Consider the following 55,080-nt stretch of genomic DNA (forward strand, 5'->3'; position numbering starts at 1 on the left):
CGATGCCCTTCTCCGCTTCGGTCACCCGCGTGACCAGGTCGTCGAGCAACCAGGCCAGGTCGGTGACGGATCCTGTTCCCTGCACCACTGTCGTCCTCTCTCTGCCGTTCGGGCTTACGGCCTTCGGCGACCCGCCGGAGCGGAGCCGGCAGGTGTGCGTCGTGGTCGTCGCGGGGGTCACGCGGACGGCCGGGCGTCGTCCGCGGGCTCGCCGCCCCCGGCGAGCAGCCGGGCGGCGTCGGACCGGCCGCGGAGCGTGCCCGCCTGGAAGGAGGAGAAGGCGGCGCGGATCTCCTCGGGGGAGCGCTCGTCGTCCTCCACCGGCTCCGGCGCCGGGAGCGGCTCGTCCTCGCGCAGCGGCACGGCGAGGTGGGTCTGCGGGACCCGGCGCGGCAGGCCGCCCGGGGTGTGGCTGGTGTCCGGCGGCGGCAGGACGGACGGCGGCCGCTCGGAGGCCGTGCCGGGGGCGGGCGTCTGCCGCCGGTGGGGCGGGGAGGCCCCGCCGGGGGTGTCCATGGCGCTCTCCTTCAGCTCTGCCGTACCGGGCCCCGGCTCCGCCGCGCCGCTCCGCCGCTCCGCCGTTCCGGGGGCCGGTCCCGCCGGGCCCGCGGGGGCCGTGTCCCATCCGCGCCCCACCGGCGCGGACGCGGTCCCGAGCCCCAGCGGGTCGGCCTCCCACGGGGCCGGGACGGCGGGCGCCCCGTGCCGGCCGGCGCCCTCGGTCCGCACGGCGCCCTCCGCCGGCCGCACGGCGGTCTCGGCGCGGGCGGCGGGGACGGCCTCGGCCCGGGCCGCGGGCACGCTCACCGGCTCGGGGGCCTGCGGCCCGGCCGGCTGGACGATCAGCTCCTGCGGGATCAGCACCACGACGGTCGTGCCGCCGTACGGCGAGGCCTTGAACGTCACCCGGATGCCGTGCCGCTCGGCCAGGCGGCTGACCACGTACAGGCCCAGCCGGGCGTTGCCCGCCAGCTTGAGCTCGGGCGGGTCGGCGATGCGCTCGTTGGCCGCGGCGATGTCCTCCTCGCTCATGCCCAGGCCCCGGTCCTCGATCTCGACGGCGTAGCCGTGGGCCACGGCGTGCCCGCCGACCTTCACCGTCGTGTAGGGCGGGGAGAACGAGGCCGCGTTCTCCACCAGCTCGGCCACGAGGTGGATGACGTCGCCGACGGCCCGCCCGTCCAGCGCCGCCTCGCCCATGGGGAGCACGTCGACCCGGGTGTAGTCCTCGATCTCCGCCAGCGCGCCGCGCACCACGTCGAGCATCGGGACCGACCCGCGCCAGGCGCGGCCGGGCGCCGCCCCGGCGAGCACGAGGAGGTTCTCCGCGTAGCGCCGCATCCGGGTCGCCAGGTGGTCCAGCCGGAACAGGTCGCGCAGCTCCTGCGGGTCCTGCTCGCGCCGCTCCATCGTGTCCAGCACGCTCAGCTGGCGGTGCACCAGGCTCTGGGTGCGGCGGGCGAGGTTGCGCAGGATGTCGGCGATGTCGCGGCGGAGCTGGGCCTGCTCGACCGCGACCTTGATCGCGGTCCGCTGGACGGCGTTGAACGCCTGGCCGACCTGCCCGATCTGGTCGTCGCCGAACCGCAGCGGCGGGGCCTCGACGGCGACGTCCACGTCCTCGCCGTGGCCGATGCGCTCCACCACGCCGGGCAGCCGCCGGTCGGCCAGCTCCCGGGCGGCGTCCCGCAGCTTCTCCAGCTGCCGGACCAGGGCGCGGGCGGTGGTGACGGACAGGACGACCGAGGCGATGACGGCGACGAGTCCCAGACCGCCGGCCAGCACGAGCCGGATGATCACTCCGGCGACGACCGGGGTGGAGCGCTCGATCAGGTTGGCGCCGCCGGTGATCGCGAGGTTCCACAGCCCCGCCTGCACGTGCTCGGAGGCGGCGGTCCACCGCTCCAGGTCGACCTGGCCGTCACCGGCCAGGAGATCCTCCATCGCCCGCAGGCGGGCGAACTGCTCGCCGTCGGCCAGCTTCCGGTAGGTCCCCCGGTCGACCTCGGGCAGCTCGGCCTCCACCTGGGACAGCAGGAAGCGCTGCGTGCCGACGGTCCGGGTGAACAGGACGCGCTCCTCGTCGGTGAAGCCGCCGCCCGCCAGGGCGCCCGCCGCCATCGCGTCCGTCCGGGCGGTCAGCTCCACGACCCGGTTGAGCTGGATGAACGTACGGACGTCCTTGGCGATCCCCTCGTCGTCCAGCGAGGAGAGGGCGTCGTAGGTGAAGTGGGCGGCGTCGATGATCCCGGTGAACCCCTCGGCGGTCCGGATCCGGTCCGTCCGGCCGCCGTCGGCCGCCTGCCGGACGGCGGCGAGCCCGTCCAGCCGCCGGAGGAGCAGGGCGAGCCGCCGCTCCGCCTCGTCGCTCATCGCCAGCTCCACGCCGGTGGAGGCGCTGGACCCGCGCAGGTGCGCGGCGGCGGCGTCGGTGCGCTTGCGCTGGGCCCGCAGTTCCTCGCGTTCCCGGCGGCCCCCGTCGGGGTCGGCCAGCGCGAGCAGGGTGAGCCGCCGCTCGGCCTGCAGTTCGGACAGGAGCCGGTGGCCCGGTTCGGCCACGCCGGTGTTGAGCGTGGTCACGCCCAGCATGTTGAGGCCGTCGCGGACCGTCACCCAGGCGGTGAACATCCACAGGGCGGCGAGGGAGACCAGCAGCGCCGTGATCTTTGTCCGCAGACGCGCGTTGCTCAAGCGCATAGTCCCACCCTGGTGAACCGTCGAAAACGAAAAGAATTCATAGTGGATCCAGCAGGGGCGGGCCGGAAGTTCGCCCAGTACACGGCCGGTACGGCGGTGCGCCCCTCACGCACCGCCGAACACTAGCACGCAGACAATTACACCTATGGCCGCATTCGCCACATGAAGCGATTTGTCTATTTTCTGATAATTCCTCGGTGGTATGTATCCACCACGGAAGAGAAAAGATTTATATCCGGCACCGTTCTCCGCAGGCCGCCGCCGTGGGACCCGGACGGCACGCGCACGGCCGCCGCGGGCCGACCGCGGCGGGGCGATCTGGGCGGGGCGGCGCCCGCACGGCCGCCGCGCACCGGCGAGGCGACCGGCGCGGGACCGGCGGTCAGCCGCCCCGGGTGAAGGCGTCGAGGATGCGCTCGGCGGCCAGCGCCGGGGTGAGGGTGCCGTCGAGGACGGCGCGCTCGGCCTCGGCGGCGACCGCCGCCACCGCGGGGTGCTCGCGGAGCCGCTGCAGGAGCCGGTCGGTGACCAGGGCCCAGGTCCAGCCGACCTGCTGGCGCCGGCGCCGCTCGGCGAGCTCGCCGGAGACCTCCATGGCGTCGCGGTGCGCGACGAGCCGCCGCCAGAGCTCCGGAAGGCCGTCGCCGGTCAGCCCGCTGCAGGTCAGCACCGGGACCGCGCGCTCGGAGCGGAGCAGCCGCAGCGCCCCGGCCAGCTCCCGGGCCGCCTTGCGGGCGTCCTGCTCGTGCGGGCCGTCGGCCTTGTTGACCGCGATCACGTCGGCGAGCTCCAGCACACCCTTCTTGATGCCCTGCAGCTGGTCGCCGGTCCGGGCGAGCGCGAGCAGCAGGAAGGTGTCCACCATGTCGGCGACGGCGGTCTCCGACTGGCCGACGCCCACGGTCTCCACCAGCACCACGTCGTAGCCGGCGGCCTCGACGACGACCATGGCCTCCCGGGTCGCCCGGGCCACCCCGCCCAGGGTCCCGGCCGTGGGCGAGGGCCTGATGAAGGCGCTCTCGTCGGCGGCCAGGCGGGCCATGCGCGTCTTGTCGCCGAGCACGCTCCCGCCCGTCCGGGTGGACGACGGGTCGACGGCGAGCACCGCCACCCGGTGGCCCAGCCCGGTCAGATGGGTGCCGAGCGCGTCGATGAAGGTGGACTTGCCGACCCCGGGCACACCGGAGACGCCGATCCTGCGGGCCTTGCCGGCCAGCGGGGCCAGCTCGACCAGCAGCCGCTGCGCCAGCTCGCGGTGGTCGGCCCGGGTGGACTCCACGAGGGTGACGGCCCGGCCGATCCAGCGGCGCGAGCCGGACCGCACCCCGTGGAGGTAGTCGTCAAGACGCATGGCCGAGCCGGGCCGACAGGTCCTTCAGCAGGGTCAGCGCCGCGTCGGCGATGACGGTGCCCGGCGGGAAGATCGCCGAGGCTCCGGCGGCGCGCAGCTCGTCGAAGTCGCCGGGCGGGATGACGCCGCCGACGACGATCATGATGTCGTCGGCGTCGAGGCCGGCCAGGGCCTTCTTCAGCGCGGGCACCAGCGTCAGGTGCCCGGCCGCCAGCGAGGAGACGCCCACCACGTGCACGTCGGCCTCGACGGCCTGGCGGGCGACCTCCTCCGGGGTCTGGAAGAGCGGGCCGACGTCGACGTCGAAGCCGAGGTCGGCGAAGGCCGTGGCGATCACCTTCTGGCCCCGGTCGTGGCCGTCCTGGCCCATCTTGGCGACGAGGATGCGCGGGCGGCGGCCCTCGGCCTTCTCGAACTCGGCACACGCCTCGCGCACGGCCGCCACGCCCGAGCCGGCCTCCTCCCGGTAGACGCCGGAGATCGTGCGGATCCGCCCGGCGTGCCGGCCGAAGACCTTCTCCAGCGCGTCGGAGATCTCCCCGACCGTGGCCTTGGCCCGCGCCGCCGCCACGGCCAGCTCCAGCAGGTTGGCGTCGCCCGCCGCGCCCGCCGTGAGTGCTGCCAGGGCCTCCTCCACCGCCCGCGGGTCGCGCTCGGCGCGCAGCCGGCGCAGCTTGGCCAGCTGCCGCTCCCGCACCGCGGTGTTGTCGACCTTGAGCACCTCGATCGGCTCGTCGGCGTCCGGGCGGTACTTGTTGACCCCGATGACGGGCTGACGGCCGGAGTCGATGCGCGCCTGGGTGCGGGCGGCGGCCTCCTCGATGCGGAGCTTGGGCAGCCCGGCGTCGATCGCCTCGGCCATGCCGCCGGCCGCCTCGACCTCCTGGATGTGCCCCCAGGCCCTGGCCGCCAGGTCGTGGGTGAGCCGCTCGACGTAGTGGGAGCCGCCCCACGGGTCGATCACCCGGCAGGTGCCCGACTCCTGCTGGAGCATCAGCTGCGTGTTGCGGGCGATGCGCGCGGAGAAATCGGTGGGCAGGGCCAGCGCCTCGTCCAGCGCGTTGGTGTGCAGCGACTGGGTGTGGCCCTGGGTGGCGGCCATCGCCTCCACGCAGGTGCGCACCACGTTGTTGAACACGTCCTGCGCGGTCAGCGACCAGCCGGAGGTCTGCGAGTGGGTGCGCAGCGACAGCGACTTGGGGTTCTCCGCGCCGAAGCCGCGCACCAGCTTCGCCCACAGCAGCCGGGCCGCGCGGAGCTTGGCCACCTCCATGAAGAAGTTCATGCCGATGCACCAGAAGAACGACAGGCGCGGCGCGAACCGGTCCACGTCCAGCCCGGCCGCCACACCCGCGCGCAGGTACTCCACCCCGTCGGCGAGGGTGTAGGCCAGCTCCAGGTCGCAGGTGGCCCCGGCCTCCTGGATGTGGTAGCCGGAGATCGAGATGGAGTTGAACTTCGGCATCTTCTCGCTGGTGTAGGCGAAGATGTCGGAGATGATCCGCATCGACGGCCCCGGCGGGTAGATGTAGGTGTTGCGGACCATGAACTCCTTGAGGATGTCGTTCTGGATGGTCCCGGCCAGCTGCCCGGGCGCCACCCCCTGCTCCTCGGCGGCCACGATGTACAGCGCCAGCACCGGCAGCACCGCGCCGTTCATGGTCATCGACACGCTCATCTTGTCGAGCGGGATCCCGTCGAACAGCTGCCGCATGTCGTAGATCGAGTCGATCGCCACGCCCGCCATGCCGACGTCGCCGGCCACGCGCGGATGGTCGGAGTCGTAGCCGCGGTGGGTGGCCAGGTCGAAGGCGACCGACAACCCCTTCTGCCCGGCGGCCAGGTTGCGCCGGTAGAACGCGTTGGACTCCTCGGCGGTGGAGAACCCGGCGTACTGCCGGATGGTCCACGGCTGGTTGACGTACATCGTCGGATACGGCCCGCGCAGGAACGGCGCGGCCCCCGGATAGGTCGAAAGGAAGTCCAGGCCCGCGGTGTCGGCGGCCGTGTAGAGAGGCTTGACCGCGATGCCCTCCGGGGTCTCCCACGCCAGCTCGGCGGGCTCCTGCCCGGTCGCGCGCCGTACGGCCTGCGCCCAGGCGGCCTCGTCCGGCGCCGCGGGCTCTCCCGCCAGGCCGACCTGCGAGAAGTCGGGAATCATCGGGTCACCCCCAGGTCGTCGGAGGCGGCCGGGCCGTGCGGGGCGGCGGTCCGGGTCACCCCCAGGTCGTCGAAGGTCGTGCGGAGCACGGCGAGGGCGTCGCACCCGGCGTACAGGCGGCCGTCCACGCCCGCGTGCTCTCCCCTGCCCGCCAGCCAGATCCGTACCGCCCCGGCCTCGGCCAGCGCGGCGGCGACGCCCTCGGCGTGCTCGCCGTACAGCGCGTCGCTGGAGCACAGGCAGGCGACCTTCGCGCCGCTCGCGGCGAAGGCGGCGGCGATCTCGCCGGGGTCGGTCAGCGGCCCGGAGGACACGGTGGCGATGCCGCCCGCCGCGAAGAGGTTGGCCGCGAACGCGGCGCGGGCGGTGTGCGCGGCCATCGGGCCGATCGTGGCCAGGAAGACGGCCGGCCGCTCCGGCTGGGCGTCGGCCAGCGCGCGCAGCGCCTCGAACTCGCCGGCGTAGTGCACGACCGGCAGGCCGCCGCGCTCCCCGGCGGGGACGGCGGGCCGGGGCGCGCGCTCCGGGAGCCGCTCGGCCAGGTCGGGGAACTCGCTGACACCGGTGATCGGGAACCGGCGGCGGGCGATGTCGGCCGCGCGCCGCTCCCGGGTGGCGGCCAGCCGGTCGGCGACCAGGCCCGAGGCCAGGGCCTCGGCCATGCCGCCGGCGCGCTCGATCTCCTGGAACCAGGCCCAGGCCCGCTCGGCGAGGTCGTCGGTGAGCCGCTCGACGTAGAAGGAGCCGCCGGCCGGGTCGGTCACCCGGGCGACGTGCGCCTCCTCGACCAGCAGCGCGTGGGTGTTGCGCGCGATGCGGCGGGCGAAGGCGTCGGGCAGGCCCAGGCGGGCGTCGAACGGCTGCACGGTCACCGCGTCGGCGCCGCCGACCCCGGCGGCGAAGCAGGCCACGGTGGTGCGGAGCATGTTCACCCACGGGTCGCGGGCGGTCATCATCGCCGAGGACGTCACCGCGTGCTGCACCTGCGCGGCCAGGGAGCGGCCCGGGTCGGCGGGGTCGGGCGCGGCGGACGCCCCGCACACCTCGGCGACGCGCGCCCACAGCCGGCGGGCGGCGCGGAGCTTGGCGATGGTGAGGAACTGGTCGGCGGTGGCGGCGTAGCGGAACTCGATCTGCCCGAAGGCCCGCTCCAGGTCCAGCCCGCCGCCGGTGAGCATGCGCAGGTAGGCGACGCCGGTCGCGATTGAGCAGCCCAGCTCCTCGGCGTCGCCGCCGCCCGCGTCGTGGTACGGCGTGGCGTCCGCCACGAGCGCCCGCAGCCCGGGGAGGTCCGCCGCGCACCGGCGGGCCAGCTCGACGGCGTCGTGCGCGGCGGCCTCCCCCGCCACCGCGTCCGCGCCCCGGGCCCGCAGGCCGAGGGGGTCCGCGCCGAGGTTCCCGGTGAGGTGGCCGGCGGGCACTCCCGTTCCGGCTCCCGGCGCCGCGTCCGCCCGATCCTTCCCCGCCCGCTCCGCGGCGAGCGCGAACAGCGCCTCGGCGGCCTCGCGGGTCCGCTCCCCCGCCTCCAGCGTGACCGGGACCAGCTCCAGGTGGACCGGCTCCAGCACTCGGGGCAGGTCCTCGGGCGCCAGGGCCAGCCAGAGGGAGGTGACGCCGCCCTCCAGGTCGGCCAGGACCGCCTCGGGGTCGGCCGTCTCGTGCCGCTGGCGCACGTCCCAGCCGCCGCGCACCGGCCGCGCCCCGCGCACGTAGGGCGCCGCCCCCGGCAGCCCGGGATCGCCGGGCAGGTCGGAGGCGTCGTACAGCGGCGCGACGGTCACGCCGTCGTAGGTGGTCGCGGCCAGCGCCTCCTCCGGGGAGGACGCCTCCACTCCCGATTTGCGCAGGACGCCGAGTGCCAGCTCCCGCCACCCGTCGCGGGTGGTCGGCGGGAAGTCCGCGGCGAGCCGGAGTTCCTCAGGTGGGACGGTCATGAAGGGGATGGTAAGCCGTCGCTTGCTCCGATGCCCGTCCGGGTCCCGTCGAGCGGCCGGCGTGGCGGGGCCGGGGAGCCCGGCGTGGCGGGACGCGGGGTCCCGCGCCCGCGGCCCCGGGGCCGCCCGCCGCCCGGCCGCGAGGTCAGGTGACCGGCTCCTGCCAGGCGGCGTTCCAGGTGGCGCGGTCCACCGCCCCGGTGACGGGCAGGTCCTTCTCCTGTTGGAACGCCCGCGCCACGTCACGGGAGCGCGGCCCGTACAGGCCGTCGGCGTCGAGTTTCCAGCCGCGCTCGCGCATCCGCCGCTGCCAGGTGCGCACGTCCTCGCCCTCCATGACCGGCGGGTACCTCAGCGTCCGGCCGGGGAAGGGCGGGTGCGGCTCGGGCGGGTTCGGGGCGCCGCCGCCCGGGCGGGGGGCGCCGCGCCGCACCCAGGCGTAGAGCGGCTCGCCCGGGCAGGAGGTCGCGTAGCCGTCGCGGTGGCCCTTGATCTCCCGGCCCGCGCCGCCGCGCTCCCGGAGGTACTCGACGGCGTCGAGGATGCCGTGCAGGATGCCGTCGGTGGGCTGGACCAGCCCGGAGGAGCCGACCAGGCCGAGCACGGCGTAGTGGTCGGCGTTGAGCCCGGAGCCGTTCGCGGCCGGCAGCCGCCTCGGCCCCCGCCCCTCGAACACCTTCCGGTGCGGACAGGCTACCAGCGAGTAACCTATGTCCATCCAGCCGTTCCCGTCCATGTGGCTGTTCTGGATGGACTTCACCAGAGCCACGCAGCGCGCGTGGTCGTCGACGATCCGGGGGTCCACCCGGCCGCCCGTGTAGTGGACCTTCACGCCCCTGGTGGAGCTGATCTGCGTGTACGAACCGCGCGGCTGGCGGGCGCCCCACTCGCGCCGGGTCACTAGGTCGATGGCCACGGAAGTCGTCTCCAGGGGGATCGAGTGTCGAGGGATGACCGGAGCGTAACGGGTGACGCACCGCCGCATCGGGCGGTTCACCGAGCGGCCCGGCGCCGGACCGCTCCCGTACGCCTCCGGACGGGGAAACCCCGCCCTCCCTTTCCCCGCGGGCCCCGCCCAAACGTCCGACCCGTCCCGGCGCCTCCGCCCCGGCGGCCTCTGCCCATATCCGACCGGCCTCGCTAGCCTTGCCCCCATGACCGCAGCCCCCCTGACCCCGGACGACCCGGCCCGCCTCGGCCACTACCGTCTGGCCGGACGGCTCGGCGAGGGCGGCCAGGGCGTCGTCTACCTCGCGCACGCGCCCGGCGGGGAGCCCGTGGCGGTCAAACTGCTCTTCCGCGGCGACGCCGACTCCCGGAACCGGCTGGCCCGGGAGCTGTCGGCGCTGGAGAGCGTCGCCCCGTTCTGCACGGCGCGGGTGCTGGACGCCTCGGTGGACGGGCCCCGCCCGTACGTGGTGAGCGAGTTCGTGGACGGCCCCTCCCTGGAGCAGCGCGTCAAGCGGGACGGTCCGCTGCGCGGCGGCGAGCTGGAGCGCCTGGTGGTCGGCACCGCCACCGCGCTGGCGGCGATCCACGCGGCCGGGGTGGTGCACCGCGACTTCAAGCCCGCCAACGTGCTGCTCGGCCCGGACGGGCCCCGGGTGGTCGACTTCGGCATCGCCCGGGACGAGGGCGCCGCCACCCACACCTCCGGCCTGATCGGCACCCCCGCCTACCTGTCCCCGGAGCAGGTCGCCGGGTCCCCGGCCTCGCCCGCCTCCGACGTGTTCGCCTGGGCGGCGACCATGGTCTACGCGGCGACCGGGCGCTCGCCGTTCGGGGCCGACACCGTGCCCGCCGTGCTCCACCGGGTCCTGCACTTCCAGCCCGACCTGTCGGCCCTGCCCGCCCGGTACGGCGCGCTGATCGCCTCCTGCCTGGACAAGGACCCCGCCCGCCGCCCCACCTCCCGGTCGCTGATGGTCGGCCTGGTCGATCCGGGGGCGGGCGGCGCGCCCTCCGTGGAGGACCTGGCGGGGATCGGCGCCCGGCAGGCATCCCCCGCCGGGACCCCCGGCGTCCCCGAGGGCGCGCCGCGGGCCGCCGTCCCGCCCGGCTCCGGCCCGGAGCGGACCGGCCCAGGGAGCGGACCGGAGCGGACCGGGCCCGGTGGGCGGTCCTCCCAGAGCACCTTGGAGGGGCGCGGGCGCTCCAGGGGGTTCGTGACCGGCTCGGTCCTGGCGGTGCTGTCCGTGCTGGTCGCGGCGGGAGCCGCCGCCTGGCTCACGCTCGGCGACCGTCCCGGGTCCGCCGGGTCGGTCGCCCCGCCCACGGCGGCCGGAACCGGCACGCGGGCCGCCGGGACCGGCTCCCCCGGACCGGCCGGGGCCTCCGGCACCTCCGGGGCCACCGGGACTCCGGCCGCGGAGGCGAGCGCGTCGCCGGGGCCCGCGGACACGCCTTCCTCCCCGCTCGCCGGAGGGGGCGTGAAGATCCCCGCCTCCTTCGCCGGGAAGTGGGGCGGGGACGACATCACCTCGACCAACCCGCTCTCCCCGGGCGGGACGAGGATCGACATCGAACTGGTGGCCGGGGCCCGCGACGCGGCGTGGGCCGAGCCGGCCCACGGCTGCCAGGGCCGGATCGTCCTGAAGGCCGTCGAGAAGGACACCCTGACCTTCGAGCTGCCCGCCGGCACCGGCTGCGTCCCGGGGACCGTCTGGCTCACCCGGAAGGGCGAACTGCTCACCTACACCTGGAAGGACGTGCCCGGTCTCGGCATCGTCACCCAGACCGGCGACCTGAGCCGGATCTCCTGAGCCGGATCTCCTGAGCCGGATCTCCTGAGCCGGCCCCCTGACCCGGGCCCCGCCCGGAAGGCCGTCCCCGCGGAAGGGCGCCGGGGGAGGCCCCCGCGCGCCGTACGGCACCCGGCCCGGCGACCGGACGGCGCCGGCGAGGCAGTGGAAAGCGGAAAACCCATCGACCTCCGCGGTCGCAGACGGGATCATTACCGGCATGTCCGTGTTGAAGGAGGTCCGTTTCGCACCCGAGCAGCACGCCGCGGAGCTGCCGATGAACATCTGGCTCGACGACGGCGACACCGCCGTGGACGTCATCGACGCCCTCGCGCTCTCCCCGTTCGCCACCGGCGCCCAGCCCTGGGCCCGCACCGCCACCCTGGAGCGCGTGCGCTCCGACGCGCCGCTGATGCCCTCGGGAGGGACGCTCGTCCGGGCCGCCAGGGAGGAGGACGGCCGCGACTCGCGCCTGGTGACCGGCGAGGGCTGGACGCTGCGCGTGATCCGCTACAAGAGCCGGTCCGCCACGGTCAGCGTGACCGCGGTCAGCGAGGAGCTGGCCCGCTCGGTGGTCGAGGAGACCATCAAGGACGCCGCGGAGCCGGCCCCGGAGAGCGAGCACGTCGAGATGGGCTTCTGGTGGCACGGCGGGCACGGCAGCCGCCGCTCCGGCAGGCCGATCACCACCTCGCGCTGGCCCGAGGTCCGCGGCAACTACGCCCGGTCGCTGCACGAGCCGCTCTCCCGGCTGATGTCGCTCACCCCGGGCGGCGTGCACGGCCGGCTGCTCCTGCTGCACGGCCCGCCCGGCACGGGCAAGACCACGCTGCTGCGCACGCTCGCCCACGAGTGGCGGTCGTGGTGCCAGGTGGACTGCGTGCTGGACCCGGAGCGGCTGTTCAGCTCGCCCGGCTACCTGATGGAGGTCGCGGTCGGCTCCGACTCCGACGAGAGCGGCGAGAAGTGGCGGCTGCTGGTCCTGGAGGACTGCGACGAGCTGATCAGGAACGGCGCCAAGGAGGCGACCGGGCAGGGCCTGTCCCGCCTGCTCAACCTCACCGACGGCCTGCTCGGCCAGGGCCGGGACGTGCTGGTGGCCATCACCACCAACGAGGACCTGGCCCGCCTCCACCCGGCCGTGGTCCGGCCCGGCCGGTGCCTGGCCCAGCTGGAGGTGGGCGCGCTGCCGTACGAGGAGGCGGCGGCCTGGCTCGGCACCGCCGAGGGCGTCCCCCCGGCGGGCGCCACGCTCGCCGAGCTGTTCGCCCTGCGCGACGGCGTGGCCCGGCGCACCGCCGCCCAGGACGCCTCCACCGGCCTCTACCTCTGAGGCGCCGCCGAGCGGACGCCGCTCCCCCCGTTCCCGTGCAGGGGATCCGGGCGGGCGCGGTGCGGGTCCCCGGACGCGGGGATCCGCACCGCGCGCCGCCGCTCCGTCAGGCGTCCCGGCGCGCCGCATGCGCGGGAGCCGGCGGGCGCAGGAAGAGCAGGCTGGTGAAGACTCCCAGCAGCACGATGGCGGCGTTCACCGCGATGGCCGCCTTCAGCCCGCCGAGCACGGCGAGCGCTCCGGTCCCGGTGATCGCCGACGTGGCGATCGCGCTCATGATCGGGGTGCCCATGGTGATGCCGATCTGCTGGGTCATGGTGGCCAGGCCGGTCGCCAGGCCCTGTTCGCGGTCGGGCAGGCCGGAGGTGGCGGTGACCATGAACCCGACGATGACCAGCATGTTGCCGACGCCGCCGGCGAAGGTGGCCGCCAGCAGCAGCCACATCCAGGAGCGGTCGCCTCCCAGGCCGAGCAGGGCGGCGGTGGAGACCGCCTGCGCCAGACCGCCGGCGATGAGCGCGGAGCGGGCGCCGATCGCGCCGATGACCCTCGGCGCGATCGAGCCGCCGACCACGGTGCCGATGCCGAGCACGCCGAAGGACAGGCCGGCAGCCAGCGGCGAGAAGCCCAGCACGTTCTGCAGGTAGAGCGTCAGCAGGAAGACCAGGGACGTCTCGGTCAGGAACGCGATGAGCCCGGCGACGTTCCCCCAGGCGACCGTGCGCCTGCCCAGCACCGCCGGGGGGACCAGGGGTGCGCCGGAGCGCCGCTCGACGAGGTGGAACACCACCAGCAGCAGCCCGCCCGCGGCCAGCGGGACGAGGGCGCCGGCCGTGCCCCAGCCGTGCTCCCCGGCCTGGGTGAGGCCGAAGACGACGGCGAGCAGGCCGAGGGTGACGCTGACCGCGCCGGGCACGTCCAGCCTCGGGCGGCCGTCCGGCCTGGACTCCTTGATCACGATGGGTGCGGCGACCAGCACGAGCACGGCCACCGGCACGTTGATGAAGAACGCCCACCGCCAGGACAGCAGGTCGGTCAGGAGCCCGCCCAGGATGGCGCCGGTGGTGAACCCGGCCGACATCAGCGCGCCGTTGAGGCCGAGCGCCCGCTCCCGCAGGGGACCCTCCGGGAAGGACGTGGTCAGCAGGGACAGCCCGGCCGGGGTGACCGCCGCGGTGGCCAGCCCCTGGAAGACGCGGGCGGCGATCAGCGCTTCCGGGCTCTGCGCCAGGCCGCCGACCAGCGAGGCGGCGCCCAGTACGGCGAGCCCGCCCAGGAAGATCCTGCGGCGGCCGAAGAGGTCCGCCAGCCTGCCGAACAGCAGCGTGAAGCCGGCGGCGCACAGCGCGAAGGCGGTGGCGATCCACTGCAGGTGCGCCAGGGAGAACCCCAGGCCCTCGCCGATGACCGGCAGGGCCACGTTGAGGATGGAGAAGTCCACGGCCAGCATGAACTGGGCGGCCAGCAGGATGACCAGCACCAGCAGCAGCCGGGGGGTGAGCCGCCGGGGCGCGCCCGGCGGTGCGGTCCCGGGAGCGGCGCTCCGGGCGGTGTCGGCGGTCCCGGGAGCGGCGCTCCGGGTGGTGTCGGCGGTCGGCATGGTGCAAGGAGCCTTTCCTCTCGGTTGCTGCGACGCCAGAAGGCTCACCCGTTCCCCCGCGGCCGACCAGGACCGGGCGCGGACCGGCATCCCGGAGGGTGGTCATTTCATGACCAGGCTCCCGCCGCTTCCGGCATGCATCATGGGACGCATGGACAGGGCGAGGGAACTGGGTGACTTCCTCAAGAGCCGGCGGGCCGCGCTGGATCCCGGGGAGCTGGGGCTGAGGACGTACGGCACGCGCCGCCGCGTGTCAGGGCTGCGCCGTGAGGAGCTGGCGATGCTCGCGGGCGTGAGCGTGACCCACTACACCCGCCTGGAGCAGGGGCGGGCGGCGGGCGCCTCCGACTCCGTGCTCGACGCGCTGGCCCGCGCCCTGCGGCTGACCGAGGACGAGACGGCCCACCTCAAGCACCTCGCCCGGCCCTCGGCGGCCGCCCGGCCCGCCCCGGCCCGCCCCGAGCACGCGAGCCGCTCGGCCCGGCGGCTGCTGGAGGCGATGACCGAGGTGCCCGCCCTGGTGCTGGACCGCAGGAACGACATCCTGGCCTGGAACCGGCTCGGCCACGCGCTGCTGGCCGGCCACCTCGGCGCCGCGGCTCCCGACGACCCGGCCGCGCGGCCCAACCTGACCCGGCTGCTCTTCCTCGACGAGCACTTCCGCGAGCTCTACCCGGACTGGCCCGAGGAGGCCACGCTCGCCGTCGCCTCCCTGCGCCTGACGGCGGGACGCCATCCGGACGACCGCAGGCTGGCCGAGCTCGTCGGCCGGCTCGCCATCCAGAGCGAGGAGTTCGCCACGCGCTGGGCCCGCCACCCCGTGCGCACGTGCACCTCGGGCGTCAAGCGCTTCCACCACCCGGTCGTCGGCCCGATGGAGCTCTATTTCGAGAACCTCCTCATCCCCGGCGGGTCCGGGCAGCGCATCATCGCCTACAGCGCCGAACCGGGATCGCCCTCCGAGGCCGCGCTGCGCCTCCTCAGCCTCTCCGCTCCCGGCGCGGACCGGCCGGGCGCCGCCGGGGAGGCGTCCTGGCACGACCGGGCGGGCGTCGCCTACCCTGCAGGGATTCGGGACACCTGACCGACGACCCCCTGGAGGGTTCCGCATGAGCGAGGTCGCGCGGATCTGTTCGGATCTCATCAGGTTCGACACCACCAACCCCGGCTCCGGCGAGCGCCCGGCGGCCGAGTACGTCGCCGAGCTGCTCTCCGGCGCGGGCGTCGAGCCGGTCGTCTTCGAGTCGGCCAGCCGGCGGACCAGCGTGGTCGCGAGGATCCCCGGTGACTCGCCCGAGGCCCTGCTGGTCCACGGCCACCTCGACGTGGTCCCCGCCGAGCCCGCCGACTGGCGGGTCCACCCGTTCTCCGGGGAGGTCGAGGACGGCTGCGTCTGGGGGCGCGGGGCGGTGGACATGAAGGGCACGCTGTCCATGACGCTCGCCCTGGTCCTCGACTGGGCCCGGCGCGGTGTGCGCCCCCGGCGCGACCTGGTGCTGGCGTTCCTCGCCGACGAGGAGGCCACCGGCGCGTACGGCGCGCGCTACGCCGTGACGCACCACCGGGAGCTGTTCGACGGCTGCACCGAGGCGATCAGCGAGTCGGGCGGTTACAGCGTCGCGGCGCCGGGCGCCCGCGTCTACCCGGTCGCGGTGGGCGAGCGCGGCACCGCGTGGATGCGGCTCACCGCGACGGGTGTGGCGGGCCACGGCTCCCGCCCGCCGGCGGACAACGCGGTCGCCGAGCTCTGCCACGCCCTGTCCCGGCTGGCCTCCCACCGGTGGCCGGTACGGCTGACGCCCGCGGTGGCCGCGCTCATCCGGTCGCTGGAGGAGGTCCTCGGCGAGCGGATCGACACCGACCGGCTGGAGGAGGAGGCCGAGCGGCTCGGCCGGGTCGGCGTGCTGTTCGCGGCGCAGATCCGCAACTCGGCCAACCCGACGATGCTGGAGGCCGGCTACAAGGTCAACGTGGTCCCCGGCAGCGCCGTGGCCCACGTGGACGGCCGGTTCCTGCCCGGCCACCGCGAGGAGTTCCTGGAGACGGTCGACCGGCTCCTCGGGCCGAAGGTCACGCGGGAGTTCGTCAGCCTGGAGGAGGCGCCCTCGGCCCCGCTGGACAGCCCGTTCTTCGAGCAGCTCTGCGCGGCGCTGGTGGCCGAGGACCCGGCCGGGCGGCCGGTGCCGTACGTGATGTCGGGCGGGACCGACGCCAAGTCCTTCTCCGGCATCGGCATCAGGGGGTACGGCTTCGCCCCGCTGATGCTCGGCCCGGACCTCGACTACCACGGCATGTTCCACGGGGTGGACGAGCGGGTCCCCGTCGAGGGGCTGGAGTTCGGCGTCCGCGTCCTGGACCGGCTCCTCGCGGCCACCTGAGCGGCCGGGCCGGCGGGCCTCCGGCTTCCGGCGGGATCCCGGCCTCCGGAAGGGCTCGGCCGACGCCGGGGGTCGGGGACTCCGGCGGGGCTCAGCCGACGCCGGCCAGCCGGACCCGCGAGAGCTCGGCCGGTTCGGTGACGAGCTCGAACCAGACCTCGGTGGAGCCGGCCCGGCGGACCAGGCCCCACCGGTGGGCCAGCGCCTCCAGCAGCGGCAGGCCCCGGCCTCCGGTCCCCTCGTCCGGGGCGTGGCACACGCAGGGCGCCGACGCCGAGCCCTCGTCCTGCACGCGCACCCGCACGCCTCCGGCCGGGCGGGAGACGCCCAGGACGAAGGCGCCGCCCCTGCCTGAGCGGGAGTGCACCACCGCGTTGGTGACGATCTCGCTGGTCAGCAGTACGCAGTCGTCGTGCAGGGGGTGGTCCCGGCCCAGGGCCGCCGAGACCAGGCGGCGGGCTCTCATCACCTGCTCGGGGGAGCCCCGCAGGATCCACTCGCTCCCGCCCGGTCCCCCGCCGTGCCCTCCGCCGAGTTCTCTGTCGTACTCCGACAAGTCCATGCGGCCCTCCCGATGCTGTCCACGACTCTGGGAAGACGCGGAGCTTCGAGGGAGAGATGTCCTGGAAAAGTAGGAATGATCTGACTTACCGGATAGCCAGGTCGGACTTGCCGACCCGGCCTCCTCCTGCATGGCCGCACCCGCCGCCACGCGCGTCCCGTCGCGTCACATCCGGTGCCAGCGCGCCTCGAAGAAGCAGTAGACCGCGAACAGCAGCAGCCCGATCGCGACGACGCCCAGCAGCCACGGCCCCACCGGGGTCTCGGCCAGCGAGCGGAGCGTGGAGTCGATGCCCTTCGCCTGGTCCGGGTCGTAGGTCACCGCCGCCTGCACGACGAAGACGCCGGCCGCCGCGGCGATCACCCCGCGGGCGAGGTAGCCGGCCGTGCCGAGCCGCTCGGCGAGCTCCCGCGCCTTCGGCGGCATCTCCCCGATCCGCAGGTCCTTCAGGAACCTCTTCTTCCAGCCCTTGTGCGCCCAGTAGGCGCCCAGGGCGATCAGGCCCAGGCCGGCCAGGCCGACGAGGAACTGCCCGCCGGGCGCCTCCATCAGCTTCGCGGTGAGGTCCTTGGACTGCTCGTCGGTGGAGCTGCCCGAGTCGCCGCGGAGCAGGAGCCCCAGGATCGCGGCCGTGATCAGCGCGTAGACCGCGGTGCGCGCGGCCGACTCCACCCGGTCCTTGGTCTGCCCGCGCCCGATCACCGCCTCCGAGAGCTGCCAGAGGGCCAGCGCGGCGAAGCCGACGGCCATCAGCCACAGCAGCGCGGTGCCGAAGGGCTGCTCCCGAACCATCTCGATCGCGCCGGTCTTGTCGGCCTCCCTGCCGCCGCTGCCGCCGCCGAAGGCGATCTGCAGCGCCAGGAAGCCGATCAGCCCGTAGAGGACGCCGCGGCAGGCCAGGCCGAGGCGGGCCAACCTGTCCAGCGTCCGACTGTTCGCCGCTCTGCGGGCGGCGCCTTCCACCTGTACGCCGTTCATACCCCTGCGACTTACCTGGCAAAGGGGCGGCAAACCTGGTCGGGGGGCGGGCGGCCGGACGGAGCGGCCGGGTCGGCGGCGGAGCGGCGTCTCCGGGCGGGCGGCGCGGTCCGGGCCGGCGACCCATCCGGGCGGCGCGTCAGCCGGGCAGCGTGTCCAGGCGGCGCAGGATGACCCCCTCGCGCAGCGCCCAGGGGCACAGCTCCAGCTCCTCCACGCCGAACAGGTCCATCGCGGCGTCCGCGACGATCGCCCCGGCCGGCAGCTGCCTGGCCCGCCCCGCCGAGACGCCCGGCAGCGCCATGCGCTCCTGCGCGTCCATCCCGGCCAGCCTGCCGGCCCACCCGGCCAGGTCGGCGTGGCGCAGCACCCGGCGCACGCGCTCCCCCTCGGCGGAGGGCGCGGCCCCGGCGATCCGCGCCAGCTGCTTGAACGTCTTGGAGGTCGCCACCGCGTGGTCGGCCCGGCCGTACCGGGCGACATCGCCCACGGATCGGGCGATCTGCGCGCGCACGTACCTGCGCAGCGCCCGCACCTCCTCGGCGGGCGGCGGGTCCGCGGTGAACCGGTCGCGGGTCAGCCGCCCGGCGCCGAGCGGGAGCGAGACCGCCACGTCCGGCTGCTCGTCGATCCCCGAGGCGATCTCCAGTGACCCGCCGCCGATGTCCACCACCAGCAGCCGCCCGGACGACCAGCCGAACCAGCGCCGCACGGCCAGGAAGGTGAGCCGGGCCTCGTCCTGGCCGGAGAGCACCTGGATGTCCACCTGCGTGCCGGCCTTGATCCACTCCAGGACCTCGTCGCCGTTGACGGCCTCCCGGACGGCCGACGTGGCGAACGCCATGAGGTCCTCGACGCCCTTGTCCTCGGCGATCCGCAGGGCCTCCTCGACGAACCCGCGCAGCCGCGCGGCCCCGGCCTCCGACAGCCGGTCCCCGTCCTCCGCGCGCTCGACATGCTCGGCCAGCCGCAGCTCGACCTTGTGGGAGTAGGCGGGCAACGGCCGGGCCCCCCGGTGGGCGTCCATCACCAGCAGGTGAACCGTGTTGGAACCCACATCCAGAACGCCCAGTCGCATGGGGATGAAATTACTACTATTTGGCACTTCTTCTGTCCGCGGCGGTGCCCTCCGCCCGGACCCGGCCCGTCTGCGGCGGGCCGGGACGGATGCCGGTCGGATCGGCCGCGCCGGCACGGGGGGCGGACCCCGTGCCGGCGGAAAGGGCCGAATCCCGTCGGACGCGGGTTGAACCCCGCGGCGGGGCCGGCGCTACCCACCGGCCGATGGACGCAGGAACCGAGGAGGCCATGCCGCCGCGCCGGGCGTGGGGGCTGCTGCTGATGGAGGCCCGGCTGCTGCATCCCGCGATCTGGCACGCCTCGTTCCTCGTCATGGCCGCGTGCGCGGTCCTCGTCCTGGCCGCGGGCCGCCCGGACGGCTCGCGGACGCTGCTGGGCCTGGCCGTCCTGGTCGCGTCGCGGCTGGGCCCGATGGCGCTGCTGGCCGCGCTCAGCCTGCTGCTGTCGGTGCGCTGGAACGCCGGGGGCGCGGTGGCGGTCTCGCTGGCGCTGTGGAGCCTGCCCGCCCTGGCGGCCACCGACCTGGCCGTGCCCGCGGGGCGGCGTCGGGGAGCTCGTCGCCCGGGCCCGCGGGCGGGTGTGGACGGTCACCACCCCCGGTCCCGCCCCGCCGGCGGGCAGGATCGTCTCCGCCGTCCCGGACGGCGCGGGGATGCGCTACCGGATCGTCGCGCCCGCCCCCCCGGAGCCGTCCGCCCGGCCGGCCGAGCCGACCCTGGAGGACGGCTACCTCGCGCTCGTGGAGGCCGGACGGGTCCCGGGAGGCCGGGCCGTCATACCGGGCGGGGCTGCGGGAGCTCGTCCAGGTGCCGCTCGACCCAGCCGCGCAGCGCGCGCAGCGGCTCGGCGACGCCGGAGCCCAGCTCGGTGAGCTCGTACTCCACGTGCAGCGGGACGGCCGGGTAGACCGTGCGGTCCACGAACCCGGCCTCCTCCAGCCGGCGCAGCGTCTGGGTGAGGACCTTGGGGCTGACGCCCTCCAGCCGGCGCTGCAGCTCGCCGAAGCGCTGCGGCCCTTCCTCCAGCGCGCCGATGGCCAGCGCGGTCCACTTGGTGGCCAGCAGGTCGAGCACCCCCCGGCAGGGGCACTGCGCGGCGTAGACATCGTGCTTGTCGTGCCGGCCAGTCGTGCACGTCATGGCCATGAACGCGTTCCTCCAGGACGGCCTCGATGCTTACCAATAGATAGTAGGACCCCTTGCGGGTTACCACTACCCTGCGGATAGCGTCCCGGCATCACCGGAAACGACTCCTCGAGGAGGAACGACCATGGCGCACATGCGTGCCGTCAGCCAGGACGCCTTCGGCGGTCCGGAGGTCCTGCGCACCGTGGAACAGCCCCGGCCCGAACCGCTGCCCACCGAGGTCCTGGTCCGCGTCGTGGCGGCGGGCGTCAACCCCGTCGACGTCAAGACCCGCGAGGGCGGGGGCATGGCCGGCGTCCTGGGCGAGCCGCCCTTCGTACTCGGCTGGGACGTCTCCGGCGTCGTGGAGGAGACCGGCTTCGGCGTGCACACCCTCGCGCCGGGTGACGAGGTGTACGGCATGCCGCACTTCCCCCGCCAGGCCGGCGCCTACGCCGAGTACGTGACCGCCCCGTCCCGGCAGTTCGCCCGCAAGCCCCGCTCCCTGAGCCACGACGAGGCCGCCGCCGTACCGCTCGCCGCGCTGACCGCGTGGCAGGCCCTGGTGGACGCGGCCGGGATCCGGCCCGGGCAGCGGGTGCTCGTGCACGCCGCAGCCGGCGGCGTCGGGCACTTCGCGGTCCAGTTCGCCAGGCACCTCGGCGCGTACGTCATCGGCACCGCCCGGGCCAGCAAGCACGAATGGCTGCGCGGGCTCGGCGCCGACGAGGTGATCGACTACACCTCGGTCCGCTTCGAGCAGGCGGTCAAGGACGTGGACGTGGTCGTCGACCTGGTCGGCGACGAGCACGACGCCACCAGCACCCGCTCCCTCGAGGTGCTGAGCCCCGGCGGGCTCCTGCTCGCCGTCCCCTCCGGCGTCTCCCCCGACCTGCTCCGGCGGGCCGGGGAGCGCGGCCTGCGGGCGAGCGGCTTCCTCGTCGAGCCGGACGGCGCCGCGCTGACCCGCATCGCGGAGCTGATCGACGGCGGCCACGTCCGGGTCGAGGTCGAGGAGGTGTTCCCGCTGGAGCAGGCGGGCGCCGCGCACGAGCGCCTCGCCCGGGGCAGGGCCCGGGGCAAGCTCGTGCTGCGCGTCGGCTGAGGACGGGGCGGGCGGGGCAACCGGACGGCACCCGTTCCGCATCCCGCCCCGCCACCCTCCACGGGCTTGATGGAGAAGGACAGCCCGGCCGACGGCCGAACGCCCGCCGGACCCGAGGACCGCACCTCGGGCACGGAGGCGTCCCGCTCCCGACGAAGGGTCCTCTCCATGATCTCCCTTGCCCGCCTCAGCACCCGCTCCCGTGTCCTGGCCGCCGCCCTGGGGGCGAGCGTCGCCGCCGGCGCGGTCCTGACGGCGGGCGCCCTGGTCTCCGGCCCGGAGGCCTCCGCCGGCACCGCCGCGGCGAAGAAGGCGCCCGGCGTGACGGCGCAGGACCTGCTGCAGATCGCCGAGAGCCAGATCGGCGTCACCGAGAACGCCTCCGGCGGCGGCACCAAGTTCCAGAGCTGGTACGTGTCCTCGCAGCGGGCGCGGGAGACCGTCGAGCGCGACGGCGGCAACGTCGAGGCCTACGCCGACGCCCCCTGGTGCGCGATGTTCGTCTCCTGGGTGGGCGAGCAGGCCGGCATCCGGCCCACCGTGGGCTGGGACGCCTACACCGTCACCTACGCGAAGTGGTTCGAGGCGAACGGCAGGTGGGGCTCCGAGGCCACCCCCGGCGCGGTCGTCTTCTTCGACTGGAAGCGCGGCGACAGCCTGTACGGGATCGACCACGTCGGCCTGGTCGAGAAGGACAACCGCGACGGCACCATCACCACGATCGAGGGCAACACCGGCAACGGGAAGGTCGAGCGGCGGGTCCGGCCCAAGGCCGAGGTCGTCGGCTACGGCTACCCGCGGTACGCGGCCTGACCCGCCGGGAGCGGGCGGCGGAGGCCCCGCACCGCCCGGGCGGCACCGCAGGCGCGGGCGCGGCCGCCCCGGCGCGCCCCGGCCCGGTGGCGCCGCCGGGCCCCGGGAGACCGCCGGCCGCCTGGCGGGGCTTGAGCCCGCAGAACGCCCGCAGCCGCCCTCAGGCGTCCTCGGACGCCCGGAGGCGAGACCCCGGAGGACCGGTGGCGACCGACACCACGACCGGCACGGCGACGGACACCGCGATCGCGGACTTCTGGTTCGCCCCCTCCTGCCCCTGCACCTGGATCACCTCCCGGTGGCTGCTGGAGGCCGCGAAGGTCCGGCCGATCGAGGTGCGCTGGCACGTGATGAGCCTGTCGGTGCTCAACGAGGGCCGCGAGGACGACCCGGAGGGCGATCCCGAAGGCTACCTGTGGCTGCCCGTGCTCCCGCCGTACGGCGGGAGCACGGGCAGCAGGCCCTCGGACGCCTCTACACCGCGCTGTGGACCCGCGGAGGCGACGGCGGCGGGCGCGTCGTCTTCTTCGGCCCCGTCGTCTCCCGCGTCCCCACCGGGGAGCAGGCCGGCCGGTTGTGGGACGGGACCCTGCCGGTGGCGGGCACCCCGGGCTTCCACGAACTCAAAGGCACGCCGCACGCCGAGCCCCGGCTGCACCGGCCCGCATACCGGTAGCGGGCCGGGAAACGAAGAAGGCCTGCCGGAATGGGCTTTCGACCCATCCAACAGACCTCTTCGATCTGTCGGGACGACAGGATTTGAACCTGCGACCCCTTGACCCCCAGTCAAGTGCGCTACCAAGCTGCGCTACGTCCCGGTTTGTCCGTCGGCCCTTGCGGGCCGCCCTCTCGGGCGGACGTCATAACCTTAGCGCAGATCGAGTGGAGATGTGCACGCCGAGGCGGTCGCCGGGCGACATTGATCATCTGAAGGGCGGGGCGCGTGGGACGCAGGGCGCTGATCGACCAGCAGGAGCTGCGGCGGCTGGCCGCGCAGGGGCTCTCCAACGCGGAGCTGGCCGCCCGCTTCGGGGTGAGCGAGTCGGGGATCCTGCAGGCCAAGCGGGCCGCGGGGCTGTCGAAGCCGATGCTCGACCACTCGCGGGCGATCCCGTGGAAGCTGAACCGCGCGCACGCCCAGTCCGGCCCGGCGACGAACCTGCGCAACCTGTCGTCGGTCGCCCAGGGGCGCGTGATCCCGAAGGAGAAGCTCAACACCGCCCTGCGCTGGGCCGAGCGGCTGGTCTCCGCGGGCCTGGACGTCGCCTACGACCCGGAGCACGGCTTCCGCGAGGTCCCGGCCGCCTCCGGGGAGTCGCTCGTCGGGAAGGTGCTCGCCGAGGCCCGCGGCGCCCTCGCGCCGAACCCCTCCGAAGAGTGACACCTTGGTGACCGGGGCGGTTTCGAGGCGGGTCCCTGGGGCAGCGCACGGGGGCAACCGCTGAGACAACCGACCGGAGGCGCAACATGTCCACCGAGAGCTTGATCTGGGTGGCCGTCGTCGCGGCCGCGGTGGTGGCGATCATCGCAGTGGGCTACGCCGTACTGCGGCAGCGACGCCGGCACCGGCTCCGCGACCGGTTCGGCCCCGAGTACGACCGCACCGTCCGCGAGCGCGAGAGCCGGCGCGCGGCGGAGCAGGAGCTCATCGCCCGCGAGCAGCGGGTCGACTCGCTCGACATCCGCCCGCTCGGCGCCGAGGCGCGCCAGGCCTACGCCAGGAAGTGGCTGGAGGTGCAGGAGCGTTTCGTGGACGCGCCCGGATTCGCGGTCACCGAGGCCGACCACCTGGTGACCTCGGTGATGGCCGACCGGGGTTATCCGACCGAGGACTTCGAGCAGCGGATCGCCGACCTGTCCGTGGCCCACGGCCGCACCCTCGACCACTACCGCAAGGCGCACGAGATCAGCGGCCGCGCCGCCCGGCAGTCCGCCTCCACCGAGGAGCTGCGGCAGGCCATGGTGCACTACCGGGCCCTGTTCGAGGAGCTGCTGGAGGATCCGGGGACCTCGGAGCACGACGGTGGCGCCTCCTCCCGGTCCTCCCGGAACGGTTCCCCCCGGCACGCCCAGGCGCCCTCCGGCCCGGTCCGCGACGACACGCGGACCCGCTGACCGCCCGCGGGCGGGTACCGGGGAGCACGGAGCACGTGCTCCCCGGTACCCGCCCGATCTCCGGATCCCCCCGCATCCCCCAAGGACGGTGACCCGTATGAACGACCGACCCGACCGCGTCCCGGATCGCCCGGCATCCGGACACCCCGCCGACCGGCTGGTCCACTCGGGCCGCGACGGCCGGGACGAGGGGCTCGGCGACACCGGCCCGACGGTGCCTCCCCAGCGCGTCGAGCGGGTGTCCCCCGACGCCTCGGACGCCTCGGACACCTCAAACGCCTCGAACGCCTCGAACGCCTCGCATGCCTCCGCTGCCTCCGCGACCGGTGACGAGCCCGCCGCGACCCACGACGACGCGCCCGCCGGACGCCCGGGCGACCTGGCGGACACCGGTCCCGGGCTGACCGACGCCGACCGTCCGGACACCGCGGGCGCGGAGGTCCCCGACCCCGCGCACGCCGGTCCCGGGGCGTCCGGCGGGGCGCCGGCCACCCGCCTGCCGCTGCTCGACGGGGATCCGGCCGAGGTACGGCGGCGCTGGCAGCAGGTCCAGGTGGGCTTCGTGGACGATCCGCGCGGAGCGGTGGAGCGCGCCGAGTCGCTCCTCGGCGAGGTGACGGACGGGATCCGCGCCGCGCTGGAGGCCCGGGTCTCCGATCTGCGGAGCCGGTGGAAGGACGGGGACGGCGACACCGAGCGGCTCCGTACGGCTCTGCGCGGCTACCGGTCGGTGCTGGAGCAGCTGCTGGAGCTGGCCGCCGCGCCCGCCGGGAGCGGGACGCCCGGAACGGCTCCCGCTCCGGGGACCGCGCCCTCCGCCTCCGCTCCGTCCGTTCCTCCGCCGGGCGCGGGCGGGCCCTCCGGGGACGCCGCCTCCGCGGACGCGTCCCGGGGGGTCTCCGGAAGCTCGCCGGCGGGAAGGGAGTGACCGATGCTCGCGATCGCCGCCGCCATCGTGTTCGGCCTCGGCCTGCTGCTCGACCTGCTCGGCGCCAGGCTGGGCGCGGGCGTCACCGGCACGACCTTCCTCCTCCTGGGGCTGCTCCTGCTCGCCCTGCACCAGGCCGGCTTCGGCACGGCCGGGTGGCGGGGCGGGGGCTGGCGTCGCAGGCGGTGAGCGGGCCGGCCCCGCAGAGGCAGTGACGACAGAGGGGACGCCGTCGGCCGACGGCGCCCCCTCGCGCGTTCGCGGGCCGCCCTCCGCAGGGGGCGGGACCGCAGGGCTCACCGGCGCCCGGCCGGGGTCCGGGCACCGTCCCGGGCCGCGAACTCGAACTCCTCGCGGGGGTTGGCCAGCGCGCCGAGCGAGGTGATCTCCCGGGGGAAGAACAGGGAGAGCGTCCAGTCGACCAGCACCCGGACCTTCCGGTTCAGGGTCGGTACCCGGGACAGGTGGTAGGTCCGGTGCATGAACCAGGCCGGGAAGCCGCGCACCTTGCGGCCGTAGATCTGCGCCACGCCCTTGTGCAGGCCCAGGCTGGCCACCGAGCCCGCGTAGGCGTGCCGGTAGGGCCTGCGCTCGCTGCCCCGGAGCGTGGCCACCAGGTTGTCGGCCAGGGTGCGGGCCTCCCGTACGGCGTGCTGCGCGTTGGGCGCGCACGTCTGCCCCGGCTTGGTCAGGTCCGGTACGGCGGCGCAGTCGCCGGCGGTGAAGACGTTCGGGTGCCCCTCCACCGTCAGTTCGGCGGTGGCCTTGATCCGGCCGCGCTCGTCCAGGGGCAGGCCGCTGGCCTGCACCAGCGGGTGGGGCTTGACCCCCGCGGTCCACACCAGGGTGGAGGCGTTGAAGACGCTGCCGTCGTCCAGGACGACGCGGCGGTTCTCGGCGGACCGCACGAGGCTGTTGAGCCGGACGTCGATGCCGCGGGCGCGCAGCTGCTCGATCGTCCACCGGCCCATGTCCGGGCCGACCTCGGGGAGGATCCGGTCGGTGGCCTCGACCAGGACCCAGTGCATGTCTCCGGGGTGGATGGACGGGAAGTAGCGGCAGGCGTCGCGGGCCATGTCCTCCAGCTCGGCCAGGGCCTCGACGCCGGCGTAGCCGCCGCCGACGAACACGAAGGTCAGCGCCCGGGAGCGGACCTCGGGGTCGTCGGTGGAGGAGGCCACGTCGAGCTGGGCCAGCACGTGGTTGCGCAGGTGGATGGCCTCCTCGACGGTCTTGAACCCGATGCCGCACTCGGCCACGCCCGGGATGGGCAGCAGGCGCGAGACGGAGCCGGGCGCGACGACGAGGAAGTCGTAGCCGAGGGTGCGCGAGGGCCCCTGGCTCGGCTGCACCTCCACGGTCCGCGCCCTCAGGTCGACGCCGACCGCCCAGCCGTTGACGACCTCGCACCTCTTCAGGACCGCGCGGAGCGGGACGACCACGTGCCGGGGCTCGATGCTGCCCGCGGCCGCCTCGGGGAGGAACGGCTGGTAGGTCATGTAGGAGTCGGAGTCGACGACGGTGACGCGGGCCTCGCCGCGGCGGAGTCTGCGCTGCAGGCGCAGCGCGGTGTACATGCCGACGTAACCGCCACCGAGGATCAGGATGCGGGGAATCTGGCTCATGGCCTGCCCCCTACCCGGAAAAAGGGGTTCAGATCGTGAAGGACATGGTGACGGTCGTCCCCCCGGCGCCGGTCCGGAAGCTGATGTCGGAGCTGACCATCCGGGCCACCCACAGCCCCATGCCGCTGGTGGCGTAGGGGCCGGGAGGGGTCTGGCCCGGGACGGCCTCGGGGGTCCACCGGCCCTCGTCGCGGATCTCCACGACGAGGGCGCCGTCGGCGACCCACATGCGCAGCAGCGCCTTGGCGCTGGCGTGGCCGTGGGTGACGGCGTTGGTGGCCACCTCGTTCACCGCGACGAGGAAGTCGGGCAGGCGCTCCTCCGCCATGCCGCCGCGCCGCGCGTGGGCGGCGGCGAACTCGCGCACCGCCGGCAGGTCGGGGAGGCAGAAGGCGAGCTCGGCGAGGGCCGTGCGGGCTGGTGCGGGCAGGTCGACGGGGGGCGAGGTGCCGTCGGGGGACGGGGGCCCCGCGGCAGGGGGCGTGCCTCCCGGGGGAACGGAGGAAGGCGGGAACCGGCCGTCGCCCGCCAGAGAGCGAGCCGGACGAGCACCGTCCTCGTTCACCCGTGAACCGCCTCCCCTGTCCCGTGGCGCCGCGACCGTGTACGCCCGGGGGTCATCGGATCGCACCCTATGCCACCTCGGTCCCCGCCGACTGAGCTGCCCCGTAACCCGGGTCATATTCAGGCCTCGGCGAGAAGCTCGGCACGCAACTGGTCCAGCACCTTACGCAGAATGCGGGAGACGTGCATCTGGGAGATGCCGAATTCCGAGGCGATCTCGGCCTGGGTCATGTTCCCGAAGAAGCGGAGCAGGAGGATGTTCTTCTCCCGCGGCGGCAGCTTGTCGATCAGCGGCTTGACCGCCTCCCGGTCCACCAGCACCGACAGGGCGTCGTCCTCGTCGGGGATCACGTCGCCCAGGGCCGCGGCGTCGTCGTCGGCGCCGAGCGGCGCGTCGAGGGACAGGGCGCTGTAGGCGGCGGAGGCGTCGAGGGTGAGCAGGACGTCCTCTTCGCTGATCTTCATCTTCTCGGCGAGCTCGGCGACGGTCGGCGCGCGGCCGAACTCCTGGCTGAGGTCGGCGACCAGGCGGTTCAGCTCGGCCCTGCGCTCCTGGTAGACGCGGGGGACGCGGATGGCCCAGGTGCGGTCGCGGAAGTGCCGCTTCACCTCGCCGGTCATGGTGACGACGGCGTAGCCGCGGAAGGGGTGGCCGAGCGTCGGGTCGTAGCCGTTGATGGCCTTCATCAGTCCGACGTAGGCGGCCTGCAGGAGGTCCTCGAGCGGCTCGCCGCGGTAGCGGTAGCGGCGGGCGATCTCCATGGCCAGCGGGCGGTGCATCTCGACGATGCGCTCACGCAGGCGCTCGGCGCGGTATTCAGAGATTTCAGGCGAGACCATCTCCGCGAGGAGCTCCTCGGCGGTCATGTCGTTGAGTTCGAGTGCCTGAACAGACATTGCTGCTCCCTGATATGACTGTCGGGCGGCGCCGACACCCGCGGAGCAGTCTCCGGGCAGACGGCATCGCCTCGACCACGTTTCGAGGCGAGGCCCTCTGCTGGACCTCGGATCCAGTATTCCCCGGATGCCGGGAGTATTACTCCCCGCCAGGTAACAGTAAGGTTGCTATGCGAGCGGCGAGGAGGAGCCCGGGTGACGGTGTCGAACAACGGTGATGGATCTGCTGCCCTGACCTTGACGTCGGCGGTCGTCGACGGGGTCGACGTGATCCAGGTGACAGGCCTGCTCGACGCCACCACCAGGGACCAGTTCGCCGACTACCTGGCCGCGGAGGCGGCTGAGCACGGCCACGACATGGTCCTGGACCTGAGCGGTGTGACGTTCATGGACTCCCGCGCGCTCGGGCTCATCGTGCACCAGTGGCAGGTCAGCACCCAGGCCGGCGGGCGCTTCGCCCTCACCGGGGTGGAGTACGCCAAGACCAAGGTGATGTGGATCACCGGGCTGGCGCAGCGGCTCCCGCTCTACGACACGGTCGGCGACGCGCTGGCGGCGTTCGGCCGGCCCGTCTGAGCCGGCCGACCCGATCCCCCTCCCGGCCGTCCCGGCCCGCGGGGCGCCCGTCCCGCCGGTACGGCCGGCGCGGCGCCGCCGGGCTCAGCTCGCCCGGCCCGTGCGGCGCTCCCGGTTGCGCTGGTGCTCGTCGACCAGGAGCCGGGCGAGGTCGGCCACCTTCACCTGGTGGTGCTGGGAGACGCGGCGCAGCTCGTCGAACGCCTCCTCCGCCGTGCACCCGCTGGACTTCATGATGATGCCCTTGGCCTGGTCGATGATCGCGCGCCCGGCGAGCGCCTCCTGCATCTGGGCCGCGTCGGTGCGCACCTCGTCGTAGTCCCACATGTTCGCCAGGGCCACGTTCACCTGCTCCGCCAGCATCTCGGCCAGCGGGGTGACGTTCCGGGAGGCGAAGACGCCGGGGCTCACGCCGTACAGGCCGAGGACGAGGACGGCCCGCTCGACGGTGATCGGGATCGCCAGGACCGAGCGGACGCCGCACCGGACGGCCATCGCGGTGTAGTCGGGCCAGCGGGTCTCGCGGAGCACGTCCTGCACGGTCACGTGACCGCCCGTGGCGCGGGCCTCGACCAGGGGGCCCTCCCCCAGGCCGCTCTCGCCGTCGACGAGCACGACGAGCTCGCTGTGCGAGGCGGAGACCACCAGGCGCTCCCCCCGCCACAGCTCGGCGGACCCGCCCGCGCAGCCGGGCACGCCACCGGCGAGAGTGGTGGTGAGACCGCGCAGCACGCTCTCGCTGGAGGTCTCCTCGCTCACCCGGCCCAGGGCGGCGAGGTCCCTGGCGAGAACGGGGGCGATCATGTCCATCGCATGAGGTCCCTTCGCTGTTTCGATAACTTAACCACTATCCGACCGCGCACCGATAAGACCCACGGGGTGGCGTACCGTCTACGGCGGGACGTCTCCCACCCCGGCCGTCGACGAGGACGAGCAACTTGACCGAAGCCATTGGCCTTCCCGCCCTGGAGCAGGCGCTCGACGCGCTCACCGCCAGGGTCCTGTCCCTGCGCGAGACCACGTCCAGCTACCCAGCGGACCCCCGCTCCACACTCGACGCCGCGCTCGCCGAGCTCGACACGGCGCGCGAGCTCCTGGACGCCGCGCTGCGGGAGCTGCGCAGGGCGCCGCGGCGGTCGGGCGAGCGGGAGAACGGCTCGCAGCGGGAGCTCAAGCTGCTGCGGCAGGTGTTCAAGACCTTCCCGGTGCCGGTGGCGGTGCTGGACGGCTCGGGGGTGATCCGGCGGATCAGCGCGGAGACCTCCCGCATGCTGGGCAGCCCCGCCGGCTATCTGATCGGCAGGTCGTTCCCGCTCTTCGTCGACGTCTCCCGGCGGGCGGCGTTCCGCTCCCACCTGACCGCGGTGCAGCAGAGCGGGCAGACGGCGACCTTCCAGACCCGGCTGGCGCACCAGGGCCGCGCGCACACCGTGCAGCTGGCCCTGGTGCGGCTGACGATGCCGGGCGAGCCGCACGCGATGACCGGGGTGGTGATCCTCCCGCTGGAGGCGCAGGTCGCCGAGGCCCCGCCGGGGCCGGCCGAGCGGTCGGACGCCGCGCTGATCCTCGCCTCCGCGCGCCGCCAGGAGCTGCTGTCCCGGATGACCCGGCTGCTGCTGGACGAGGAGAGCCTGCGCCAGCCGGTGACGGTCACCCGGGCCGCGCGGCTGCTGTCCGCCGAGACGGCCGACTGGGTGATCGCCGACGTGGTCCGGGACGGCTCTCCCCGGCGGGCGTGCGTGTTCGGCCCGTCCGACCGGCCGGTGAGCGACCTGATCCGCCTGGTCGAGGGGCTGAGCCCGCTGACCGCGCCGTTGATCGCGCACGTGCTGACCGGCGGCTCCGGGGTCGTCCACGAGATGGTGGAGGACGAGTCGCTGCTGGGCGGGGCAGGTGACGGGCGGCCTCCGCTGCTGCGGGTGATGGGCGCCGGCTCGGTGCTGTGCGTGCCGATCGAGGGCGAGGACGGCCCCGCGGGCGCCCTGACGCTCGTGCGATCGCGCGACCGCGAGCCGTTCACCCTGGCCGATCTCGGCCTGATGCAGGAGATCGGCGCGCACGTGGGGCTCGCCCTGCGGGTGCGGCGCAGCTTCCGGGACCGGTCGGAGGCCGCCGAGGCCCTGCGCACCAGCGTCGTGCCGCGCAGCCTGCCCGACATCCCCGGGTTCGAGGCGGCGGCGATCTACCACGCGGGTTCCAGCTCGGTGGGGGCCGAGTTCTACGACGTCTTCCCGGTCGCGGACGGCTGGGGGTTCGCGCTCGGCGGGGCGGCCGGCCGGGGCGAGGAGGCCGCCTCGGTCAGCGCCATGGTGCGCAACGGCCTGCGCGTGCTCGGCGTCTGGGAGCCCGACCCGGGGCAGGCGCTGCGCAAGCTCAACCAGGCGCTGTCCGTGCAGCACAGCGGCATGTTCGTGATGGCGCTGGCCGGGTTCGTCAAGGGGCGGCGGATCCGGCTGTCCAGTGCGGGCCACCACCCCGCGGCGCTGCTGCGACCGGACGGCACGGTGCGTTTCACCGCGGGGGGCGGCGTGCCGCTGGGCATCTCCCCCGAGGGTGAGACGTACGACGAGGAGCTCACGCTGGCCAGCGGCCAGACGCTGCTGTTCTACTCCGACGGGCTGGTGACCTCCCGCAACGACCAAGGGGAGGCGTACGGCGAGATCCGGCTGGCCGACGTGCTGGCCCGGTGCGTCTCGCAGTCGCCGGCGGCCGTGGTCAAGACCGTGGAGGAGGACCGGCACGCGTTCTCCGGCGGGCGGGTCTGGGACGAGATCGTGATCCTGGCGCTGCGCGTGGTGTAGGCGGCGGCCGTACGGCGGCGGCCCGGGACGCCCTCCCCACGGCGCCGGGGCGGCTCCCCGCGGTGTCGGAAATGGGAGGTTTGCTGCCGAGCGTGATCCGGGTATGGTTTCTCCCATACAGATGAGTGCCTAAGACGCAGGCACCCCCTGAAGGATCTCTGGCTCCCCATGCCCGTCTCCTCCCAGAGGTGTGCCGTGAACATTGCTTTCGTCTTCTCCGACGCTCTCTCCTCTTCCCAGGACCCCTCCGACCTGTCCGCCCAGCGCGCCCAGATGCTGGCCATCGCCCGGGAACTCGGCAAGGAGCACAAGGTCACCGTCTACACGCGCCGGGGGTCCGACTCCGGCAGGGCGCGCGTGCGGATGGCCCCCGGCGTCACCCTGGAGCACCTGTCCTCCGGGCCCTCCCGCGACCTGCCCGAGGACGAGGTGCTGCCCCACCTGGCCGACTTCGGCGGCCGGCTGATGGGCCGCTGGAGCCAGGACCGGCCGGACGTCGTCCACGCCTGCTCCTGGACGGCCGGACTGGCCGCCATCGCCGGCGCGGACGGCCTGCGGCTGCCGGTCGTGCTGAGCTCCATCCACGAGAGCAGCGGCGACGACCGCAAGGCCCGGCTGCAGCGCGCGATCAGCCGCCGGGCCGCGGCGGTGGTCGCCGGGTGCGGGGGCGAGGAGGCGGAGCTGATCCGCATGGGCGTGCCGCGCCGCAACATCGCCGTGGTGCCCTGCGGCGTCGACGTCGAGAAGTTCCGCCGGCAGGGACCGGCCGCGCCGCGGGGGTCGCGCCCCCGGCTGCTGCACCTGGGGCCGATCTCCGAGAGCAAGGGCGTGCGGACCGCCGTGCGGGCGCTGGAGGGCGTCCCGGACGCGGAGCTGGTCGTCGCCGGCGGCCCGGCCGCGGCGGACCTGGAGCACGACGCCGACGCGCACCGGACGATGATGCTGGCCAAGGAGCTCGGCGTGGACGACCGGGTCACCCTGCTCGGGCAGGTGCCGCACTCGTCGGTGCCGAAGCTGATCCGCAGCGTCGACGTGGTCGTCTCGCTGCCCCGCGAGGCCCCGGCCGGGGTCGTCGCGCTGGAGGCCATGGCCTGCGGCGTCCCGGTGGTCGCCTCCGCGGTGGGCGCGCACACCGACTCCGTGGTGGACGGGGTGACCGGCCTGCTGGTCGCGCCGGACCGTCCCGCGCAGACCGCCCGGCTCGTCCGCGAGCTGCTCGCCGACCCCACCCGGCGGACGGCGCTGGGCTTCGCCGGAGCCGACCGCGTGCGGTCCCGCTACTCGTGGGAGCGGATCAGCCAGGAGCTCGCCCGGGCCTACGAGGACGTGCTGCCCGCCTCGTCGCGCGCGGCGCAGCCCTCCGCCGCCTGACGGGTCCGCGGCCCGGTTCCCGGGGACGGCCGGTCCCCGGGAACCGGGCCCTTTTCATGAGGATCTTGGATGGGTATACGGTTAGCCGCATGATGATCCACCCCTGGGATGCCGCCGACGACGACGAGGCGGTGGAGTTCGTCCGCGCGAACCAGTTCGGCCAGCTCATCGCCGCGGGCCGGGACCGCGACGTCCCCGTCGTGGTGCCGACCCAGTTCCTGCTCGCCGACGACCGCACGATCCTGCTCCACCTCGCCCGCCCGAACCCGATCTGGCCCGCCGTCGCGGAGAACCCCGCCGTGCTGCTGTCGGTCGCGGGCGACTGGTCCTACGTCCCCGGGGCGTGGAAGGTCCTGCCAGGCGAGGGGGACCCCCGCCTGGGCGTGCCCACCACCTACTACGCCGCGGTCCAGCTCGTCTGCCACGCCGAGGTCGTCACCGACGCCGAGGGCAAGCTCGACATCCTGCGGGCGCAGCTCGCCGCCCTCGAGCCCGAGGGCGCGCCGGCCGACCCGGCCGAGCACGCGCGCCGCCTGCCCGGGATCCTGGGCCTGCGGCTGACGGTCCGGAAGATCGCAGGGAAGTTCAAGTACGGCGGCAACGTCGACGAGGCGCACCGCCGGTACGTCGCCGACCGGCTCGCCGAGCGCGGCGGTCCCGGCGACGCCGCCGCCCGACGGCACCTGCTCCGCCGCCTCGGCGGCTGAGCCCGCCCTCCGCCGGGGCGGGCGCCGGGACCGCGGGCGGGCCCCCTACAGCAGCCGGGCGGCCTTGAGGGAGAGATGGACCAGCAGCCGGTCCTCGCCGTCGGCGAGGTCCCGGCCGGTGAGCCGCTCGGCCTTGCCCAGCCGGTAGTAGAGCGTCTGGCGGTGCACGCCGAGCGCGGCGGCGCTCTCCCGGACGTGCCCGGCGCGGTCGAGGTAGTCCTCCACGGTCCTGGCCAGCTCGGGGTCCGCCGCCAGGGGGGCGGTCTCCTCCGCCAGCGCGCGCAGATCGGCCGGGGCCAGCCGGACCAGCGCCCGGTAGACGCCGAGCCCCGACCAGACCGCGACCGGCGCCAGGCCCGGCACCCGCTCGGCCGCCCGGAGCGCGCCGAGCGCCTCCCGCCAGCTCCGCCAGGCCTGCTCCGGGCCCTCCCTGGCGTCCCCGACGCCCGCCGCGGTGCCGTACATGGCCTGCACCCGCCCGGCCACCTCCCGCGCCTGGGCCGCGGGGGCGAGCAGCGCGACCAGCGGCCCGCCCGGGCCCGGATGGCCGGGGTCGGCGAGCACGTCGCGCGGGAGCGTCCAGAGGGCGGCGACCCGGTCGGCCGAGCCGCGCACGGCGATCGCCGCCACCGGGCCTCCCAGGTCGACCCGGTCCGGCGGGGACAGGGCCTGCGCGCGCTCCTCGGCGCTCGCCGACAGCAGCGCCCGCAGGTAGGCGCCCAGGTCCCGGCGACTGCGGGCCTCCTGGGCGAGCGTCCGCGCCGCCCGCGCGACCAGAGCGGCCACCGAGGCCAGCCGCTCGTCGGTGAGCGTGCCGTCGTCGAGCAGCCACAGGTAGCCGTAGGTCACCTCCAGGTACCGCAGCGGGACGCAGACGCGGGCGAGCACGCCCAGCTCGGCGTCGGCGGGGATGCGGACCGGGCCGCGCGCCGTCGCGATGCCGTACCCCTCGAAGTAGGCGCGGACCTCGTCGGAGGCGCGGCGGCGCAGGATGGACTCCTGGCGCACGGTGTCGATGTCGCCGCTCTGCGCGGCGTAGGCCAGCAGCTTCAGCGAGCGGTCCTCCAGCGTGGCGGCGGCGCCCAGCCGGGCGGCGATCTCGTCGACGGTCTCCTGAAGCACCCCGCCATTGTCATACATCTGTATGAAGCGCGGGCCCGGCGATCGTTGCAGTTGCACATTCGATAGCACTGAGCTGGGGTTTTAGTCTGGAAGGCATGCTCGGTTCACTGCTCCTCGCCGGGTCGCGGCTGCCGCTCGTCCGGCAGACCGTCTCCGGAATCCCGCTGACCCGCAAGGTCGTCGACCGCTTCGTCGCGGGCGAGGCCGTCCAGGACGCCGTCGGGGCCGTCCGCCGGCTGACCGGCGCGGGCCTGACCGTCACCATCGACCATCTGGGCGAGGAGACCCGGGACGCCGGGGCCGCCGCCGCCACGGCGCACGCCTACACGGTCCTGCTCGGCGCGCTGCGCGAACTGGACCTCGGCGACCGGGCCGAGGTCTCCGTGAAGCTGTCGGCGGTCGGGCAGGCGCTCGGCACCGACGGCGACAAGATCGCGCTGGAGAACGCCCGGCGGATCTGCGAGGCCGCCCGTGCCGCGGGGGCGGGCGTGACCCTCGACATGGAGGACCACACCACGGTCGACTCCACCCTCGGCGTGCTGCGGGCGCTGCGCGAGGACTTCCCCGGCACCGGGGTGGCGATCCAGGCCGCCCTGCACCGCAGCGAGGCCGACTGCCGCGACCTGTCGGGCGCCGGCTCGCGGGTCCGCCTGGTCAAGGGCGCCTACGCCGAGCCCGCCTCGGTGGCGCACCGCAGGAAGGCCGACGTCGACAAGGCGTACGTGCGGTGCCTGCGCATCCTCATGTCGGGCCGGGGCTATCCCATGGTGGCCACCCACGACGACCGGATGATCGCGATCACCGAGACCCTCGCCGACCGCTTCCGCCGCTCCCGCGGCGACTACGAGTACCAGATGCTGTACGGCATCCGCACCGACAAGCAGCAGGCCCTGGCCGGTGCCGGACACACCGTCCGGGTCTACGTGCCCTACGGCGACGACTGGTACGGCTACTTCATGCGCCGCCTCGCCGAACGCCCCGCCAACGTCGCCTTCTTTCTGCGTGCCCTGGGAGGAAAGTAGCAATGGACGCCATCTCCAACGTCCCCGTCCCCGTCAACGAGCCGGTGTACGGCTACGCGCCCGGCAGCCCCGAGCGCACCGCGCTCGCCGAGCGCGTCAAGGAGCTGGCCGCCGCCCAGCCCGACCTGACCATGACGATCGGCGGCGAGCAGCGCATGGCGGGCGGCGCCCCCATCGACGTGGTGCAGCCGCACGCCCACGCCGCCGTGCTGGGCCGTACGGCCGAGGCCACCGCCGCCGACGTGCAGGCGGCGATCGACGCCGCGCTGGCGGCGGCCCCCGCCTGGCGGGCGACGCCGTTCGAGGAGCGGGCGGCGGTCTTCCTGCGCGCCGCCGAGCTGCTGGCGGGCCCGTGGCGGCCCACGCTCAACGGCGCCACGATCCTCGGCCAGTCCAAGTCCGTGCAGCAGGCGGAGATCGACTCGGCCTGCGAACTGATCGACTTCTGGCGGTTCAACGTCGCCTACGCCCGGCAGCTCTACACCGAGCAGCCCGCCTCGTCGCGGGGCGTGTGGAACCGCATGGAGTACCGCCCGCTGGAGGGCTTCGTCCTGGCGATCACGCCGTTCAACTTCACCGCCATCGCCGGCAACCTGCCCACCTCGGCCGCCCTGATGGGCAACGTGGTGGTCTGGAAGCCCTCCCCCACCCAGCAGTTCGCCGCGCACTTCACCATGCGGCTGCTGGAGGAGGCCGGGCTCCCGCCGGGCGTCATCAACCTGGTGACCGGCAACGGGCAGGCCGTCTCGGAGGTCGCGCTGGCCCACCCGGAGCTGGCGGGCATCCACTTCACCGGCTCCACCGCGACCTTCCAGCACCTGTGGTCCACGGTCGGGGCGAACATCGCCTCCTACCGGGGCTACCCGCGCCTGGTCGGCGAGACCGGCGGCAAGGACTTCATCCTCGCCCACCCCTCGGCCGACCCCGACGCGCTGCTCACCGCGCTGGTCCGCGGCGCCTTCGAGTACCAGGGGCAGAAGTGCTCGGCCGCCTCCCGCGCCTACGTGCCGCGCTCGCTCTGGACGGCGATCCGCGACGACCTCGTCGGCACCGCCGAGTCGCTGACGGTCGGCGACGTGGCCGCCGACCTGTCGACGTTCATGGGCGCGGTCATCGACGCCCGCGCCTTCGCCAAGCACAAGGCGGCGATCGACCGGGCGCGCTCGCTCGACTCGATCGACGTGCTGACCGGCTCCTACGACGACTCGGCCGGCTACTTCGTCAAGCCGACGGTCCTGGAGTGCGCCGACCCGACCGACGAGGTCTTCGTCAAGGAGTACTTCGGGCCGATCCTCGGCGTGCACGTCTACGACGACGCCGGCTTCGACACGGTGCTGGACCAGATGGAGAGCTCCTCGCCGTACGCGCTGACCGGCTCGTTCATGGCCCGGGACCGCTACGCGATCACCGCGGCCGCGGAGAAGCTGCGTTTCGCGGCGGGCAACTTCTACGTCAACGACAAGCCCACCGGCGCGGTCGTCGGCCAGCAGCCCTTCGGCGGCGCCCGCGCCTCGGGCACCAACGACAAGGCCGGGTCGATCTTCAACCTGATCCGCTGGGTGAACGCCCGCACGATCAAGGAGACCTTCGTCCCGCCGACCGACCACCGCTACCCGCACATGGGCTGAGTGCCGCGGCCCGGTCCGGAGGCCTCGGCCGCAGGCGGCCCCCTCCCGCCGGGAACGACCGGATGACCTCGGCGCCCCGGAGACTCCTGTCCGAGTCCCGGGGCGCCGGCGGTACGGCCCGCGTTCCCCGCCCGCCCGGTGCCCGGGCCCTCGCCGGAGGCGGGCGGCGGCCCGGGCCGGGTGGAGCCCTCCGCCGCACCGCCCGCGTCTGCGGGGACGACCTCCGCCCGCCCCACCGAGGACGGGCCCGATCTTCCCGCCACGGCAGGCACTAGGCTGTCCCGGCCTCCTGTAGATCGCCTGGAAAGTCCCCCCGATGCGGAAAGCGAAGTTCTTCTGGTGGGCAGCGGTGCTGCTGTCGCTGTGGGAACTGTCCGTCGAACCCATGCTCGCCGAAACGGTGACGGTCGTGTGCACCAGTGGCGCGCCGCTGGAGACGGCGCCGCCCAGCCCGCCGGCTGAGGCGGCGGAGTTCCTCGGTGGCTGGCTCACCCTGCTCCAGCCCGTGCTGCTGGCGCTGATCGCGTTCTGGGCCATCCGGTCGCGGGCGCGCACAGCCGCCGCGCCGGGCTCCGCGACCGCCCTGCTCCCCTCCACGACGGGACTGGCGGTCGCCCTGCTTCCCATCGCGCTGGCCGAGGCCGAGGACCGGCTCTCCCCCGAGCCGCCCTTCTGGTGGCGCGAGTGCCTGGAGGCCCAGCTGGCGCCGCCGTCCTTCGCGGTGCCGCGCCTGGTCCTGGCCTGGCTGCTCTCCCCCGCCACCATGGTCGTGCTGGCCGGGATCGCGGGCGCGGGGATCCGGCCGCGCCTGACCGACCTGCGCAACGCCGGGGTGGCGGCGGCTCTCGTCGTGTCGGCCGTACTGCTGCCCGGTGTGCTGACCGGCTTGCCCGTCAACGCCGACGGCACCCCGCGCTACGCGGTGGCCGGATGGGGCATGCCGTACGTGCTCGACCTGGAGTCCGGGGAGCCGGTGAGCCGGCTGCCCGAGGCGACGCGCACCTACGCCGTCTACGATCTCGTCGTCCGCGGCACGGAGCCCGGCCACTACGTGGCGGCGCTCGCCAGCCCGTCGGGCCGTTACTTCCGCCTCTACCGGCTGGCCATGCGCCCCGACGGCCGGGTGGCGGTCGGCGAGCGGCTCACCCCCACGCTCGAGGGCATGGTCAACGGCCTGGCCGTCTCTCCCGAGGGCCGCGTCGCCTACAGCCGGATGACGGACGAGGCCGGCTTCGTGGGCACCCTGGAGCACGAATGGCCCGCCAGCGGCCACGGCCTCCAGTGGCTGGACGAGCGGACCCTCGCGCTCCCCTCGCACAGCGTTCCGGCGAACACCCTGGCCGCACTCGACACCGGCACGGGTGCGATCCGGAATGTCGCCGCCCCGGGCGAGCACGAGTTCTCCCGCCCGCTCCTGGTCCTGCCGGACGGGCGGCACCTTCGCGCGCTCGGCTGGCCGACCCGCACACTCGTCCTGCACGAGGGGACGCGGCTGGTCAGGACGGTCCTCGCCCTGGACTGCGGTCACATCGAGTCGCTGGCGCTCGCCCCGACCGGCCGCCATGTGCTGGTCGGAGTCGACCGGGCGGCCGAGGAGATGGACCGGTCGCCCCTGGCCGGACTGCCGCCGTGCGGCGGCGCCGCCTCCCAGCTGCTCCGCCTCGACCTCGAGTCGGGCGGTGCCCGGGTCGTCCCCGGCGAGCAGGAGCCCTCGGTCCAGGCGTGGTGACCGCCCCGGCGGTTCCGGAGGAGCCCGGCGGACGGCGCAGCCGTCGGGGTCCGTTGTCACGAGCCGGTGCCCGCGCTCCAGCGCGGGGCCTCCGACGAGTCCGGGTGCGCCGTCTGCGTCCGCGGGTCCCGCGTCAGCGCGCCGGGCTCTTCCAGGGCGGGCGACCCGGCGACGGCGACGGCGTCCTTGAGGCCGCCGGCTGTTTTTTCACGCGGGGGTCCGGTGCCGGACTGCCGGTCATGGGCAGTGAACAGGCTCGTGTTGTCATCCGGCCGTACCGGGACGAGGACCGCGAGGCCGTCGTCGCGCTGGCCCCGCGCCTGACCGAGGGGGTCGCGGCCTGGCGGGACGCCGGCGCCGTGGCCGACGCCGTGCGCGGCTGGGTCACCGGTTCCCTGGAGAATGCCGGCGGCGACGGTCACGGGGTGCTCGTGGCGGTCCGCGAGGGCCTCATCGGCGGCTTCGTCACCGTGGCCACCCGCCGGCACTTCACCGGCCAGGTGGACGCCTACATCGGCGAGCTCGCCGTCTCCACCGAGGCGGAGGGCACGGGCGTCGGGCGTGCCCTGGTCGGCGCCGCCGAGTCCTGGGCGCGCGAGCGCGGCCTGGCGCGCGTCACCTTGGAGACCGGCGCGGCCAACGTCCGGGCCCGGGGTTTCTACCGGGCGCTGGGATACGCGGAGGAGGAGGTACGGCTCAGCAAGCCGGTGCCGGTCGACGGTCAGGCGGCGTCCGGCGGGGCCGGGTGACGGGGAGTCTCCGCCCGGTGTCCTGCCGAGCCTGCGAACTCGGCATCGCCGAGGGCGGCCGCATGTACAAATAGACTTATACGTTTTCCGTTGAAGTCGGCATGCCTGTAGGGAGGTAACCCCGGATGGACAAGCCGGCACGGCTTCTGGCCCGGGACCAGGAGTGGGCCCTCCTCTGCGACTTCCTCGCCGATCCGGCACCCGCCATGCGCATCGGCGTCGTCTCGGGGCGCCGCCGCCACGGGAAGTCCTTCCTCCTGCACTCCCTGGCGGAAGCCGCGGGCGGCCTCTACCTGACGGCGGTCCGCGAGGAAGGGCGCGCTCCCGCGCTGCGTCGCCTCTCCGATGAGATAGCCGCGTACGCGGGGCTCCAGGCGGGAAGCATCCGCTTCGACGACTGGTGGGCGCTGCTGCGCAACGCCCTTCAGGTGGTCGCCAGAGACAGGCCCGCGGGACGTCCTCTTCTCATCATCGATGAGCTGCCCTACCTGATGCAGCACTCGCCCGAGGTGCCCGGCATCATCCAGGCCCTGTACGACGAGACCCAGTTCGGTGATCACCCACCGGTCCGTCTCATCCTGTGCGGATCGGCGATCAGCGTCATGCACGAGCTGCTCTCGGGGGCCAAGCCGCTCCGCGGCAGAGCGGTGATCGACCTGAGGCTTCAGGCGTTCGACTACCGCACAGCGCGGACGCATTGGGGGATCGAGTCTCCGGAGGCCGCACTCCGGGTGCATGCCGTACTGGGGGGAGCTCCCGGTTACCTGCCGCTGGCCGGACGGCCGGCCCCCTCCGCTCCGGCCGATTTCGACACGTGGGTGACCCGGACGGTCCTCGACCCCGGCCGCGCGGTGTTCTCCAGGACGGAGACCGAGTACCTCCTGCGCGAGGACCCGCGCATCACCCGGCACATGCTCTACTACGACCTGCTCTCGGCGATCGCGCACGGGGCCACGACGCCAAGCAGGATCGGCGCCGCGCTCGGCAGGGACCGCGGCGCGGTCACCTACCCCCTGGATGTGCTGGAGTCGACGGGTTACGTGGCGAGGGAGCAGGATCTGCTCAAGGCCCGCAGCCCGATCATCACCCTGGTGGATCCGGTGATCCGCTTCAACCAGCTCATCACCCTGCCCCAGGCATCGGTCATCGACCAGGGCTTCGCCGCCGAAGCGTGGAAGGCCTCGGTCCCCACCTTCAATTCCAAGATCCTGGGCCCGCATTTCGAGGCGCTGGCCCGTGAATGGACGCGCCGGTACGCCCACGAGATCCTTCCGGGCGGGCTGCCCGGGGCCGTGGGCACATGTGAGTTCACCGACCAGGCCACCCGCACCAAACACGAGATCGACGTGCTGGCGCTCGCGCTCGGACAGCCTCCGCGGCACCCGCGAGCCCGGATCGCCGTCATCGGTGAGGCCAAGGCGACGCTGGACCGTCGCGGCGGCACCGACCTCGCCCGCCTGGAACATCTGCGTGCCGCGCTGTCCAGGCAGGGACACGAGGCGGATCGAGCGGTCCTCGCCCTGTTCTCGATGAGCGGCTTCCACCCGGATCTCGTCACCACCGCGGCCCGGCGCTCGGACGTGCTCCTGGTCGACCTGGCCGCCCTCTACGGAGACGGCTCTCCTCTCGGCCTGGGGGCGTGAGGGGGATCCGGGCGCCGGTCCGCACCGTCCCAGAAGATCCTGATCACCAGGCCGTGACGCTGCGCGGCGATAAGTTGTCGATCATGGCAGGAGACTCGCTCGCGACCGGTCAGCGCTCCCCGGGGGACCCGGCGATCACGTATCCGCTGTGGCCGCCGCTGACCAGCGGATGCCCGCGCACCGGCACGGCCGAGATCGCCTACCCGGTCGAGGTCGACTACGCCTACGACGAGGTGCCGGACGACCTGTTCCGCAGGAGCCACGGGCCGAGTGCCGCTCTGGACCGGTGGGCGCCCCTGCTGCCGCCGCTGGACGCCCCCACCCTGGGCGAGGGCGGGACCCCGCTGATCGAGATCGGCGACGGTGTCTACCTCAAGGACGAGTCCCGCAACCCCACGTGGAGCCACAAGGACCGGCTGAACCGCTGCACGGTCAGCGCCGCGGTGCGGATGGACGCTCCGGGAGTGGTCGTGGCCTCCTCCGGCAACCACGGCGCGTCCGCGGCGGCCTTCGCCGCCCGGGCGGGGCTGCGCTGCACCGTGCTGACCTCGCCGGACGCGCCTCCGGCCGTCCGGTCGTTCGTGGACGCCTACGGCGCGGTGGTGCTGCCCCTGCCGCAGGAGTCGCGGTGGCCCCTGATGCGGCTGATCGCCGACCGGCTGGGCTACCACCCCGTCAGCAACCTCACGGTCACGCACACCGGGCACGCCTTCGGGCCCGAGGGCTACAAGACCATCGCCTACGAGATCTTCACCCAGATCGGCGTCCCGGCGGCCGTGTTCACCCCCACCGGCTACGGCGAACTGCTCTTCGGCGTCTGGAAGGGCTTCGCCGAGCTGCGGCGCCTCGGTCTCGCCGAGCGGACCCCGCGGATGTACGCCTGCGAGCCCGCCGCCGGGGCCCCGCTCGCCGCCGCCCTCCGGCAGGGGTCGCCGGCCGCCGTCGTCCCGGTCGGCCCCACCTCGGCGTACGGCATCGCCTGCTCCGTCGGCGGGTACCGCGGCCTGGTGGCGATCCGGGAGAGCGGCGGTGAGGCCCTGCCGGTGAGCGACGAGGAGATGGCCGCGGCCCAGGCCGAGCTGGCCCGCCAGGGCGTGTGGGCGGAGCTGTCCGCCGCCGCGGGCCTGGCCGGACTGCGGCGCCGCGGCGCCGTCGACGGGCCGGTGGTGTGCGTCTCGACCTCCAGCGGCTTCAAGGACCTGGCGGTCGGCTCCCACCGCGCCGAGCCGGTCGAGCCCACCTGGGAGGCGGTGAGCCGGCGCCTGCGCGCGGCCCGGATCACCGCCTGATCATCGGCGGCCCTCGCGCACGGTCTCACGGACGAAGCCGGGATCGTACGGCACCGGCTCATCGGCGGCGATCCCGGCCATCACCTCGTCCAGCGCCGGAGTGGCCGCCTCGGCCAGCGCCTCGGCGATCATCCGCTGGACCGGCCGGAAGGCCGGAGGACGGCTGATGGACCGGCTGGGAGACTGGCCGGATGTTCACCGAGACCTTCGTCACCGTGTCCGCCGAGCCCGCCGTCGACCTGTTCGTCGCACGCACCGCCGGGCCCGCCGAGCGCACCCTGCTGGTGATCCACGGCGGACCCGACTGGGACCACAGCTATCTGCGCGAACCGCTGGCCGGCCTCGCGGGGCGGCACCGGGTCGTCCTGCCCGACCTGCGCGGCTGCGGGCGCTCGACCCGGGGCCTCGCCGACGACCGGTACACCCCCGCGGCGGCGACCGGCGACCTCGTCGCCCTGCTGGACGCGCTGGGCGCCGGACAGGTCGACGTCCTCGGCTTCTCCTACGGGGGCCTGATCGCCCAGCGCCTGGCCCTGGCCGCACCCGGGCGCGTCCGGCGGCTCATCGTCGCCTCCAGCAGCGTGCTGCCGGTGCCGCCGGACGCCTTCGACGGCTGGGCGGAGCGCGAGGAGCGCCGCGCCGCGCAGGCCGGCGTCTGGTCCGACCCCGGCCTGTCCGGGCCGGAGCTGACCCGGGCGGCGGCGTTCGCCGGGGCGGTGGCGGACGTCTGGCGGCCGGAGGCGTTGCCCGGCTATCTCGACCGGCTGGAGCGGGTGCGCTTCTCCGCCGAGTGGATGCGCCCCTGGCGGGCCGGGATGCTGCCCTCGGCCCGGCCCGAGGACGCCGCCCGGCGGCTCGCCGCACTCGGCGTGCCGCTGCTCCTGCTCCACGGCCGCCAGGACATGGTCTTCCCCACGCCCCTGGCCGGGCGGGCCGCGGAGCTGATCCCTTCCGCCCGTGCCGTGGTGATCGAGGATGCGGGCCACATGGCCCACGTCGACCAGCCCGATTCCTGGCTGGCGGCCGTCGCCGAGTTCCTGGCCTGACAGTGAGGATGTAGGCGAACGCCTCCCGGAAGAGCTTGGCTCTTGGCCTGACCGACCACGGTGTCTTCAGCGGGATCTGTCAGCTCGGCCCGGGAGGCGTTCGCCTCAGCCGGCCCGGCGGGACGGGCGGGCGGATCGGCGGGCCGGTGCGGGGGGACCCCCTCCGGGGGCGCCCTCCGTGAGGGGAGGAGGGCCGTCTCCGTCCGGGCGGCCCCGTGCGGCGATGTTCGCGGCTCGGGCCCGCTCCCGGCTCGCGGCGACGATCTGGCGCCGCCGCGCCGCGCGCCCGGCCTCGGACGGATCGACGTCCGCCAGGTAGGTGCCCACCGTCCCGTCGTACCGGTCGATCCGCTCCTCGTCGGCGGCCTCCTCCTGCGCGATCAGCATGCGGGCCCAGGCCGACAGCGCCCGGGCCCACAGCTCCCGCGCCAGGGCCGCCTCGTCGGAGGAACCACCGCGGCGGACCCGCTCGTACTGCGTGGAGAGCAATTCGACCTGCAGGCGCGCCTCCCGGAGCGTCCCGGGCGCGGGGAAGGGCCCGCCGGCGGCGCCCAGGACCGTGCGCACCCGTCCGTCATCGGGCCCGGTCCCCGCCCCGTCGAGGACCTCCTCGCGGATGACCAGGGTGCGCACCCATTCCGTCAGCGCCCAGCCCCACGCCTGCCGCGCCCGGACCAGCTCGGCGGGGGATCCGATCCCGGAACCGACCGCCTGCTGGGCGTCGCCGTACCGGAGCATGGCCCACCGGAGCTCGCGGCCGGCCTCCCGGAACTCCTCCCTGGCCCGCTCCCGCCGCTCTGAGTGATGAGATGTGCACGGAAAGTCCACGTCCGGGAGGGTACGGCAGTCGCTCCCCCCGTGTCCCGGGAACGGGGCATCCTCCGGGCCCATCCCCGTTCCGGCCGTCGCCCCCGGATGTCCCCGAAGGCACCGGAAAAGAAGCAGGCCGCGGCCCGCCGGGCGGGTCGCGGCCGCATGGACCTCGAAAGCACTCGCGAAAAGAGCCCCGGGGAGCTCGGGGAACTCGGAGAAATGGCCTCAGCCGCTCGCGGCCCGCGCAGCCTGGGCGGCCTGGGCGTACCGGGCGGCGCTCAGGGAGCCGGCCAGCAGCGTCACGCCGGACAGCACCCCGCCGAAGAACGGCACCCACGGCAGGGCGGAGGTGGAGGTCACGGCGAGCCCGGCGAGGCCGAGCACGGTCAGGACCGCGCCGGGCAGCATGATGGAGCGGTTCTTCCAGACCGGCCCGAGGGCGACGAAGTGCACGCCGACGACGAGGGCGATCCAGGCGACGTTGGTCTCCTGCGGGCGATCCAGGGCGCCCAGCACCGCGATGCCGCCGAACAGCAGGACGACCTCGGCCACGACGATGACAACGTAGCCCTTGCCGAACATCGTCCCGCCGCCCTCGCCCGGGGCGGCGTCCGGCTCGGCCCCGGTGCTCCTGGCCCGCTTGACCGCCAGCGTCCGCATGGCCACGGCACACCGCACCGATCGACATTCCCGTCATGCGGCGCACGCCGGGCACCCTATAGGGATCTTGGTTCAGTCACCCCCTGTTTCCCGGGACCGCCCGGTCTCCTCCCGCTCCCGCCCGGTCCCGCCCTCCGGACCGGTCCCCTGGCCGGGGCCGGAGGCGCCGTCCTGCGGCTCCCCGGTCCCCGTGGCCCTCCCGACGGGGGCGCAGCCGCCGCCGCAGCCGCCGAAGCGGGCGGAGTCGACCGGGTGGAAGCGGGTGGCCCGGGTGCCCCGCAGCGCGGCCGTCATGGTGTCCTTCCAGATCACCCCGGGGATGGTGGCCCCGAAGACCGCGCCGTAGTACCGCCCGCCGACGGTGACTCCGGTGAGCTTGTGCGCCGTCGAACCGCGGGGGTCGCCGATGCTCACCGCCCCGGCCAGGTCAGGGGTGAACCCGGCGAACCAGGCGGTGGCGTGGTCGTCGGTGGTGCCGGTCTTGCCCGCGGCGTCGCGGCCGATGCCGCCCACCTCCCGCATCGTGCCCTTGGTGAAGACCCCCGACAGGACGTCGGCGGCGGCGTCGGCGACCCCGGGGTCCAGCGCCTGGCGGCACTGCGGCCGGTAGTCGGTCGCCCTGCCGTTCCGGTCCGTGATCCGCGTGATGGCCATCGGCGCGCAGTACTTCCCGCGGGCGCCGATGGCGGCGTAGGCGGCCGCGACGGTGACCGGGTCCGTCTCGTTGACGCCGAGCGTGAAGGTCTGCACCTCCTGGAGCGGCCGGCCGTCGGCGCGCTTGATCCCCAGGGACTTGGCGGTCCGCACGGTGTCGCACAGGCCGACGCGCTCCTCCAGCTCCAGGAAGAAGGTGTTGACCGAGTCCCAGGTGCCGGTCCGCAGCGTCTTGAATCCGGGCGACCCCTCGTCGTTGGTTACGGTGTGCGTCGGATCGCCGACGTTCTCGCCCTTGCAGTTCTTGAAGGTCGCGTAGGACGGGGCCCGGTAGCCGGCGCCGGCGGACAGGCCCTCGTCGAGCCGCATGCCCTTCTCCAGCGCCGTGATCAGCGTGAAGGTCTTGAACGTCGAGCCCGCCTGGAAGCCGGTGAGGCCGCCGTGCGCGGCGTCGGCCGCGATGTTGTAGGAGATCTCGTTCCTCCGGGGGGAGTCGCCGTAGCCGCGGCTGGCCGCCATGGCCTTGATCATCCCCGTGCCCGGCTGGACGAGGGCCTGGGCCGCGACCGGGTCGTCGGAGGCGTGGACCCGCCTGCGGATCGCCTTCTCGGCGGCGGCCTGCGCGCGGGGGTCGAGGGTGGTCCTGATCGTCAGGCCGCCGCGGTTGAGGAGCCGGCTCCGGGCCTTCTCCGTCCTGCCGAAGCTCGGGTTGCCGAGGATCTCGTGGCGCACGTACAGGCAGAAGTAGGGGTACGGGCTGGCCTCGCATCCGCCCGGCAGCGGCATGCCGCGGTAGCCCAGCTTCCGGGCCTTGGCCCGTGCGGCCTCCTGCGGTGTGATCTTCCCGAGTTCCGCCATCCGGTCGAGCACGACGTCGCGCCGCTCCAGCAGCCGCTTCCGGTTCTCCCTGCCGCCCTCGGGGTCGGTGGTGTTGGGCGACTGCACGGCGGCGGCGAGGGTGGCCGCCTGGGCCAGGTCCAGCTTCGCGGCCCGGACCCCGAAGAACCGCTTGGCCGCCGCCTCGACGCCGTTGGCCCCGGCCCCGAAGTAGGCGATGTTCAGGTACTTCTCCAGGATCTGGTCCTTGGTGTACTTCCGCTCGACGGCCAGCGCGTGGCGCAGTTCCCTGAGCTTGCGCGCGTAGCTGGGCTCCAGCGCCCGGTTCTTCTCCTCCTCGGTGTCGGCCGCGTTGAGCAGCACCTGCTTGACGTACTGCTGGGTGATGCTGGAGCCGCCCTCGCTGACCCCGCCCGCGGCGAGGTTCTTGGCCAGGGCCCGCATGGTCCCCTCGATGTCGATCGGGCCGTGCTCGTAGAAGCGGTAGTCCTCGATCGCGACGATCGCCGTCCGCATCACCGGCGCCACCTCGCCGAGCGGGACGATCTCCCGGTACTCCTCGTAGAACTGCGCGATCTGGTCGCCGCGGGCGTCCAGGACCGTCGTCTTCTCCGCCAGCGGCGGCTCCTCGAGGTCCACCGGCCGCAGGTCCAGCTCGTCCGCGGCGGTGACGACCAGCGCCCCCGCGCCGCCCACGAGCGGCAGGCCGAGGGCGGCGGCCAGCACCCCCGCGGCCGTCCCGGCCTGGAGCAGCCGCACGATCCGCGACCCGGCTCCCGTGCGGGTCCCGGCACCACCCGGGCGGCGCGTCCTGTCCCCCGCGGCGCCGTCCGGCCCGCGGTCCCGTTCCCGTTCCCGCTCCCGTTCCCGCTCCCGCTCCCGCTCCCGCTCCCCGAAGAGGCTCATCCGGCCGCTCCCCTGCCGGGGTCTCCGACGGCGGCGCGGCCGCGGTCCCCGACCGCGGCGGGATCGATGACGGTACGGCCGGCACGGCCGCGAAGGACGATGATCATGCCTGACAGCAGACCAGGAACGCCTCGATTCTGTCCAATAGCGCCATACGCATGCGATCGATACGGAAGCGGATATCACCGCAGGCCGAGGGGGCGCCGGGCCCGGCGGCGGGCCGGAGCCGCCCGTGCGGATCCGCGCCCGGCGGCGGGCCGGAGCCGCCCGCGGGCCCTCCCCGCCCGGCACGCCGGGCCGCGGGAGGCAGGAGGCGGGAGGCAGGAGGCGGGAGGCGGGACGGCTCAGCCCCGCTCGGGCACCGCCATCTCGCCGAGCAGGGACCAGTCGTCCTGCGGGATCGTCGTGTTCACGATCCGGGGCGTCGCCGCCAGGTGCGGCGGCAGGGTCTGCTGCGCCTTCTTGAAGTGCTCGGACTGCACGTGCGCCGCCCCGGCCTCGTCGTCGCGGAACGCCTCGACCAGCACGTACTCGGCGGGGTCCTCGACGCTGCGGGACCAGTCGAACCACAGGCAGCCCGGCTCGGCCCGGGTCGCCTCGGTGAACTCCCTGGTGATCTCGGGCCACCGGTCGGCGGACTCCGGCAGCACGCGGAACTTCGCGGTAATGAAGATCATTCGTTCTCCTCGGCTGGTGGACGGGCCGGACCCCGATCGGTACGGCCCGCCGACGATGCTAGTGACGCCCGTACCGGACACTTCCCGGCGGCCCGTACCGCAACCGGCGCGAGGCGGACCGCGCCGCCGTGGGAACGGGGTCCGCAGCGCGGCGCAGGCGGGGTCCGCGCCGGAGCGGAGCGCCGATCGCCCGCCGGAGGGAGGACGCGCGGCACCGCGGGCGCCTAGTTTCCCTGCTCCGCCCCCGCCCGCCCCGGTGCGGGGGACAGACACGCAAGGGAACGATCTCATGTCGGTGCTCTCCGATCCGCGCGGGTTCCGCAGGCAGGCGGCCGGGCTCTGCCTCATCGCCGCTCCGATCCTCTACGTGGCGGGCGTCGTCGCCGATCCCGCCCTCCGGCGGGGCGACGACTCGGCCGGCGTCTACGGCCGCTACCCGGAGGAGGTCTCGGTCAGCGCCTCGCTCCTGCACTGGAGCTGGGTGCTGCTCGTCCCGGGCGTCATCGGGATGATCCACCTGGTCCGGCGGCGCGGCGTGGTCCTCGCGCACCTGTCCGGCGGGCTCGCCCTGCTCGGCGTGGTGAACTTCTCCTCGCTGATGCTGGGCGATTTCTTCTACGCCCGCCTGGAGAGCGCCCTGCCGCCCGACCAGGGCGCGCGGATGGGCGACGAGGCGTTCGCCTACCCCGGGGTGGTGTACGGGTTCCAGATCCCCGGTTTCCTCGGGTTGCCGGGCCTGCTCCTGCTCGGGCTGGCCGTGGCCCGCGCCGGGCACGCGCCGTGGTGGGCGCCTCCCGCGATGCTCGCGGGCGTCTTCGGCGCGACCTCCTTCCCCGTCGGCACGGTCGTCGGCGGCCTGCTCTATCTGGCCGGCTCCGGGGTGATCGGGCTGCGGATGCTGCGCATGAGCGATGCGGAGTGGGCCGGTGAGCCGGAGCCTCACATCTGGACGCCGAGCACCGGCGCGGCGGGCGGCGCCTCCCCGCAGGCGGCTCCGCCGGAGGCCGGGTCGTCCCGGTCCCCGGCGCCGGACGGCGGCTCGCCGGCCTCCGGGGCGTCCAGCGGGAACCCGGCGGCCACCCGGTAGCCGCCGCCGGGGAGGGGACCGGCGGACAGCTCGCCGCCGTGCATCGCGGCCCGCTCACGCATCCCGATCAGACCGTGCCCACCCGGCCCCTCCCCGCCCGCACCGGTCCCGGCCCCGTCGTCGACGATCTCCACGCGCAGCCTTCCGGGGCCGTAGGCGAGGACGACGTCGGCCCGGGCGGCGCGGGCGTGCTTGCGCACGTTCGTCAGGGCCTCCTGGACCACGCGGTAGGCCGACAGGCCGAGGCCCGGCGGGAGGGGCCGCCGCTCGCCGGTGATCCGGAGCCGGACGTCCAGTCCGGTATCCCGCACCTGCTCGACCAGTTCGTCCAGGCGATCCAGGTCCGGCTGCGGGGCCTCGGGCCCGGCACCGCCCTCGCGGAGCACCCCCAGCATCAGCTGCAGCTCCCCGACCGCCGCGCGGCCGGCCCGTTCGACCCCGAGCAGCATGTCGCGCTCGCGCCCGCGCGCCGGGTCGCCGCCGAGCAGCATCCGCACCCCGCCCGCGTGCAGGGTCATGACGCTCACGTTGTGCGAGACGACGTCGTGCAGTTCCCGGGCGATCCTGGCCCGCTCCTCGGCCACCGCCCGCCGGGCCCGTTCCTCCCGCTCCGCCTCCAGGCGCGCGGCCCGCTCGGCCAGCCGCAGCGTCCGGTCGGTCTGGCGGCGCAGCAGGATGCCGCTGCCGTACGCCGCGCCCAGGAATATCGCGGTGATCATGACCTCGGCGACGTCGTTGCTCTGCAGGGTCTGCAGATGGGCGTAGGCCGCCAGCACGCAGCCCAGCCCCGCCAGACCGCGGCGGCTGCGCGGTTCGGCCGCGCCGCCCACGGTGTGCACGAGGATCAGCGTCGAGTAGAAGTGCCAGGCGGCGTAGTAGCCGGTGTCCGTCACCCACCCCACGGCCACGCCGGTCGCGGTCAGCGCCAGCAGTACCGCCATCGGGGACCTGCCGCGCAGGAGCAGCAGCAGCCCCGCCGCGACCGCCCCCGCCGCCAGCGGCACCGGGTCGGCGATCCGCCCGGGCCCCGTGCCCTGCCTGCCGAAGGACTCGACCAGGCCGGTGACCACGACCGCGAGGGAGAGCAGCAGGTCCATCCGGGTCGGCCGCCCGCCGCCCGGCCGCTCCCTCAGCCCCCTCCGCACGGCCGCTCCCCCTGCCCCGGCCGTACGACCCCGGCCTCGTAGGCGAACACGACGGCCTGGACCCGGTCCCGCACGCCGAGCTTCTGCAGCACCCGGGCGACGTGGGTGCGGACCGTCGCCTCGCCCAGACCGAGGGCCCCGGCGATCTCCGGGTTGGACAGACCCCGGGCCAGCAGGTTCAGCACCTGCCGCTCCCGCCGGGTGAGCGCGTCCAGCTCGGGCCGCTCGACCGGCGCCGGGCCGCCCGCGAACGAGGCGATCACCCGCATGGTGACCGCCGGGTCGATGAGCGCGTCGCCGGTCGCCGCCACCCGCACCGCCTCGGCCAGCAGCTCCGGCGGCGAGGTCTTCAGCAGGAATCCGTTCACCCCCGCACGCAGCGCGGCGTGCAGGTTCCGGTCGGTGCCGAAGGTGGTCAACATGACGATCTTCGGGGGGCGGGGGTCCGCGAGCAGCCGCCGGGCCGCGCCCAGACCGTCCAGGCGGGGCATCGCGACGTCCATCAGCAGCACGTCCGGCCGGAGCCGCCGGACCACGTCGAGGGCCTCCCGCCCGTCGGCGGCCTCGCCGACGACGTCGATGCCGGGCGCGGTCTCCGCGACGAGCCGCAGGCCCGCACGGATCATGGCCTGGTCGTCGGCGATGACCAGTCTGACCGTCATGGCCGCTGCCGTGTTCCGCCGGACATGGCCGGAAGACTACGGACCCCGGCGCGCGCCGTCGCCCCTCTCCGGAGGGGACGGCGGGCACGGCGCCGTCCGCCGCGCGGAGGACCGCGGATCCGCCCGGCGGTGGACGCCGGCCTATTGATCATCGCATTTCGGAAACTTTCCCCGCCGATCCTTCGTCAACGGGTAAAGAGCGGATAAAGAACCACGCTTTCCTCGGGGGGCCTTGCGCAGAGGGAGGTACGGGGAACCGTTGACGGGGAGTCCTGGGGCGGCCGGGCCGCCGATGAGCGCCGAGGGGATCGAGCACGCCCTCCGGCTCCGCCGGGAGGAGCGCGACCGCATCTCCGGCGATGTCCTGGACCTGGAGGCGCACACCGTCTTCCGGCTGCTGAGGAGTTCCGCGCCGCGCGGGGAGACCGCCCGGCGCTGGGCGGGGGTGCGGGAGCGCGCGGCGCTGCTGTGGGCGCTGCTGGACGCCTACCGCGACGTCCTGGAGCGGGCCGAGCGGATCGCCACCGGTGCCCGGCGGCCGGGGACCGGGGACCGCCGGGCGGCGGTGGAGCTGACCGCGCTGCTGACCGGGCCCGCCGTCCGCCTCGCGCCCGAGGTCCGGCCGGTGGAGCAGCGCTCGCTGCTGGCCACCCCCGGTGAGCGGTTCACCCTCGACGAGGCGGTGGCCGCGATGGACTCCGCCTTCCGCGACGTCACCGCGCTGATCTCGGCCGTGGACGCGGTCTGGAGCGCGGTGCTGCCCCGGCTCGACACCGCGGCGGCCGCCGCGGACGCGGCCCGGCGGCTGCTGCGCGACCTCGGGAGCGGCGACCCCGCGCTGGACGCCTGCGAGCGGGAGATCGAACGGCTCCGCGAGGAGCTGCGGGCCGACCCGCTCGGCGCCGGGAGCGCGGGAGCGCAGGCCCTGGAGCGCGTCCTCGCCGACGCCGGGCGGGTGCGCGCGCGGGCGGAGCGGGCCGCGGCCCTCCGGCGGGAGTACGGCGCGCACCGCGAGGCGCTGGGACGGCTCGTCGCCCGGGCGGCCGGGGCCGAGGAGGAGGCCCGCCGGGCCCGCGACCTCGTGCTGGTGAAGATCGCCTCACCGGCGCTGCCGGACCTGCCCGGCCAGGCCCCGCTGCTGCGCGGGCGCCTGGCCGCCCTGGACGCGCTCGTCCCGGGCGGGGCCTCCGCGCCGGGCCGGGCCGCTTCCGCGCCGGACGGAACGGACGAGCGGGGCCGAGCAGGACGCGCGCCGGACGGAACGGACGAGCGGGGCGGCCGGTGGCTGGAGTGCGCGGAGCTGCTGGCCGAGCTCGAACACGCCGCCGAGCAGGCCGCGCGCCGGGCGGAGGAGGCGACCGGCGCGCTGCGCGAGCTGATCGCGCGCCGGGACGAGCTCCGCGGCCGGCTGGAGGCCTTCCACGCCAAGGCCGTACGGCTCGGCCTCGCCGAGGACGCCGCGCTCGACCGCCTGTACCGGCACGCGCGCGGCCTGCTCTGGACGGCCCCCTGCGACCTGCGGCAGGCGACGGCGGCCGTGACCGGATACCGGCGCGCGATCGAGGGAGGTGCCGCGTGAAGTGCGGAATGCCCGGTTGCCCGGGAACCGTCGAGGACGGCTACTGCGACGTGTGCGGCCACCCGGCGCCGCCGTCCCGGCCCGCGGGCGCCCCCGCCGCGCCCGGGTCCGCGCCCGCCGGCCCGTCCGGGTCCGCGCCCGCCTCCTCCGGCCCGCCGGTGTCCGTGTCCGCGCCCGTCACCGTCCCGTCGGCGGGGCGCGGGACCGGTCCCGCGTCCGGCCGCGGGACCCGGGGCACCGGGGCGTCCCGGCCGGGCACGCTGGGGTCGGGGCTGGCCGAGGTGCCGCCCGTGCTCTACCGGGACCCGGCGGCGGTGGTCATGCACGACCCCGAGGTGCCCGAGGAGCGGAGGTTCTGCGGCGCCCCCGGCTGCGGCAGGCCCGTCGGCCGGAGCAGGGACGGCCGGCCGGGCCGTACCGAGGGGTTCTGCCCGCACGACGGGACGCCCTTCTCCTTCACCCCGAAGCTGCGCGAGGGCGACCTGGTGGCCGGGCAGTACGAGGTGAAGGGCTGCCTGGCGCACGGCGGGCTCGGCTGGGTCTACCTGGCCGCCGACCGCAACCTCGACGGCCGGTGGGTGGTGCTCAAGGGGCTGCTGAACACCACCGACACCGAAGCGCTGGCCGTGGCGGAGGCCGAGCGCCGCTTCCTGACCGGCGTGGACCACCCGAACATCGTCAAGATCTTCAACTTCGTCCGGCACCGCGAGGCGGGCACCGGCCCGTCGGCGGGACGGATGGCCGGCTACCTCGTCATGGAGTACATCGGCGGCGAGTCGCTGCACGACCTGCTCCGCCGCCGGCTGCGCGAGACCGGCGGGGCGGAGGCGCTCCCGCTGCGCCAGGCGATCCCGTACGCGCTGGAGATCCTGAAGGCCTTCGGCTACCTGCACGAGCGCGGCATGCTGTACTGCGACCTCAAGCCCGCCAACGTGATCCAGGTCGGCCGGGAACTCAAGATCATCGACCTGGGCGCGGTCCGGATGATCGGCGACTCCGACAGCGCCATCTACGGCACGGTCGGCTACCAGGCGCCGGAGATCGCCACCGAGGGCCCCTCCGTCGCCTCCGACCTGTACACCGTGGGCCGGACGCTGGCGGTGCTCGCCGTCCCGTTCAGCCCGGTCTCGGGCGGCGCGGAGGCGCCGCTGCCGGACCTGGCGGACCTGCCGCCCGCCGCCCGCCACGAGTCCTTCCACCGCCTCCTGCGCCGGGCGACCGACCCCTCCCCCGGGGCCCGCTTCGGCAGCGCCGAGGAGATGGCCGACCAGCTCCTGGGGGTCCTGCGGGAGGTGCGCGCCGCCGAGGACGGCGTGCCCTACCCGGCGCCGTCCTCCCTGTTCGGCCCCGAGCGGATCGCCGCCGGGACCGCCCTGGCCCCGACCGGCGCGGGGCGCGCGCTGCTCCCTCTGGGGCGCGCCGCCGCGGCGGCCGCCCTGCCGGTCCCGCTGGCCGACCCCGCCGACCCGGCCACGCCCTTCCTGTCCGGGCTCACCGCCCGCACCCCCGGCGAGCTGACCGCCATGCTCGGATCCGCCCCGCACACCCCGGAGACGCTGCTCGCCCTCACCCGGATGAGCGCCGAGCACGGCGCGGACGACGCGCCCGCCCTGCTCGCCCGGGCCGCGGCCGAACTGCCCGGCGACTGGCGGGTCCTGTGGTGCCGGGGCGTGCACGAGCTCGTCTCGGGCGACCTCGCGCAGGCCACCCGGGTCTTCGACCGCTGCTACGACCTGATGCCCGGCGAGTGCGCGCCCCGGCTGGCCCTCGCCTTCTGCCTGGAGTGCGCCGGGGACACCCGGGCGGCCGCGCGGCGGTACGGGACGGTCTGGCGCACCGACCGCTCCTACGTGAGCGCGGCGTTCGGCCTGGCCAGGGCCCGCCTCGCGGCCCGCGACCCGGAGGGCGCGATCGAGGTCCTCGACGAGGTGCCGTCCAGCTCCAGCCACCACGTCGCGGCGCGGCTGGCGGGCGTGGCGGCGGCCGTGCGGGAGCGGGACCCCGCGACGCTGGACGCGGGCGCGCTGGCCGGGGTGGGCCGGCGGCTGGACGACCTCCCCGACCTGGACCCGCGCCGCCGCGCCGAACTGGCGGCCGAGGTGCTGGAACGGGCCCTGGCCTGGCTCGGCTCCGGGCCCGCGCAGGGCCGGGGCCGGCGGAACGGGCAGGGCTCCGAGACGGTGCTGGGCGTCCCGCTCGCCCCGCGGGCGCTCCGCCGGGAGCTGGAGCGCCTCTACCGCGGGCTCGCCCGGACCGCGGACACCGCCGCCGAACGGCACGCGCTGATCGACCGCGCCAACGCGGCCCGGCCCCGGACGATGCTGTGACAGGCCCCGATGCCGTGACGGGCCCGCGGACCGGCCCGGCCGGCGGGGTGCGCGACGGCGGGCC

At 74.9% G+C, this 55,080-nt stretch carries 47 protein-coding genes, 1 tRNA gene and 1 pseudogene (1 of these 49 cut by a window edge); 25 read left to right on the forward strand and 24 right to left on the reverse strand.

All coding sequences use genetic code 11. The features are described 5' to 3' along the window. The 6 genes from ABD823_RS16215 to ABD823_RS16240 form a co-directional block, all read right to left on the reverse strand. Positions 1-88: the start of a roadblock/LC7 domain-containing protein gene (locus tag ABD823_RS16215; RefSeq protein WP_344860330.1), read on the reverse strand. 353 nt of this gene lie to the left of the window's left edge; only the first 88 of its 441 coding nucleotides appear in the window; the start codon lies at positions 86-88; its stop codon lies off the left edge, out of view. 89 nt (positions 89-177) lie between these two features. Then, a complete protein-coding gene (locus tag ABD823_RS16220) occupies positions 178-2,697 on the reverse strand; it encodes a sensor histidine kinase (protein ID WP_344860332.1) in 2,520 nt (839 codons plus the stop codon). Positions 2,698-3,079: 382 nt separating this feature from the next. Then, entirely contained in the window at positions 3,080-4,048 is a 969-nt protein-coding gene (meaB, locus tag ABD823_RS16225; protein WP_344860334.1) for a methylmalonyl Co-A mutase-associated GTPase MeaB, read from the reverse strand. After that, entirely contained in the window at positions 4,038-6,209 is a 2,172-nt protein-coding gene (gene scpA / locus ABD823_RS16230) for a methylmalonyl-CoA mutase (RefSeq protein WP_344860335.1), read from the reverse strand. The genes meaB and scpA overlap by 11 nt, the downstream gene beginning before the upstream one ends. After that, entirely contained in the window at positions 6,206-8,143 is a 1,938-nt protein-coding gene (locus tag ABD823_RS16235) for a methylmalonyl-CoA mutase subunit beta (protein WP_344860337.1), read from the reverse strand. The genes scpA and ABD823_RS16235 overlap by 4 nt, the downstream gene beginning before the upstream one ends. A gap of 145 nt (positions 8,144-8,288) precedes the next feature. Continuing rightward, on the reverse strand, positions 8,289-9,059 hold the full coding sequence (locus ABD823_RS16240; RefSeq protein ID WP_344860338.1) for a peptidoglycan recognition protein family protein: 771 nt from the start codon (positions 9,057-9,059) through the stop codon (positions 8,289-8,291). Positions 9,060-9,297: 238 nt separating this feature from the next. Here ABD823_RS16240 and ABD823_RS16245 point away from each other — a divergent pair, with 238 nt between their 5' ends. Together ABD823_RS16245 and ABD823_RS16250 are read left to right on the forward strand one after the other, a co-directional pair. Further along, complete coding sequence (locus tag ABD823_RS16245; RefSeq protein WP_344860340.1) at positions 9,298-10,905, forward strand: serine/threonine protein kinase; 1,608 nt, start codon at positions 9,298-9,300, stop codon at positions 10,903-10,905. Between the two features lie 199 nt (positions 10,906-11,104). After that, positions 11,105-12,217, forward strand: coding sequence for a DUF5925 domain-containing protein (locus tag ABD823_RS16250; RefSeq protein ID WP_344860341.1), 1,113 nt, complete (start codon positions 11,105-11,107; stop codon positions 12,215-12,217). Positions 12,218-12,323: 106 nt separating this feature from the next. Here ABD823_RS16250 and ABD823_RS16255 read toward each other — a convergent pair whose 3' ends face one another. Continuing rightward, a complete protein-coding gene (locus ABD823_RS16255) occupies positions 12,324-13,817 on the reverse strand; it encodes an MFS transporter (protein ID WP_344860343.1) in 1,494 nt (497 codons plus the stop codon). Between the two features lie 151 nt (positions 13,818-13,968). Between ABD823_RS16255 and ABD823_RS16260 the strand changes: the two genes are divergently transcribed. Both ABD823_RS16260 and ABD823_RS16265 read left to right on the forward strand, forming a co-directional pair. After that, positions 13,969-14,901 carry a helix-turn-helix domain-containing protein gene (locus tag ABD823_RS16260; RefSeq protein ID WP_344860344.1) on the forward strand — a complete coding sequence of 311 codons (933 nt, stop codon included), beginning with the start codon at positions 13,969-13,971 and terminating at the stop codon, positions 14,899-14,901. A gap of 25 nt (positions 14,902-14,926) precedes the next feature. After that, a complete protein-coding gene (locus ABD823_RS16265) occupies positions 14,927-16,195 on the forward strand; it encodes a M20/M25/M40 family metallo-hydrolase (protein WP_344860346.1) in 1,269 nt (422 codons plus the stop codon). A 91-nt stretch (positions 16,196-16,286) separates the two neighbouring features. On the opposite strand, the gene ABD823_RS16270 is transcribed toward ABD823_RS16265, so the two are convergent. The 4 genes from ABD823_RS16270 to ABD823_RS16285 all read right to left on the reverse strand — a co-directional run bounded on the left by ABD823_RS16270 (position 16,287) and on the right by ABD823_RS16285 (position 19,954). Continuing rightward, positions 16,287-16,757 (reverse strand): ATP-binding protein, encoded by a 471-nt coding sequence (locus ABD823_RS16270; protein ID WP_344860348.1) that lies wholly within the window; start codon positions 16,755-16,757, stop codon positions 16,287-16,289. A 165-nt stretch (positions 16,758-16,922) separates the two neighbouring features. Then, the gene (locus tag ABD823_RS16275) at positions 16,923-17,672 is read right to left on the reverse strand and encodes a DUF1206 domain-containing protein (protein WP_344860350.1); all 750 of its coding nucleotides are present in this window, start codon (positions 17,670-17,672) and stop codon (positions 16,923-16,925) included. 202 nt (positions 17,673-17,874) lie between these two features. Next, on the reverse strand, positions 17,875-18,813 hold the full coding sequence (locus ABD823_RS16280) for a Ppx/GppA family phosphatase (RefSeq protein WP_344860351.1): 939 nt from the start codon (positions 18,811-18,813) through the stop codon (positions 17,875-17,877). 775 nt (positions 18,814-19,588) lie between these two features. Next, complete coding sequence (locus ABD823_RS16285) at positions 19,589-19,954, reverse strand: winged helix-turn-helix transcriptional regulator (protein ID WP_344860353.1); 366 nt, start codon at positions 19,952-19,954, stop codon at positions 19,589-19,591. Positions 19,955-20,084: 130 nt separating this feature from the next. On the opposite strand from ABD823_RS16285, the gene ABD823_RS16290 reads away from it, so the two are divergent. The 4 genes and pseudogenes from ABD823_RS16290 (at position 20,085) to ABD823_RS16305 (ending at position 22,533) form a co-directional block, all read left to right on the forward strand. Continuing rightward, positions 20,085-21,044 carry an NADP-dependent oxidoreductase gene (locus tag ABD823_RS16290; RefSeq protein ID WP_344860355.1) on the forward strand — a complete coding sequence of 320 codons (960 nt, stop codon included), beginning with the start codon at positions 20,085-20,087 and terminating at the stop codon, positions 21,042-21,044. 168 nt (positions 21,045-21,212) lie between these two features. Then, entirely contained in the window at positions 21,213-21,857 is a 645-nt protein-coding gene (locus tag ABD823_RS16295; RefSeq protein ID WP_344860357.1) for a CHAP domain-containing protein, read from the forward strand. A gap of 203 nt (positions 21,858-22,060) precedes the next feature. After that, a pseudogene (locus tag ABD823_RS34665) lies at positions 22,061-22,189 on the forward strand (disulfide bond formation protein DsbA); the annotation flags it as partial. A gap of 83 nt (positions 22,190-22,272) precedes the next feature. Further along, positions 22,273-22,533, forward strand: coding sequence for a mycothiol-dependent nitroreductase Rv2466c family protein (locus ABD823_RS16305; protein WP_425566619.1), 261 nt, complete (start codon positions 22,273-22,275; stop codon positions 22,531-22,533). A gap of 68 nt (positions 22,534-22,601) precedes the next feature. Here the strand turns inward: ABD823_RS16305 and ABD823_RS16310 are convergent. Beyond that, positions 22,602-22,675, reverse strand: a tRNA-Pro gene (locus ABD823_RS16310). Positions 22,676-22,800: 125 nt separating this feature from the next. On the opposite strand from ABD823_RS16310, the gene ABD823_RS16315 reads away from it, so the two are divergent. From ABD823_RS16315 to ABD823_RS16330, 4 genes are all read left to right on the forward strand, one after another. Further along, complete coding sequence (locus ABD823_RS16315) at positions 22,801-23,238, forward strand: hypothetical protein (RefSeq protein ID WP_344860359.1); 438 nt, start codon at positions 22,801-22,803, stop codon at positions 23,236-23,238. Between the two features lie 86 nt (positions 23,239-23,324). Then, positions 23,325-23,972 (forward strand): hypothetical protein, encoded by a 648-nt coding sequence (locus ABD823_RS16320; protein ID WP_344860361.1) that lies wholly within the window; start codon positions 23,325-23,327, stop codon positions 23,970-23,972. A gap of 97 nt (positions 23,973-24,069) precedes the next feature. Then, on the forward strand, positions 24,070-24,900 hold the full coding sequence (locus tag ABD823_RS16325; protein ID WP_344860363.1) for a hypothetical protein: 831 nt from the start codon (positions 24,070-24,072) through the stop codon (positions 24,898-24,900). A gap of 3 nt (positions 24,901-24,903) precedes the next feature. Next, positions 24,904-25,089, forward strand: a complete 186-nt coding sequence (locus ABD823_RS16330; RefSeq protein ID WP_344860365.1) for a hypothetical protein — start codon at positions 24,904-24,906, stop codon at positions 25,087-25,089. A gap of 107 nt (positions 25,090-25,196) precedes the next feature. Here the strand turns inward: ABD823_RS16330 and ABD823_RS16335 are convergent, their stop codons facing one another. The 3 genes from ABD823_RS16335 to ABD823_RS16345 form a co-directional block, all read right to left on the reverse strand. Further along, the gene (locus ABD823_RS16335) at positions 25,197-26,525 is read right to left on the reverse strand and encodes an NAD(P)/FAD-dependent oxidoreductase (RefSeq protein ID WP_344860367.1); all 1,329 of its coding nucleotides are present in this window, start codon (positions 26,523-26,525) and stop codon (positions 25,197-25,199) included. A gap of 28 nt (positions 26,526-26,553) precedes the next feature. Then, a complete protein-coding gene (locus ABD823_RS16340) occupies positions 26,554-27,090 on the reverse strand; it encodes an ATP-binding protein (protein WP_344860369.1) in 537 nt (178 codons plus the stop codon). Positions 27,091-27,209: 119 nt separating this feature from the next. Next, positions 27,210-27,986 (reverse strand): SigB/SigF/SigG family RNA polymerase sigma factor, encoded by a 777-nt coding sequence (locus tag ABD823_RS16345; protein ID WP_344860372.1) that lies wholly within the window; start codon positions 27,984-27,986, stop codon positions 27,210-27,212. Positions 27,987-28,181: 195 nt separating this feature from the next. Here ABD823_RS16345 and ABD823_RS16350 point away from each other — a divergent pair, with 195 nt between their 5' ends. Further along, positions 28,182-28,562, forward strand: a complete 381-nt coding sequence (locus ABD823_RS16350) for an STAS domain-containing protein (protein ID WP_344860374.1) — start codon at positions 28,182-28,184, stop codon at positions 28,560-28,562. Positions 28,563-28,646: 84 nt separating this feature from the next. Here ABD823_RS16350 and ABD823_RS16355 read toward each other — a convergent pair whose 3' ends face one another. After that, a complete protein-coding gene (locus ABD823_RS16355) occupies positions 28,647-29,366 on the reverse strand; it encodes an ANTAR domain-containing response regulator (protein WP_344860376.1) in 720 nt (239 codons plus the stop codon). Positions 29,367-29,500: 134 nt separating this feature from the next. Between ABD823_RS16355 and ABD823_RS16360 the strand changes: the two genes are divergently transcribed. The 3 genes from ABD823_RS16360 (at position 29,501) to ABD823_RS16370 (ending at position 33,441) form a co-directional block, all read left to right on the forward strand. Beyond that, the gene (locus ABD823_RS16360) at positions 29,501-31,363 is read left to right on the forward strand and encodes a SpoIIE family protein phosphatase (RefSeq protein ID WP_344860378.1); all 1,863 of its coding nucleotides are present in this window, start codon (positions 29,501-29,503) and stop codon (positions 31,361-31,363) included. Between the two features lie 195 nt (positions 31,364-31,558). Further along, entirely contained in the window at positions 31,559-32,734 is a 1,176-nt protein-coding gene (locus ABD823_RS16365; protein WP_344860380.1) for a glycosyltransferase, read from the forward strand. An 89-nt stretch (positions 32,735-32,823) separates the two neighbouring features. Further along, a complete protein-coding gene (locus ABD823_RS16370; RefSeq protein ID WP_344860382.1) occupies positions 32,824-33,441 on the forward strand; it encodes an FMN-binding negative transcriptional regulator in 618 nt (205 codons plus the stop codon). A gap of 45 nt (positions 33,442-33,486) precedes the next feature. Here the strand turns inward: ABD823_RS16370 and ABD823_RS16375 are convergent, their stop codons facing one another. Further along, a complete protein-coding gene (locus ABD823_RS16375; protein WP_344860384.1) occupies positions 33,487-34,563 on the reverse strand; it encodes a PucR family transcriptional regulator in 1,077 nt (358 codons plus the stop codon). 95 nt (positions 34,564-34,658) lie between these two features. On the opposite strand from ABD823_RS16375, the gene ABD823_RS16380 reads away from it, so the two are divergent. The 6 genes from ABD823_RS16380 to ABD823_RS16405 all read left to right on the forward strand — a co-directional run bounded on the left by ABD823_RS16380 (position 34,659) and on the right by ABD823_RS16405 (position 42,623). Further along, complete coding sequence (locus tag ABD823_RS16380) at positions 34,659-35,585, forward strand: proline dehydrogenase family protein (RefSeq protein ID WP_344860386.1); 927 nt, start codon at positions 34,659-34,661, stop codon at positions 35,583-35,585. Positions 35,586-35,587: 2 nt separating this feature from the next. Next, positions 35,588-37,213, forward strand: a complete 1,626-nt coding sequence (gene pruA / locus ABD823_RS16385; RefSeq protein ID WP_344860388.1) for an L-glutamate gamma-semialdehyde dehydrogenase — start codon at positions 35,588-35,590, stop codon at positions 37,211-37,213. A gap of 316 nt (positions 37,214-37,529) precedes the next feature. Beyond that, on the forward strand, positions 37,530-38,942 hold the full coding sequence (locus ABD823_RS16390; protein ID WP_344860390.1) for a hypothetical protein: 1,413 nt from the start codon (positions 37,530-37,532) through the stop codon (positions 38,940-38,942). A 239-nt stretch (positions 38,943-39,181) separates the two neighbouring features. Continuing rightward, entirely contained in the window at positions 39,182-39,691 is a 510-nt protein-coding gene (locus tag ABD823_RS16395; protein ID WP_344860392.1) for a GNAT family N-acetyltransferase, read from the forward strand. Positions 39,692-39,816: 125 nt separating this feature from the next. Then, positions 39,817-41,334 carry an AAA family ATPase gene (locus tag ABD823_RS16400; protein ID WP_344860394.1) on the forward strand — a complete coding sequence of 506 codons (1,518 nt, stop codon included), beginning with the start codon at positions 39,817-39,819 and terminating at the stop codon, positions 41,332-41,334. Positions 41,335-41,417: 83 nt separating this feature from the next. Next, complete coding sequence (locus tag ABD823_RS16405) at positions 41,418-42,623, forward strand: threonine synthase (RefSeq protein ID WP_344860396.1); 1,206 nt, start codon at positions 41,418-41,420, stop codon at positions 42,621-42,623. On the opposite strand, the gene ABD823_RS16410 is transcribed toward ABD823_RS16405, so the two are convergent. Further along, positions 42,624-42,755: a hypothetical protein gene (locus ABD823_RS16410; protein ID WP_344860398.1), complete on the reverse strand. Its 132-nt coding sequence runs from the start codon at positions 42,753-42,755 to the stop codon at positions 42,624-42,626. Between the two features lie 59 nt (positions 42,756-42,814). Between ABD823_RS16410 and ABD823_RS16415 the strand changes: the two genes are divergently transcribed. Beyond that, complete coding sequence (locus ABD823_RS16415) at positions 42,815-43,669, forward strand: alpha/beta fold hydrolase (RefSeq protein WP_344860400.1); 855 nt, start codon at positions 42,815-42,817, stop codon at positions 43,667-43,669. 105 nt (positions 43,670-43,774) lie between these two features. On the opposite strand, the gene ABD823_RS16420 is transcribed toward ABD823_RS16415, so the two are convergent. From ABD823_RS16420 to ABD823_RS16445, 6 genes are all read right to left on the reverse strand, one after another. Then, positions 43,775-44,497 (reverse strand): hypothetical protein, encoded by a 723-nt coding sequence (locus tag ABD823_RS16420; protein WP_344860401.1) that lies wholly within the window; start codon positions 44,495-44,497, stop codon positions 43,775-43,777. A gap of 210 nt (positions 44,498-44,707) precedes the next feature. Continuing rightward, a complete protein-coding gene (locus ABD823_RS16425) occupies positions 44,708-45,160 on the reverse strand; it encodes a hypothetical protein (RefSeq protein ID WP_344860403.1) in 453 nt (150 codons plus the stop codon). Positions 45,161-45,214: 54 nt separating this feature from the next. Then, positions 45,215-47,539 carry a transglycosylase domain-containing protein gene (locus ABD823_RS16430; RefSeq protein WP_344860404.1) on the reverse strand — a complete coding sequence of 775 codons (2,325 nt, stop codon included), beginning with the start codon at positions 47,537-47,539 and terminating at the stop codon, positions 45,215-45,217. A 344-nt stretch (positions 47,540-47,883) separates the two neighbouring features. Continuing rightward, positions 47,884-48,216 carry a putative quinol monooxygenase gene (locus ABD823_RS16435; protein WP_344860406.1) on the reverse strand — a complete coding sequence of 111 codons (333 nt, stop codon included), beginning with the start codon at positions 48,214-48,216 and terminating at the stop codon, positions 47,884-47,886. A gap of 939 nt (positions 48,217-49,155) precedes the next feature. Further along, on the reverse strand, positions 49,156-50,448 hold the full coding sequence (locus tag ABD823_RS16440; RefSeq protein WP_344860408.1) for a sensor histidine kinase: 1,293 nt from the start codon (positions 50,446-50,448) through the stop codon (positions 49,156-49,158). After that, positions 50,433-51,110: a response regulator gene (locus tag ABD823_RS16445; RefSeq protein WP_344860410.1), complete on the reverse strand. Its 678-nt coding sequence runs from the start codon at positions 51,108-51,110 to the stop codon at positions 50,433-50,435. Before ABD823_RS16445 ends, ABD823_RS16440 begins: the two co-directional genes overlap by 16 nt. Positions 51,111-51,402: 292 nt before the next feature. On the opposite strand from ABD823_RS16445, the gene ABD823_RS16450 reads away from it, so the two are divergent. Beyond that, a complete protein-coding gene (locus ABD823_RS16450; protein ID WP_344860411.1) occupies positions 51,403-52,689 on the forward strand; it encodes a hypothetical protein in 1,287 nt (428 codons plus the stop codon). Further along, positions 52,686-55,016 carry a serine/threonine-protein kinase gene (locus tag ABD823_RS16455; RefSeq protein WP_344860413.1) on the forward strand — a complete coding sequence of 777 codons (2,331 nt, stop codon included), beginning with the start codon at positions 52,686-52,688 and terminating at the stop codon, positions 55,014-55,016. The genes ABD823_RS16450 and ABD823_RS16455 overlap by 4 nt, the downstream gene beginning before the upstream one ends. Positions 55,017-55,080 lie beyond the last annotated feature (64 nt).

Source organism: Planomonospora alba, from assembly GCF_039534085.1.
GTDB classification, from domain to species: domain Bacteria; phylum Actinomycetota; class Actinomycetes; order Streptosporangiales; family Streptosporangiaceae; genus Planomonospora_B; species Planomonospora_B alba.

Coding starts and splice junctions, on each gene's coding strand:
- ABD823_RS16220 (WP_344860332.1), bottom strand. CDS start 2,697: ATGCGCTTGAGCAACGCGCGTCTGCGGACAAAGATCACGGCGCTGCTG.
- meaB (WP_344860334.1), bottom strand. CDS start 4,048: ATGCGTCTTGACGACTACCTCCACGGGGTGCGGTCCGGCTCGCGCCGC.
- scpA (WP_344860335.1), bottom strand. CDS start 6,209: ATGATTCCCGACTTCTCGCAGGTCGGCCTGGCGGGAGAGCCCGCGGCG.
- ABD823_RS16235 (WP_344860337.1), bottom strand. CDS start 8,143: ATGACCGTCCCACCTGAGGAACTCCGGCTCGCCGCGGACTTCCCGCCG.
- ABD823_RS16245 (WP_344860340.1), top strand. CDS start 9,298: ATGACCGCAGCCCCCCTGACCCCGGACGACCCGGCCCGCCTCGGCCAC.
- ABD823_RS16250 (WP_344860341.1), top strand. CDS start 11,105: ATGTCCGTGTTGAAGGAGGTCCGTTTCGCACCCGAGCAGCACGCCGCG.
- ABD823_RS16255 (WP_344860343.1), bottom strand. CDS start 13,817: ATGCCGACCGCCGACACCACCCGGAGCGCCGCTCCCGGGACCGCCGAC.
- ABD823_RS16260 (WP_344860344.1), top strand. CDS start 13,969: ATGGACAGGGCGAGGGAACTGGGTGACTTCCTCAAGAGCCGGCGGGCC.
- ABD823_RS16265 (WP_344860346.1), top strand. CDS start 14,927: ATGAGCGAGGTCGCGCGGATCTGTTCGGATCTCATCAGGTTCGACACC.
- ABD823_RS16270 (WP_344860348.1), bottom strand. CDS start 16,757: ATGGACTTGTCGGAGTACGACAGAGAACTCGGCGGAGGGCACGGCGGG.
- ABD823_RS16280 (WP_344860351.1), bottom strand. CDS start 18,813: ATGCGACTGGGCGTTCTGGATGTGGGTTCCAACACGGTTCACCTGCTG.
- ABD823_RS16285 (WP_344860353.1), bottom strand. CDS start 19,954: ATGACGTGCACGACTGGCCGGCACGACAAGCACGATGTCTACGCCGCG.
- ABD823_RS16290 (WP_344860355.1), top strand. CDS start 20,085: ATGGCGCACATGCGTGCCGTCAGCCAGGACGCCTTCGGCGGTCCGGAG.
- ABD823_RS16295 (WP_344860357.1), top strand. CDS start 21,213: ATGATCTCCCTTGCCCGCCTCAGCACCCGCTCCCGTGTCCTGGCCGCC.
- ABD823_RS16320 (WP_344860361.1), top strand. CDS start 23,325: ATGTCCACCGAGAGCTTGATCTGGGTGGCCGTCGTCGCGGCCGCGGTG.
- ABD823_RS16325 (WP_344860363.1), top strand. CDS start 24,070: ATGAACGACCGACCCGACCGCGTCCCGGATCGCCCGGCATCCGGACAC.
- ABD823_RS16330 (WP_344860365.1), top strand. CDS start 24,904: ATGCTCGCGATCGCCGCCGCCATCGTGTTCGGCCTCGGCCTGCTGCTC.
- ABD823_RS16335 (WP_344860367.1), bottom strand. CDS start 26,525: ATGAGCCAGATTCCCCGCATCCTGATCCTCGGTGGCGGTTACGTCGGC.
- ABD823_RS16345 (WP_344860372.1), bottom strand. CDS start 27,986: ATGTCTGTTCAGGCACTCGAACTCAACGACATGACCGCCGAGGAGCTC.
- ABD823_RS16355 (WP_344860376.1), bottom strand. CDS start 29,366: ATGATCGCCCCCGTTCTCGCCAGGGACCTCGCCGCCCTGGGCCGGGTG.
- ABD823_RS16370 (WP_344860382.1), top strand. CDS start 32,824: ATGATGATCCACCCCTGGGATGCCGCCGACGACGACGAGGCGGTGGAG.
- ABD823_RS16380 (WP_344860386.1), top strand. CDS start 34,659: ATGCTCGGTTCACTGCTCCTCGCCGGGTCGCGGCTGCCGCTCGTCCGG.
- pruA (WP_344860388.1), top strand. CDS start 35,588: ATGGACGCCATCTCCAACGTCCCCGTCCCCGTCAACGAGCCGGTGTAC.
- ABD823_RS16390 (WP_344860390.1), top strand. CDS start 37,530: ATGCGGAAAGCGAAGTTCTTCTGGTGGGCAGCGGTGCTGCTGTCGCTG.
- ABD823_RS16395 (WP_344860392.1), top strand. CDS start 39,182: ATGGGCAGTGAACAGGCTCGTGTTGTCATCCGGCCGTACCGGGACGAG.
- ABD823_RS16400 (WP_344860394.1), top strand. CDS start 39,817: ATGGACAAGCCGGCACGGCTTCTGGCCCGGGACCAGGAGTGGGCCCTC.
- ABD823_RS16405 (WP_344860396.1), top strand. CDS start 41,418: ATGGCAGGAGACTCGCTCGCGACCGGTCAGCGCTCCCCGGGGGACCCG.
- ABD823_RS16410 (WP_344860398.1), bottom strand. CDS start 42,755: ATGATCGCCGAGGCGCTGGCCGAGGCGGCCACTCCGGCGCTGGACGAG.
- ABD823_RS16415 (WP_344860400.1), top strand. CDS start 42,815: ATGTTCACCGAGACCTTCGTCACCGTGTCCGCCGAGCCCGCCGTCGAC.
- ABD823_RS16430 (WP_344860404.1), bottom strand. CDS start 47,539: ATGAGCCTCTTCGGGGAGCGGGAGCGGGAGCGGGAGCGGGAACGGGAG.
- ABD823_RS16435 (WP_344860406.1), bottom strand. CDS start 48,216: ATGATCTTCATTACCGCGAAGTTCCGCGTGCTGCCGGAGTCCGCCGAC.
- ABD823_RS16445 (WP_344860410.1), bottom strand. CDS start 51,110: ATGACGGTCAGACTGGTCATCGCCGACGACCAGGCCATGATCCGTGCG.
- ABD823_RS16450 (WP_344860411.1), top strand. CDS start 51,403: ATGAGCGCCGAGGGGATCGAGCACGCCCTCCGGCTCCGCCGGGAGGAG.